The sequence below is a fragment of the Streptomyces sp. NPDC006283 genome (assembly GCF_040613325.1).
In the GTDB taxonomy this organism is placed as follows: domain Bacteria; phylum Actinomycetota; class Actinomycetes; order Streptomycetales; family Streptomycetaceae; genus Streptomyces.
Genome location: NZ_JBEXRZ010000043.1, coordinates 1 through 42815 on the forward strand (window position 1 = coordinate 1; position 42815 = coordinate 42815).

At 71.6% G+C, this 42815-nt stretch carries 41 protein-coding genes and 2 pseudogenes; 23 read left to right on the forward strand and 20 right to left on the reverse strand.

Features of this window, described 5'->3' with window-relative positions:
• Positions 1 to 92: 92 nt before the first annotated feature.
• The 4 genes from ABZ070_RS12125 to ABZ070_RS12140 all read right to left on the reverse strand — a co-directional run bounded on the left by ABZ070_RS12125 (position 93) and on the right by ABZ070_RS12140 (position 3947).
• Positions 93 to 1187: a DUF5925 domain-containing protein gene (locus tag ABZ070_RS12125; protein WP_356632658.1), complete on the reverse strand. Its 1095-nt coding sequence runs from the start codon at positions 1185 to 1187 to the stop codon at positions 93 to 95.
• Positions 1188 to 1312: 125 nt separating this feature from the next.
• Positions 1313 to 2107 (reverse strand): polysaccharide deacetylase family protein, encoded by a 795-nt coding sequence (locus tag ABZ070_RS12130; protein ID WP_356632660.1) that lies wholly within the window; start codon positions 2105 to 2107, stop codon positions 1313 to 1315.
• Positions 2104 to 3117, reverse strand: coding sequence for a glycosyltransferase family 2 protein (locus ABZ070_RS12135; RefSeq protein ID WP_356632662.1), 1014 nt, complete (start codon positions 3115 to 3117; stop codon positions 2104 to 2106). Before ABZ070_RS12135 ends, ABZ070_RS12130 begins: the two co-directional genes overlap by 4 nt.
• Positions 3114 to 3947 (reverse strand): glycosyltransferase family 2 protein, encoded by an 834-nt coding sequence (locus ABZ070_RS12140; protein WP_356632664.1) that lies wholly within the window; start codon positions 3945 to 3947, stop codon positions 3114 to 3116. Before ABZ070_RS12140 ends, ABZ070_RS12135 begins: the two co-directional genes overlap by 4 nt.
• Before the next feature lie 492 nt (positions 3948 to 4439).
• Between ABZ070_RS12140 and ABZ070_RS12145 the strand changes: the two genes are divergently transcribed.
• A complete protein-coding gene (locus tag ABZ070_RS12145; protein ID WP_356632666.1) occupies positions 4440 to 5249 on the forward strand; it encodes an SGNH/GDSL hydrolase family protein in 810 nt (269 codons plus the stop codon).
• A 137-nt stretch (positions 5250 to 5386) separates the two neighbouring features.
• On the opposite strand, the gene ABZ070_RS12150 is transcribed toward ABZ070_RS12145, so the two are convergent.
• Positions 5387 to 6388, reverse strand: coding sequence for a serine/threonine-protein kinase (locus ABZ070_RS12150; protein WP_356632668.1), 1002 nt, complete (start codon positions 6386 to 6388; stop codon positions 5387 to 5389).
• Between the two features lie 282 nt (positions 6389 to 6670).
• Between ABZ070_RS12150 and ABZ070_RS12155 the strand changes: the two genes are divergently transcribed.
• A complete protein-coding gene (locus ABZ070_RS12155) occupies positions 6671 to 6934 on the forward strand; it encodes a hypothetical protein (protein ID WP_356632670.1) in 264 nt (87 codons plus the stop codon).
• 60 nt (positions 6935 to 6994) lie between these two features.
• Here ABZ070_RS12155 and ABZ070_RS12160 read toward each other — a convergent pair whose 3' ends face one another.
• The gene (locus ABZ070_RS12160) at positions 6995 to 8191 is read right to left on the reverse strand and encodes a CaiB/BaiF CoA-transferase family protein (protein WP_356632672.1); all 1197 of its coding nucleotides are present in this window, start codon (positions 8189 to 8191) and stop codon (positions 6995 to 6997) included.
• A gap of 70 nt (positions 8192 to 8261) precedes the next feature.
• Positions 8262 to 8705, reverse strand: a pseudogene (locus ABZ070_RS12165) (ABC transporter permease); the annotation flags it as partial.
• On the opposite strand from ABZ070_RS12165, the pseudogene ABZ070_RS12170 reads away from it, so the two are divergent.
• Positions 8701 to 8988: pseudogene (locus ABZ070_RS12170) on the forward strand (TetR/AcrR family transcriptional regulator); the annotation flags it as partial. The pseudogenes ABZ070_RS12165 and ABZ070_RS12170 overlap by 5 nt on opposite strands.
• A 22-nt stretch (positions 8989 to 9010) precedes the next feature.
• Here the strand turns inward: ABZ070_RS12170 and ABZ070_RS12175 are convergent.
• From ABZ070_RS12175 to hmgA, 3 genes are all read right to left on the reverse strand, one after another.
• Positions 9011 to 10207, reverse strand: coding sequence for a type ISP restriction/modification enzyme (locus tag ABZ070_RS12175; protein ID WP_356632674.1), 1197 nt, complete (start codon positions 10205 to 10207; stop codon positions 9011 to 9013).
• Between the two features lie 242 nt (positions 10208 to 10449).
• Positions 10450 to 11202: a GntR family transcriptional regulator gene (locus tag ABZ070_RS12180; RefSeq protein ID WP_356632676.1), complete on the reverse strand. Its 753-nt coding sequence runs from the start codon at positions 11200 to 11202 to the stop codon at positions 10450 to 10452.
• A gap of 28 nt (positions 11203 to 11230) precedes the next feature.
• Positions 11231 to 12583 (reverse strand): homogentisate 1,2-dioxygenase, encoded by a 1353-nt coding sequence (hmgA, locus tag ABZ070_RS12185; protein WP_356632678.1) that lies wholly within the window; start codon positions 12581 to 12583, stop codon positions 11231 to 11233.
• A gap of 203 nt (positions 12584 to 12786) precedes the next feature.
• On the opposite strand from hmgA, the gene ABZ070_RS12190 reads away from it, so the two are divergent.
• The 10 genes from ABZ070_RS12190 (at position 12787) to ABZ070_RS12235 (ending at position 26135) form a co-directional block, all read left to right on the forward strand.
• Positions 12787 to 13362 carry a TetR/AcrR family transcriptional regulator gene (locus ABZ070_RS12190; protein ID WP_356632680.1) on the forward strand — a complete coding sequence of 192 codons (576 nt, stop codon included), beginning with the start codon at positions 12787 to 12789 and terminating at the stop codon, positions 13360 to 13362.
• Positions 13363 to 13521: 159 nt separating this feature from the next.
• Entirely contained in the window at positions 13522 to 15783 is a 2262-nt protein-coding gene (locus ABZ070_RS12195) for a molybdopterin oxidoreductase family protein (protein WP_356632682.1), read from the forward strand.
• A 132-nt stretch (positions 15784 to 15915) separates the two neighbouring features.
• Complete coding sequence (locus tag ABZ070_RS12200) at positions 15916 to 17325, forward strand: citrate:proton symporter (RefSeq protein ID WP_356632684.1); 1410 nt, start codon at positions 15916 to 15918, stop codon at positions 17323 to 17325.
• Entirely contained in the window at positions 17325 to 18599 is a 1275-nt protein-coding gene (locus tag ABZ070_RS12205; protein WP_356632686.1) for an MFS transporter, read from the forward strand. Before ABZ070_RS12200 ends, ABZ070_RS12205 begins: the two co-directional genes overlap by 1 nt.
• A gap of 118 nt (positions 18600 to 18717) precedes the next feature.
• Entirely contained in the window at positions 18718 to 19437 is a 720-nt protein-coding gene (locus ABZ070_RS12210; protein ID WP_356632688.1) for a hypothetical protein, read from the forward strand.
• A gap of 307 nt (positions 19438 to 19744) precedes the next feature.
• Positions 19745 to 20383, forward strand: coding sequence for a class F sortase (locus ABZ070_RS12215; RefSeq protein ID WP_356632737.1), 639 nt, complete (start codon positions 19745 to 19747; stop codon positions 20381 to 20383).
• Positions 20384 to 20573: 190 nt separating this feature from the next.
• Positions 20574 to 21905, forward strand: coding sequence for an ABC transporter ATP-binding protein (locus ABZ070_RS12220; protein WP_356632690.1), 1332 nt, complete (start codon positions 20574 to 20576; stop codon positions 21903 to 21905).
• Between the two features lie 138 nt (positions 21906 to 22043).
• Positions 22044 to 23438 carry an aldehyde dehydrogenase family protein gene (locus ABZ070_RS12225; protein WP_356632692.1) on the forward strand — a complete coding sequence of 465 codons (1395 nt, stop codon included), beginning with the start codon at positions 22044 to 22046 and terminating at the stop codon, positions 23436 to 23438.
• Positions 23439 to 23464: 26 nt separating this feature from the next.
• Positions 23465 to 24544 carry a Zn-dependent alcohol dehydrogenase gene (locus ABZ070_RS12230; RefSeq protein ID WP_356632694.1) on the forward strand — a complete coding sequence of 360 codons (1080 nt, stop codon included), beginning with the start codon at positions 23465 to 23467 and terminating at the stop codon, positions 24542 to 24544.
• Positions 24545 to 24776: 232 nt separating this feature from the next.
• Positions 24777 to 26135, forward strand: coding sequence for an MFS transporter (locus ABZ070_RS12235; RefSeq protein ID WP_356632696.1), 1359 nt, complete (start codon positions 24777 to 24779; stop codon positions 26133 to 26135).
• A gap of 80 nt (positions 26136 to 26215) precedes the next feature.
• On the opposite strand, the gene ABZ070_RS12240 is transcribed toward ABZ070_RS12235, so the two are convergent.
• Both ABZ070_RS12240 and ABZ070_RS12245 read right to left on the reverse strand, forming a co-directional pair.
• Positions 26216 to 26605 carry an ATP-binding protein gene (locus ABZ070_RS12240; RefSeq protein ID WP_356632698.1) on the reverse strand — a complete coding sequence of 130 codons (390 nt, stop codon included), beginning with the start codon at positions 26603 to 26605 and terminating at the stop codon, positions 26216 to 26218.
• Positions 26602 to 26823, reverse strand: a complete 222-nt coding sequence (locus ABZ070_RS12245) for a hypothetical protein (RefSeq protein ID WP_356632700.1) — start codon at positions 26821 to 26823, stop codon at positions 26602 to 26604. Before ABZ070_RS12245 ends, ABZ070_RS12240 begins: the two co-directional genes overlap by 4 nt.
• A 110-nt stretch (positions 26824 to 26933) precedes the next feature.
• Between ABZ070_RS12245 and ABZ070_RS12250 the strand changes: the two genes are divergently transcribed.
• Both ABZ070_RS12250 and ABZ070_RS12255 read left to right on the forward strand, forming a co-directional pair.
• On the forward strand, positions 26934 to 27812 hold the full coding sequence (locus ABZ070_RS12250) for a DUF5753 domain-containing protein (RefSeq protein WP_356632702.1): 879 nt from the start codon (positions 26934 to 26936) through the stop codon (positions 27810 to 27812).
• The gene (locus ABZ070_RS12255; protein WP_356632704.1) at positions 27790 to 27978 is read left to right on the forward strand and encodes a DUF397 domain-containing protein; all 189 of its coding nucleotides are present in this window, start codon (positions 27790 to 27792) and stop codon (positions 27976 to 27978) included. Before ABZ070_RS12250 ends, ABZ070_RS12255 begins: the two co-directional genes overlap by 23 nt.
• Before the next feature lie 27 nt (positions 27979 to 28005).
• Here the strand turns inward: ABZ070_RS12255 and ABZ070_RS12260 are convergent, their stop codons facing one another.
• From ABZ070_RS12260 to ABZ070_RS12270, 3 genes are read right to left on the reverse strand one after another with little or no spacing between them, the layout of a single operon-like run.
• On the reverse strand, positions 28006 to 28953 hold the full coding sequence (locus tag ABZ070_RS12260; RefSeq protein ID WP_356632705.1) for a DMT family transporter: 948 nt from the start codon (positions 28951 to 28953) through the stop codon (positions 28006 to 28008).
• Between the two features lie 32 nt (positions 28954 to 28985).
• Positions 28986 to 29687 (reverse strand): helix-turn-helix domain-containing protein, encoded by a 702-nt coding sequence (locus ABZ070_RS12265; RefSeq protein ID WP_356632707.1) that lies wholly within the window; start codon positions 29685 to 29687, stop codon positions 28986 to 28988.
• Positions 29688 to 29702: 15 nt separating this feature from the next.
• Entirely contained in the window at positions 29703 to 30392 is a 690-nt protein-coding gene (locus ABZ070_RS12270; protein ID WP_356632709.1) for a TetR/AcrR family transcriptional regulator C-terminal domain-containing protein, read from the reverse strand.
• 66 nt (positions 30393 to 30458) lie between these two features.
• On the opposite strand from ABZ070_RS12270, the gene ABZ070_RS12275 reads away from it, so the two are divergent.
• From ABZ070_RS12275 to ABZ070_RS12285, 3 genes are all read left to right on the forward strand, one after another.
• Positions 30459 to 31610 carry an acyl-CoA dehydrogenase family protein gene (locus tag ABZ070_RS12275; protein ID WP_356632711.1) on the forward strand — a complete coding sequence of 384 codons (1152 nt, stop codon included), beginning with the start codon at positions 30459 to 30461 and terminating at the stop codon, positions 31608 to 31610.
• A 162-nt stretch (positions 31611 to 31772) separates the two neighbouring features.
• Complete coding sequence (locus tag ABZ070_RS12280; protein ID WP_356632713.1) at positions 31773 to 32060, forward strand: YiaA/YiaB family inner membrane protein; 288 nt, start codon at positions 31773 to 31775, stop codon at positions 32058 to 32060.
• A gap of 67 nt (positions 32061 to 32127) precedes the next feature.
• Complete coding sequence (locus ABZ070_RS12285) at positions 32128 to 32766, forward strand: TetR/AcrR family transcriptional regulator (protein WP_356632715.1); 639 nt, start codon at positions 32128 to 32130, stop codon at positions 32764 to 32766.
• Here the strand turns inward: ABZ070_RS12285 and ABZ070_RS12290 are convergent.
• Complete coding sequence (locus ABZ070_RS12290; protein ID WP_356632717.1) at positions 32754 to 33215, reverse strand: MaoC family dehydratase; 462 nt, start codon at positions 33213 to 33215, stop codon at positions 32754 to 32756. The two genes, ABZ070_RS12285 and ABZ070_RS12290, sit on opposite strands and share 13 nt — an antisense overlap.
• Positions 33216 to 33315: 100 nt before the next feature.
• Between ABZ070_RS12290 and soxR the strand changes: the two genes are divergently transcribed.
• Positions 33316 to 33795 (forward strand): redox-sensitive transcriptional activator SoxR, encoded by a 480-nt coding sequence (gene soxR / locus ABZ070_RS12295; RefSeq protein ID WP_356632719.1) that lies wholly within the window; start codon positions 33316 to 33318, stop codon positions 33793 to 33795.
• 58 nt (positions 33796 to 33853) lie between these two features.
• On the opposite strand, the gene ABZ070_RS12300 is transcribed toward soxR, so the two are convergent.
• Positions 33854 to 34927, reverse strand: coding sequence for an RNA ligase (ATP) (locus tag ABZ070_RS12300; RefSeq protein WP_356632721.1), 1074 nt, complete (start codon positions 34925 to 34927; stop codon positions 33854 to 33856).
• Positions 34928 to 35070: 143 nt separating this feature from the next.
• On the opposite strand from ABZ070_RS12300, the gene ABZ070_RS12305 reads away from it, so the two are divergent.
• The gene (locus tag ABZ070_RS12305) at positions 35071 to 35817 is read left to right on the forward strand and encodes a hypothetical protein (RefSeq protein WP_356632723.1); all 747 of its coding nucleotides are present in this window, start codon (positions 35071 to 35073) and stop codon (positions 35815 to 35817) included.
• Positions 35818 to 35904: 87 nt separating this feature from the next.
• Here the strand turns inward: ABZ070_RS12305 and ABZ070_RS12310 are convergent, their stop codons facing one another.
• From ABZ070_RS12310 to ABZ070_RS12320, 3 genes are all read right to left on the reverse strand, one after another.
• Positions 35905 to 36516 carry a hypothetical protein gene (locus tag ABZ070_RS12310; protein WP_356632725.1) on the reverse strand — a complete coding sequence of 204 codons (612 nt, stop codon included), beginning with the start codon at positions 36514 to 36516 and terminating at the stop codon, positions 35905 to 35907.
• Positions 36517 to 36617: 101 nt separating this feature from the next.
• Positions 36618 to 37922, reverse strand: coding sequence for a serine-threonine protein kinase (locus tag ABZ070_RS12315; RefSeq protein ID WP_356632727.1), 1305 nt, complete (start codon positions 37920 to 37922; stop codon positions 36618 to 36620).
• Positions 37923 to 38176: 254 nt separating this feature from the next.
• Complete coding sequence (locus ABZ070_RS12320) at positions 38177 to 39415, reverse strand: DUF1343 domain-containing protein (protein ID WP_356632729.1); 1239 nt, start codon at positions 39413 to 39415, stop codon at positions 38177 to 38179.
• A gap of 160 nt (positions 39416 to 39575) precedes the next feature.
• Here ABZ070_RS12320 and ABZ070_RS12325 point away from each other — a divergent pair, with 160 nt between their 5' ends.
• From ABZ070_RS12325 to ABZ070_RS12335, 3 genes are read left to right on the forward strand one after another with little or no spacing between them, the layout of a single operon-like run.
• Positions 39576 to 40340 (forward strand): SDR family oxidoreductase, encoded by a 765-nt coding sequence (locus ABZ070_RS12325; RefSeq protein WP_356632731.1) that lies wholly within the window; start codon positions 39576 to 39578, stop codon positions 40338 to 40340.
• A complete protein-coding gene (locus tag ABZ070_RS12330; RefSeq protein ID WP_356632733.1) occupies positions 40337 to 41989 on the forward strand; it encodes an AMP-binding protein in 1653 nt (550 codons plus the stop codon). Before ABZ070_RS12325 ends, ABZ070_RS12330 begins: the two co-directional genes overlap by 4 nt.
• A 47-nt stretch (positions 41990 to 42036) precedes the next feature.
• Positions 42037 to 42630 carry a TetR/AcrR family transcriptional regulator gene (locus ABZ070_RS12335; protein WP_356632735.1) on the forward strand — a complete coding sequence of 198 codons (594 nt, stop codon included), beginning with the start codon at positions 42037 to 42039 and terminating at the stop codon, positions 42628 to 42630.
• Positions 42631 to 42815 lie beyond the last annotated feature (185 nt).

Genomic DNA, 42815 nt, shown 5'->3' on the forward strand with positions numbered 1-42815 from the left:
GTCAGCCCGTCCGGCGTTTGAGGACACCGCGCGAAGCGCGGTACGGGGCCCGGGGCTTGCCCCGGTATCGGGAAGGGGCGGGTAGGGGAACGTCACAAGTACAGCCCCGCGTCCTCGCCCCCTTGCTGCGACGGGACCGACGCCGGAGGCGTGCCGCGGCGGAGGGCGTAGAGCTCCGCCAGCGTCGCGCCCTCGCGGCTCACGCCCTCGTCCGTGCCGAGCCAGGACACGGCCTCGCGACGGGTGAGCGGGCCGACCTCGATGCGGGCCAGGCAGCGGCCGGGGCGGACGACCGCGGGGTGGAGGCGTTCCAGGTCCTCGTTGGTGGTGACGCCCACCAGGACGTTGCGTCCCTGCCCGAGCAGGCCGTCCGTCAGGTTGAGCAGACGGGACAGGGCCTGGCCCGCGGTGTGTTTCGCCTCGCCGCGGATCAGCTCGTCGCAGTCCTCGAGCAGCAGCAGCCGCCAGCGCCCCTTGGACGTGCCCTCGTCCTCGCCGATCGCGATGTCCATCAGGTAGCCCACGTCGTTGAAGAGCCGCTCAGGGTCCAGGACGCAGTCCACCTGGCACCAGTCGCGCCACGAGCGCGCCAGCGTCCGCAACGCGGACGTCTTGCCCGTGCCGGGCGGACCGTGGAGGAGCAGCAGCCGGCCCGCGATGTCGTCCGGTGTCACCTTCATCAGCCGGTCCATCGCGTCGGCGACGGGCGCGGTGTAGTTGGCCCGGACCTCCTCCCACGTCCCGGCGGCGATCTGGCGTGTGGTGCGGTGCGGGCCGCGGCGCGGGGAGACGTACCAGAAACCCATGGTGACGTTCGTCGGCTGCGGTTCCGGTTCGTCGGCCGCGCCGTCGGTCGCCTCCTTGAGGATCGTCTCGGCGAGTTCGGAGCTGACGGCCGTGACGGTGATGTCCGCGCCGCGGTTCCAGCGGGAGATCAGCATGGTCCAGCCGTCGCCCTCGGCGAGTGTCGCGCTCCGGTCGTCGTCCCGGGCGGAGCGGAGCACGGTGGCGGTGGGCGGCAGCATCGACGCGCCGGGCCTGACGCGCTCGATGCTGGAGCTGTGGGAGTACGGCTGCTCGCCCGTCGCGAAGCGGCCGAGGAACAGCGCGTCGACGACGTCCGAGGGCGAATCGCTGTCGTCGACGTTGAGCCGGATCGGCAGAGCGTCCTGAGGGTTGGCAGACATGCGCCCATGATCCGGCACGGTCCCCGCCGCCGCACCGTGTTTTGCCCGGTGCGGCGGCGGGCCGGTGCTCAGCGGCGCAGGCGGCGCGCCCGGTCCTCGCGGCGCAGGTGGCGGCGGCCGGGTGCTCAGCGGCGGACCCGCGTCAGCGCCTTTCTGGCCCGGCGCACCACGGAGTAGCCCTTGGTGAGGGCCCGGTCCCTGGCGAAGTTTCTCGTGAGGGCCCGCCCTTCGACGAGCCGTTCGAACTCGGCCGCTGCCGTACCGCGCCGCACCGTCAGTCGCCGCAACGCGTACGGACCCTGCCGGCGGGCCGCCTGGGCGTTGCCGACGGCGAGGGACTGGGCGAATCCGGCCGTGCGCACGGCACCGCGCACCCGCCGGTCCGAGTATCCGTACGGGTAGGCGAACGAGACAGGAGGGGTTCCCAGTTCCTGGGCGATGACGTCCCTGCAGTGTGTGGTCTCGTACGCGAGGCGCTGGTCGTCCAGTTGGTCGAGCTCGGGGTGGGTATGGGCGTGACCTCCGATCTCCGTGCCTGCCGCGGCCAGTTCCCGCACCTGCTGCCAGTCGAGCATCGTGTCGAGCGCGCCGCCCTCGTCGTGTGCGCCCCGCAGCCAGCCGGTCGAGACGAACACGGTGGCGCGGAAGCCGTGTTCGGCGAGGACGGGGAGGGCGTGGCTGTGCACGCCCTCGTAGCCGTCGTCGAACGTGATGAGCACCGGCCGGACCGGCAGCGTCCGGTGTCCGCCGGACCGCCAGGCCTCGCCCAGGTGCGTGGTGGTCACGGGCGTGAACCCGCGCTCCGCCAGTACTGCCATCTGTTCGGCGAAGGCGCGAGGTGAGACCGACAGGCCGTATGCGGCCGGAGCCGGCCGGTCCCCGACGGCGTGGTACATCAGGATGGGCACCGGTTCGTTCATGGCGCGGCCTTCGACGGGGTCGTCATGCCGGCGATCGGCCCCGAGGCGAACGTCACGCCGCCCCTGCGGACCCGCACAGTGCCCACCGCATAGCCGCCCGCGGCCGCTGCGGCACCCGCGACGATGGCGCCGGCCCGGCCCGCACCGCCGGCGCGCCCGAGCAGCGCGTCGCGCAGCCCGCGTACGACACCGGCGGGCAGGACGCGTGTGGTGTAGCGCCGTTCCGACTCGAGCCCTTTGCCCGCCCCGACGCTCCGGGCGACGAGCGCTTTGGACAGTCCTTCCGCGTAGCTGCGGGTGCGGAAGTACCCGAACCGTTCGCGGTCCGGTGGGACCTTGTGGTGGATGACGGCGCGGTCGTCGATCAGCAGCACCGCGTCCGGCTGGGCCTGGGCGAGCCGGATGCACAGTTCGGTCTCCTCGCAGCCCAGCGGCCTCCGGTCGCCGTCGCGTCCGATCCCGGTGGCGAAGCCGCCGGCGGCGTCGAACGCGGCACGCCGGAAGGAGGCGTTGCCGCCCAGGACGTTGCGCACCCGGACCTTGCCGGGCGGCAGCCCTCGGTACGTGCAGCCGACGACCCAGTCGAACTCCTCGGGGAACCAGGGCGGCCTGCGGCCCGAGGCCCACGCGGGCAGGGTGCGCCCGCCGACGGCCATGACGCGCTCGTCGTCGTAGGCCTCGGCGAAGTACCGCAGCCAGTCGCGTGCGGCCACGGCGTCGTCGTCGAGGAAGGCGACGAACTCGCCGCGGGCCGCGGCGATCCCGGTGTTGCGGCCCGCGGAGAGGCCGCGGGGGCCCGCGTTGGCGAGCACCCGCACCTCCTCCCTCTCGTACCGGCCGCGCAACCGCCCGAGCAGCGCCGGGTTGTGGTCGACCACCAGCAGTGTCTCCAGAGGCGGCAGCGACTGGTGGCGCACCGAGTCGACCGCCGCGAGGATGTCCTCCCAGCGGTCCTCGGTGTACGCGCAGATCACCACGGAGAAGCCGCGGTTCTCATGGGTCGGGCTCAAGACACCTCTCCGCGCTGTGCCGTGACGCCGACGGGCGCGGGCCGTCTGCGCGCTGCCCGCCGTACGCCCTTCTCCGAGAGGATCACCCGCAGCACCCGCAGTCCGTCGCGCACGGCCCGCAGATTGCTGACGCCGTGGATGCGGAGGTACTCGTGGCTGGGGACCTCCTGGACCCGCAGTCCGGCCTTGACCACCCGGATGTTCATCAGGGTCTCTATCTCGAAGCCGGTGCAGTCCAGGTCGATCTCGTCGAGGCAGTGCTTCCAGAAGGCGTTGTAGCCGTAGCAGAGGTCCGTGTAGCGGGCGCCGAACTTGGCGTTGACGACGGCACACAGGACCCGGTTGCCCAGTCTGCGCACCGCGGTCATGTCGTCCGTGCAACCACCGTTCGCGAACCGCGAGCCCTTGGCGAAGTCGGCTCCGGAGACCAGGGCGGACACATAGGAGACGATCTCCTGGCCGTCGGCGGATCCGTCCGCGTCGACCATTACGATAATGTCGCCGGTGCAGGCGGCGAATCCGCTGATGAGGGCGTCGCCCTTGCCCTTGCCGAGCTGCTGGACGATCTTGACGCCGGGCCACAGGTCGCGGGCGACGTCGACGGTGCCGTCGGTGGAGTTCCCGTCGACGAGCACCACTTCGTGGATCCAGTCGGGCAGGCTCTTGAAGACGTACGGGAGGTTCTCCGCCTCGTTCATCGCGGGGATCACCACGCTCACGGGCGGGGTGATGGCGAGGTGCGAGGAGATGGGTCTGTATCTGATGGCCACGCGGGCGGCTTCGCTCACCGGATCTTGCCCCGGAGCGGCCGAGTGCAGGACTGAGCTCATGAGCGTTCGTTCCCTCTCCACCGGTGGACCGCCCTCCCACGGGCGGTCCGGATGAGTGTCCGGTTCGAAAGGGGGGTTCTACTCATCCGCCCATGACGAAGCGCCGCTCCGTGCTGGGTGGTTGAGCCGGCATTACTGGCCGTGCGGTCCACGGCCCGACGTGATCGCGAGCGCGGGAACGAGCACGGCCCCCCCCCTGCCGTATCACCCGTCCGGAGTCCATCGCGGTGCCGATGCCCTCCCCTGAGCCGCTTGTGCGTGATGGGCCGGTGCGGGTGGATGTACGACGGTATTGATGGTTGGGACTGTATGACAAGACCGCCTCGGAGAGCCCCACTTTTGAGTGTTTGTGACGCTGAATCAGCGTTGGCTGCGGTACTGCCCCAAGTGCCCCACTGACTCGTCAGTAACAATTCTTGGCATGGACACTTCCGGTGAACTCTGTCCGCTGCTACGAAAGTTGAGGCAGAGATCCTGCTAAAGGGAGGTTCCATGAATCTGTCCCGAGTCGCGGCATTCTCATCCTCACTCCTCCTCGGCGCTGTCCTCGCTCTCGCTGGAGCGGGCCCGGCGCAGGCCGACACCACCGCCCAGTCCCTGGACTACGTCGCTCTCGGCGACTCCTACTCCTCAGGAGTGGGAGCCGGCAGCTACGACAGCTCGAGCGGCAACTGCAAGCGCAGCACCCGGGCCTACCCGAGGCTCTGGGCCAACGCCAATTCACCCTCGTCGTTCGCGTTCACCGCTTGCTCCGGCGCCCGCACGGGTGATGTCACGGCGGGTCAGCTCGGACCGCTCAACTCCTCCACCGACCTCGTATCCATCACCATCGGCGGCAACGACGCGGGCTTCGCCGACGTCATGACCACGTGTGTCCTGCAGTCGGAGGCCACCTGCGTCAACCGCGTCGCACAGGCCAAGGCGTACGTCGACTCGACCCTGCCCGGAAAGCTCGACCAGGTGTACTCGGCGATCAGCGCCAAGGCCCCCTCGGCCCAGGTCGTCGTCCTCGGCTATCCCCGTTTCTACAAGCTGAGCGGCAGCTGCATCGCCGGCCTGACGGAGAACGAACGGGCCGCCATCAACGGCGCCGCCGACTACCTCAACGCGGCGATCGCCAAGCGCGCGGCCGATCACGGGTACGCCTTCGCGAGCGTCGTGGGGACCTTCACCGGACATGAGATCTGCTCCGGTTCGTCCTGGCTGCACAGTGTCAACTGGCTCAACATCGGCGAGTCGTACCACCCGACGGCGTCCGGCCAGTCCGGCGGCTACCTGCCCGTGTTCGCGTCGAACGCCTGACGCGCGTAGCTCCGTCGCACCCTGCCACGACCGGGATCGGCCCCCCGCACGTTCCGGTCGTGGCTCTTCCGGCTTCGGGCACGCACAGATGTCCGATCCGGGGTCGGTCGCCGTGCCCGATCTCCGCCGGACAGGGACTAAGCGCCCGCCAGCGCCCAGACCAGGGCCACGAGGAACAGCAGCAGCAGGGCAACCCCCACGGCCAGCACTGTCGTGGCCCGCCGGGAGTCGTCGTCCTGCCCGGTGGTCTCCGCCACCACAGTCCCGGCCCTCGCCGAGGCTGCGGCCGGCTCCCGGACGTGCTCGGGGCCCGTGCGGCGGGAGTCCGTCGAGGGCGACGCGGTCGCCGGCGCGTCCGTCCGAGCCGCGCCGCCGGAGCTCGCCAGGCGCAGCAGGTGCTCCGCTTCCGCGGCGTCCATCCGGTCCGACGGATTGCGGTGCAGCAGTCCGGTGACCACCGTTTCCAGCACGTCGGCGCCGCCCCGTGACGGATGCGTCGCCGCCGGGTCGCGGTCCGCGCCGAACGCGGAGCGCCCCTGTGTCGCCGCGTGCAGCAGCGCCCCCAGGGACCAGAGGTCCGAGTCCGGGCCCGGATCGCGGCCCCCCACCGTCTCCGGGGCGCCGAACGCGGGGGAGTCGCGCGCCGTCAGGGTGCCGAAGTCGGTGACCATCACCCGGCCGTCGTTGGCGATGAGCACGCTCGACGGCTTCACGTCCCGGTGCAGTACCCCGGCGGCGTGCGCCACTCGCAGAGCGGCCAGGACCTCCGCCCCGATGTGCGCGGCGCGGCGCGGCGGCAGCGGCCCTTCCGCTTCGAGGACGTCCGCGAGGGTGAGGCCGCGCACCAGTTCCATCACGATCCAGGGCCGGCCACCCTCGGTGGCCACGTCATGGACGGCGACCACGTTCCGGTGCGAGACGCGGCCTGCGGCGCGCGCCGCGTTCTCCAGGTGTTCGTACAGCCGGCGCGTGTCCGCGGGGCCGAGTGACTTGGGCGCCCGGACCTCCTTGATCGCGACGTCGCGGGTCAGCACCTCGTCGCGGGCCAGCCAGAGCACGCCCCCGCCGTCCTCGCCCAGCAGGCTCACCAGCCTGTAGCGCTCCGCGATCAGCCGTACCGTTCCCGGCACTTCGCTCATGGCGAGCCCCCTGTCCGCAATCAGCGCCGCAACACGGTGAAAACCCCTCCAAGCTAGCTCAACTCATGGTGTTTGAAGCTTCTCTGAGTGGTCATCAGTACGACGGAGTCCGGAAATCGCATGCACGCTGTCCAACTCGCCCTGGAAGTAGCCATATTCGGAGAGTAATCGTCAACCCGCGTACGGGTGTGGTGAATCATGCGGGCGGGATACACGGGTGTCCCGGCGGGGAGATAGGGTTAACCTGCCCGGGCCGGGTGCCTCGTACGGGTGGGGAGTGACATGGAACAGATAACAGTGCGCAGCAGGGCACGAGTGCCTGCCATCACATGCGGGAGCGGAGCGACCAGTTCGCGTCTCGACCGCCACCTGTCGGTGCTCGGCGGTCCCGTCGTGCCGCAGGGTGAGTCGGCCGAAGCGACGCTGCTGATGCGTGAACTGACCTCCCGTGATGCGGCGCACAGCCGCAGGAGCAAGAGCGCGCGTGTCTCGCTCTTCGCACCGCTGCGGCGGCTGCGGCGCTCGCTCTTCGGCAGTCGCGGCTGACCCGGCCCCGGCCGCACCACCCACCGGCCCCACGCGTCGGGACGACCGCGCCCACCCCGCTCAGGCGACCACACCGTCCCGGCGCAGTACCGCAACGGCTTCATCCGTCATCCCCATGGCCCGAAGCAGCGCATCGGTGTGCTCTCCGAGACCGGGAATCGACCCCATTCGCGCCGGCTCCCCGCCCGGCAGCGTGATCGGGGGAAGCATGGCCCGCAGCGGTCCCGCCGGTGACCCGATCTCGCGCCACCGGTCCCGTGCCGCCAGCTGCGGATGCCCTGCCACGTCCGCCACGGTGTTGAGCCGTGCGCACGCGATACCCGCCGCCTCCAGCCGCGCGACCGCCTCGTGCGCGTCCAGTCCCGCCAGCGCCTTGGCGACCACGGCGTCCGTCCGCGCGCGGTTCGCCGTACGGGCCGTGTTGGTGGCGAACTCCGGATCGTGGGCCAGCTCCGGCCGTTCCAGGACGTGTTCGGCGAGCCGCCGCCACTCGCGGTCGTTCTGGACGGACAGCAGCACCTGACCCCCGTCGGCGGTGGCGTATGCGTCGTACGGGGCGATGACGGCGTGCGCGAGACCAGTGCGCGCCGGTGCTTCGCCGCCGTGCATCCCGTGGTGCAGAGGATGCCCCATCCACTCGGCCAGGGACTCCAGCATCGAGATCTCCACGGGCCCGCCGCGCCCCGTCGTGCCGCGCCGCAGCAGCGCTGCCAGTACGCCGGAGAAGGCGTACATCGCCGCGGCGATGTCGGCCGCCGGGATGCCCGCCTTCACGGGCTGCTCGGCGGTCCCCGTCACGGACACAAGGCCGGCCTCGCACTGCACGAGCATGTCGTACGCCCGCTTGTGCGCGTACGGGCCCTCGGAGCCGTAGCCGGAGATGTCGACGGCGACCAGCCTCGGATGGGCGGCGGACAGGGTGGCGGCGTCCAGGCCGAGCCGGGCCGCCGCGCCCTGGGCCAGGTTCTGCACGAACACGTCGGTGTCGGCGACGAGCCGGTGCACGATGTCGAGGCCACGTGGGTCCTTGAGATCCACGGCAATGGACTCCTTGCCGCGGTTGCACCACACGAAGTGCGAGGCGAGGCCGCGGGCGGCCGTGTCGTAGCCGCGGGCGAAGTCCCCGCCGTCGGGGCGCTCCACCTTGATCACGCGGGCGCCGAGGTCGGCCAGCTGGCGGGTGGCGAACGGGGCGGAGACGGCCTGCTCGACGGCGACGACCGTGATGCCGTCCAGGGGCAGTGGCTGTTGGCTCATGACAGCGAGGCATATCGTGTACGTGCCACCTTTGTCACCACCCGGCCGTCACCACGGGTCGCGACGTGGGTCAGGAGCGGGTGTGTCTGCGAATCGCCAGAGGCACGCACACCGCCAGCAGCACCAGTGACCAGCCCACCGCCCCCGCGACCGGATGGGCGACGGGCCAGGCCGCGTCGGCCGCGGGAGCGTCGTTGCCGAACAGGTCGCGCACCGCGGCCGTGACCGCGGAGATCGGGTTCCACTCGGCGATCGTCCGCAGCCGGCCGGGCAGGCCGTCGGTCGGCATGTACGCGTTCGACAACAGGGGCAGCATGAACGTCGCGCCGCCCAGCTGACCGGCCGCCTCCTCGCTGCGCGAGGCGAGGCCGAGGAGGATGCCGACCCAGGTGGTCGCGAAGCGGAAGAGCAGCAGCAGTCCGAAGCCGCCCAGGGCCTCGAGCGCGCCGCCCTCGATCCGCCAGCCCATCGCGAACCCGACGAGCATCAACGGGACGAGCCCCACGCTGCTGGAAGGCCTGGACGCGCCGTCCGGCACGAAGATGGAGCTCATCGCGATGGTCAACGGCTCGGTGATGACCTATGTCGCGAACGAGCTCGCGATCGCGGAGCGGGCGCGTGCACTGCCGTGGTCGCAGGAACAGGAACAGGCGGTGCGGACGGAGTATCTGCGCCAGCGGGTGGGGTCGGGGCTGTATCCGCGGTTGGCCGAGGCCGTGGCGGAGGGGCCGGGGCCGGTGGACCCGGAGGAGGGGTTCGAACGGGTGCTGGGGCGGGTGCTCGACGCGTTCGCGTAGAGGAGGCCCGCTTCCCCGGAGGTCAAAGCAACGCGAACTGGCCGCCCGGGCCCTCCTCCTCGTGGTCGAGGACCGACGCCGGTCGCCGCAGGCTGCGCGGCGGCGGCAGGATCCCCGCGGACCGGAGCTCGTCGGCGAAGATCCGTGGACCCTCCGCCAACGCCTCCCTCCTCGGCTCCAGTTCCGCCAGCAGCGCCAGCACCGTGATCAGCTCCAGCAGTTCCGACGTCCACTCCTGGGGCCAGCTCGCGGGCCGCAGCGCTTCCAGAGTGCCGGGCTCCGCCGGGGCCGTGCGCTGTTCGAACCAGTGCTCCAGCACCCGTACACCGCTCAGTTCGAAGTGCCAGGCTTCGCCGGGCACCGGGGAGACGCGGCCGGTGCCGCCGATGACCAGGGCCTCGTCCTCGGGGTCGTAGCCGATCGAATCGGGCCGGGGCGGCAGCGCCGCGCGGACGTACGGCCTGCGTCCGCCGGGCATTCGCGGCCGCTCACCGCCCCGCGCGCCGCGCAGCATGACGCGGGTCATCTCCCGGCCCAGGGCCACCCCGGACGCCCAGACGTCCGCGTCGCCGGTCAGCGGTACCGCGCATCCGGCGGGGGAGGGCTGCGCGGCCGCCACCGCCCAGGCGGCCAACTCCTCGGCGCCCACCTCGTGTCCGTACCGTTCGCCGAGCAGGTCCGTCAGGCCGGGCGCGAGGTTGGGCTCGAGGCCCCCCGGCCGCCGGTACAGCGGCCGGACCCGGCCCGGACGCCCCTGACGGCCACCGGGTGAACGTCCGTCCGGGAGCAGTACGGAGACCGCCAGGCGCGGTCCGTGCTCGACGACAAACAGCTGCCGTTCGTCGAGCACCCGCCACACCTCGGGCCGCGCGACGTCGATCAGCCGGTGGTCCGCTATCAGCCACTGCTCGTCGAACGCGCCGTGCAGGACCCGTACGGGCTCGGGGCAGCGGCCGTTCTCCTTGGCGAAAGGTCCCGTGGCTGCCGACCGGCCGGGCAGCTGCGTCACGGCGCTGCGTTGGCTGCGCGCACGGGTCGGGCGGAACAGCGCGTCGCGCTCGTCCCCGACGGACCGTACGAGGGTGTTCCAGCGGGCCTTCAGCGACGCGGCGTCGGGGGCCATCACCCATTCCCGGCCGAGCCGCAGCGGAGCCACGGACCAGGGCATGAGGTCGTCGAGCAGCGGCACGTCCTCGGCGAGAGCAGTCACCGTCCGCATGCTAGTGCCCCTCCCGGGCAAGCTCTGCCCTGTCGCGCCGCCCATCACGCAGTCCCCCCCCAGCCCTTCGGGCGCGGGAGGTGCCCCCATGCTGCGTTGGCCAAAAGCCCTGGTAGCTCCGCTACAAGGACTCCGGCCCGCCTTGCGATCGCACGCATTGGGCGACGCTCCTCGACGGGCAAAGACTGCCGGTCACGGCACTGGCCAGGCGGCTCGGTCCGCCGCATCCGCGGTGCCGGAGCTCAGTCCGCCGCGTCCACGGTGACGGAGAAGGAGAACCGGTCACCGCGGTAGCGGATGCGCGCCACGTCGACGACCCGGCCGGACTCGTCGTACGTGACGCCGGTGTAGTGCAGGATCGGGCTCAGCAGCGGCACCCGCAGCAGCTCCGCGGTCCGTGGGTCCGCGAGCCGCGCCTCCACCGTGTCGGTGATCCGGCTGATCCGGACGCCGAGCGCGTCCCGCAGCACCTTCGTCATCGGCCACCGCTCCAGGTCCGCGGTGTCGAGACCGGCGGCGACATCCGGGTGGAGGGCGTTCTCCGCCCAGTTGGTGGGCTCGCCGCTCTCGCCGTCGCAGCGCAGCCGCCGGTACATCACGATCTCGGCTGCGCCCGGGAAGTGCTCCGCGAGCTCTCCGGGCACCGGCTCCGGGCCGTGGCCGAGGATCGTGGTGCGCTCGCCGGACTGCTGCGCGACGATCGCGTCGATCGAGCCCAGCAGCCGGCGGGGCGCACCGCGACGCGCCCCCGGTTCGATGAAGGTGCCGCGCCGCCGGTGCCGGCTGATCAGGCCCTCCTCCTCGAGCTCCTTGAGCGCCTGCCGCATGGTCAGGACGCTCACGCCGTAGTGCTGGGCGAGCTGCTCCTCGGTGGGCAGCCGCAGCGAAGCCTCGGGGCCTCGGCCCAGTATCGAGGCGCGCAGCGACTGCGAGACCTGGTACCACAGCGGCAGCTTGCGGTTCAGGACCAGCGAGTCGGGGGCGAAGGAGGTCACGGCATCTCCGTTACACGGCAAGTCTCCACTACGGCCTGAAGTGGCGCTCCAGACCCTGCCATACGTTGTCGTAGCCCTTCTGCAGATGGTCGGCGTCGGCCGCCTGACGGGTGGCGGTCACGGGCCAGCGGGTCTCGAACATGAACGCAAGCCCGTCGTCGATCTTCTGCGGCTTGAGTTCCGCGGCGCTCGCCGCCTCGAAGGTCTCCCGGTCGGGGCCGTGCGCGGACATCATGTTGTGCAGCGAGCCGCCGCCCGGCACGAAGCCCTCGGCCTTGGCGTCGTACGCGCCCTCGATGAGGCCCATGTACTCGCTCATCACATTGCGGTGGAAGTACGGCGGACGGAAGGTGTCCTCGCCGACCAGCCAGCGCGGCGCGAAGACGACGAAGTCGACGCCCGCGAGACCGGGGGTGTCCGACGGCGACGTGAGCACGGTGAAGATCGACGGGTCCGGGTGGTCGTACGAGATGGTGCCGATGACGTTGAAGCGGCGCAGGTCGTAGACGTAGGGGACGTGGTTGCCGTGCCAGGCGACCACGTCCAGGGGGGAGTGGTCGTAGGTCGCGGCCCACAGGTTGCCGCAGAACTTGTTGACCACCTCCATCGGGCCCTCGACGTCCTCGTAGGCGGCGACCGGGGCGAGGAAGTCACGGGCGTTCGCGAGGCCGTTCGCGCCGATGGGCCCGAGATCGGGGAGCTGGAAGGGCTGCCCGTAGTTCTCGCAGACGTAACCGCGGGCGGTCGGGCTCTCCCCGGCATCGGACGCGGTGTCCAGGAGCTCGACACGGAAACGGACGCCGCGCGGGATGAGGGCGATCTCGCCGGGCCGGGCCGGCAGCAGGCCGAACTCGGTGACGAGCAGCAGCCCGCCGCGTTCGGGGACGATCAGCAGCTCGCCGTCCGAGTTGCTGAACACGCGGTCCGTCATGGACGTATTGGCGTGGTAGAGGTGCACGGCCATGCCCGTGCGCTGGGTCGCGTCGCCGTTGCCGCCGAGTGTCCACAGACCGGCCAGCCAGTCGGTGCCGGGCGCGGGCTCGGGCAGCGGGTTCCAGCGGAGCCGGTTGGGGCCGGGCACGGTCTCGGTGAAGGGGGCGCTGCGCACATGGCCGTTGTCGATGCGGGTGAACGGGGGGTGCGCGGCGGACGGGCGGATGCGGTACAGCCAGGAGCGCCGGTTGTGCGCGCGGGGCTCGGTGAAGGCGGAACCGCTGAGCTGCTCCGCGTACAGGCCGAGGGGGGCGCGCTGGGGGGAGTTGCGCCCGTGGGGGAGTGCGCCGGGCACCGCCTCCGAGCTGTGCTCGTTGCCGAAGCCGGGGGAGAACGACTGGTCCGTCAGCCCCTCGACGATCTTCCGCGCCTGCTCGGTGCCGCTCATTGCCCGCTCCTGGTGCTGAAGGTCTCTGAAACCATTCCTATGGACAACCGTAGGATTGCAGGTCCGCCCGCCGACGGCAACGGAGCGGCATGATGGACCGCGTGTCCCGCGCCCGCACCCGCCCCGATACCCCACCCCCTGCCCCGTCCGCTTCCCCTGTGTCCTCCCCTTCTCCTGCCCATGCCCATCTCCGCCGTGCACCCGTGCAGCAGCGCAGTGCCGACCGGCTCGCCCGGATCCTGGACGCCTGCGCCGAAGTCCTGGACGAGGAGGGCTACGAAGAGCTGTCCACCCGCACCGTGGCGGCCAGAGCAGGTGTGCCGATCGGCTCCGTCTACCGCTTCTTCGGCAACAAGCGCGCCCTGGTCGAGGCCCTCGGCCGGCGCAATCTGGACAGCTTCGCCGAGCGCGTCGCCGGCCGGCTCCCCGCACTGCCCCCCGGTGACTGGCGGGGTGCGGTGGACGCCGTGCTCGACGAGTACCTGGCGATGAAGCGGACGGTGCCGGGTTTCGCCCTGGTCGACTTCGGCGCACAGCTACCGGTCGGCGCCCCCGCCGCCTGCGCCAACCACGAGGTCGCCGACCGGCTGACGGATCTGCTCGCGGCGCATCTGGGGCGCCCGGCGGATGTGGCGCTGAGGCGGACGGTCCTGGTGGCGGTGGAGGCGACGGACGCGCTGCTGCAACTTGCCTTCCGGGTGCTGCCGTCGGGCGACGAGGAGATCGTGGCCGAGACGCGCGAGCTGGTGCGGGCGTATCTGGCGCGGGTCTTCGACTGAGGGTCGCGAGGCTTCGGGCGGGGCCGGGCCGCCCGGCCCGGCCGGACAGGCGTGCGCCCGGCCCCGAACCCGTGCGCGATCGGGCTTCCCGGCGTGCATACCGGTCGGTATGCTCGGCCGGGCCAGCACCACGCCGCTGCCGCCGCCCGGGGAGGGCCCATGTCCCGCACCGCACCCGCCGCCCGTACGACACCCGCCCCGCCCGGCGCGCCCGCCGCGCAGGGTGCCCGTACCGCTCTGCGCATCTGCCCGCTGTGCGAAGCGACCTGCGGACTCACCCTCACCATCGAGGGCACCCGCGTGACCCGGGCCCGCGGTGACCGGGACGACGTCTTCAGCCGGGGCTTCATATGTCCGAAGGGCGCCTCGTTCGGTGAGCTCGACAGCGACCCGGACCGACTGCGCAGCCCGCTGGTCAGGGAGAACGGCGCGCTGCGGGAGGCGACCTGGGCGGAGGCTTTCGACCTGATCGCCGCACGCATCCGACCGCTGCTCGAGGAGCACGGACCGAACGCCGTCGGAGTCGTCCTCGGCAATCCCAACGTCCACACGATGGCCGGCGGCCTCTACCCGCCCGTCCTGCTCTCCGCACTGCGCACGCGGAACGTCTTCAGCGCCTCCACGCTGGACCAGATGCCCAAGCACGTGTCCAGCGGTCTGCTCTTCGGCAGTGCGATCGCCATCCCCGTCCCCGATCTGGACCGCACCGACCATCTGCTGCTCCTCGGCGCCAATCCCCTCGAGTCCAACGGGAGTCTGTGCACCGCCGCCGACTTCCCCGGCAAGCTCAAGGCGCTCCGCCGCCGCGGCGGCACCCTCACCGTCGTCGATCCCCGCCGCACCCGCACCGCGCAGCTCGCCGACCGGCACGTCGCCATCCGGCCCGGCACCGACGCGTTGCTGCTGGCCGCGCTCGCCCAGGTCCTCTTCGAGGAGGGGCTCACCGACCTCGGCCCGCTCGCCGAGCATGTCGAGGGCGTGGCCGAAGTCGAGGCCGCCGTCAAGGACTTCACCCCCGAGGCCGTCGCAGCGGCCTGCGACATGGACGCCGACGACATCCGGTCCATCGCCCGGGAACTGGCCGCCGCCCCCACCGCCGCCGTGTACGGGCGCATCGGCAGCTGCACCGTCGAGCACGGCACCCTGGCCAGCTGGCTCGTCGACGTCCTCAACATCCTGACGGGAAACCTGGACCGGCCCGGCGGCGCGCTCTTCCCGCTCGCCGCGACCGACCGGGCGCCGCGGCCGGCCGCTCCCGGCAAGGGCTTCGAGCTCGGCCGATGGTCCAGCAGGGTCAGCGGCCACCCCGAGGCCAAGGGCGAACTGCCGATCGCCGCGCTCGCCGAGGAGATCGAGACCCCGGGCGACGGCCGGATCCGTGCCGTCATCGCCATCGCCGCCAACCCGGTGCTCTCCGCCCCGGACGGCGACCGCCTCGACCGTGCCCTGGCCGGCCTCGACCTGATGGTCAGCGTCGACCCGTATCTCAACGAGACCTCACGCCACGCCGACGTCGTACTGCCCCCGCCGCCACCCGCCCAGAGCGCCCACTTCGACTTCGCGTTCAACGCCCTCGCCGTCCGCAACCAGGCCCGCTACTCACCGGCCGCCGTGCCCCTGGAAGCCGGACTGATGGACGAGTGCGAGATCCACGCCCGGCTTGTCCTCGCCGTCTCCGGGATGCACGGAGCCGAACCTTCCGCCGTCGATGACATGGTCATCCAGGGCGCCCTGGCCAAGGCGGTCGCCGACCCGCACTCGCCCCTCCACGGAGGGGACGCGGCCGAGCAGGCGCGCCTGCTGGCCGGCAGCAACGGGCCGGAGCGGCGGCTCGACCTGATGCTCCGCCTCGGCCCGTACGATCTGACCCTCGATGACCTGCGACAGGCGCCGCACGGCATCGACCTCGGCCCGCTCCAGCCTCGCATCCCGCAGATCCTCAAGACCCGCAGCGGGCGCGTCGAGCTGCTGCCCGGCCCGATCGCAGCCGATCTGCCGAGGCTGCGGGCGGCCCTCGACGAGCGGCCCACCGGCCTCGTCCTGGTCGGCCGCCGCCATCTGCGCTCCAACAACAGCTGGCTCCACAATGTGCCCGCCCTGAACGGCGGGTCCAACCGCTGCACGCTCCACATCCACCCCGACGACGCAGCCCGGCTGGGGATCGCCGACGGTGCCACCGTGCGCGTCACCGCGGACGGCGGTCATGTCGACGCCCCCGCGGAGATCACGGACACGGTCCGCACCGGTGTCGTGAGCCTGCCGCACGGCTGGGGACACGACCGGCCGGGCACCCGGCTGTCGGTGGCCTCGGAACGCGCCGGAGTCAACGTCAACCAACTGCTCGACGGCTCCCGGCTCGACCCCCTGTCGGGCACGGCGGTGCTCAACGGCTTCCCCGTCGAACTGACACCCCCGCGGTGACCTGGGGTTTTGCTCGTATTGCTCACAGGTCAACGTCTTGTTAACGGCAGATGGCGACACCTAACGTCATCCGGACCGCCCCGGTGGCAGCTCCTCCGGTGGGAGTTCAAGGATGAACGTTAGGTGTCCCCCATGCTGACAATCCTCGGCTTCGCCATGATCGCGACCTTCCTGGTCCTGATCATGATGAAGAAGATGTCGCCGATCGCGGCGCTGGTCCTCATCCCCGCACTCTTCTGCGTCGCCGTCGGCCAGGGTGCACAGCTCGGGGACTACGTCCTCGAAGGCGTGGGCAACCTCGCCCCCACGGCCGCGATGCTGATGTTCGCGATCGTCTACTTCGGAGTGATGATCGACGTCGGGCTGTTCGACCCGATCGTCCGGGCGATCCTGCGCTTCTGCAAGGCGGATCCGCTGCGCATCGTGATCGGTACGGCGGTGCTTGCCGCCATCGTCTCCCTGGACGGAGACGGCTCCACCACCTTCATGATCACCGTCTCGGCGATGTATCCGCTCTACAAGCGCCTGAAGATGAGCCTGGTCGTGCTGACCGGCATCGCCGCCACGGCGAACGGCGTCATGAACACCCTGCCCTGGGGCGGCCCCACCGCCCGTGCCGCCACCGCGCTCAAGCTGGACGCGGCCGACATCTTCGTCCCGATGATCCCCGCGCTCGGGGCAGGGCTCCTCTTCGTGCTCGTCCTCGCCTATGTCCTGGGACGGCGCGAGCGCAAGCGCCTCGGCCACCTCACCCTCGACGAGGTCCTCGAGCCGGAGACCGAAACGGTTCTCGTCAAGACCGGCGCCGGCGGCCAGGGCTCCGGCGGCAGGAGCGCCTCGTCCGGCGGCTCGGGCTCCGCGCCCGCCGAAGGCTCCGCGGCCGCGCAGGAGGACGGCGGATTCCAGGGCCTGGACCCGAACCGCCCCACCCTGCGCCCGAAGCTGTACTGGTTCAACGCGGGCCTCACCGTCGCCCTGCTCACGGCCATGATCATGGAGTTGCTGCCGATCCCGGTGCTGTTCCTGCTCGGCGCCGCCCTCGCCCTGACGGTCAACTTCCCCAAGATGGCCGACCAGAAGGCCCGGATCGCCGCGCACGCCGACAACGTCCTCAACGTCGCCGGCATGGTCTTCGCCGCCGCTGTCTTCACCGGCGTTCTCACGGGCACCGGCATGGTCGAGCACATGGCGGACTGGCTCGTCGGCGCGATCCCCGAGGGCATGGGCCCGCACATGGCCCTCGTCACCGGCGTACTGAGCCTGCCGCTCACGTACTTCATGTCGAACGACGGCTTCTACTTCGGTGTCCTGCCGGTCCTCGCGGAAGCCGGCGCCGCTCACGGGGTCTCCCCGCTGGAGATCGCCCGGGCCTCCCTGGTCGGTCAACCCCTCCACATGTCCAGCCCGCTCGTCCCCGCCGTCTACGTCCTCGTCGGTATGGCGAAGGTCGAGTTCGGCGACCACACCAGGTTCACCGTGAAGTGGGCGGCCCTCACCTGCCTGGTGGTGCTCGGGGCCGGGATCCTCTTCGGCATCATCTGATGGGCCGACTCTGGCTGCTGCGCCTCGTCATCGCCTTCTGCTTCGCGCAGGCGGCGGTGTCGATGGCGCGTCCGGCCGTCTCCTACCGGGCGCTGTCGCTCGGCGCCGACGAGCGGGCGATCGGCGTGATCGCCGGTGTGTACGCCCTGCTGCCGCTGTTCGCCGCCGTACCGCTGGGGCGCAGGACCGACCACGGGCGCTGCGCACCGCTGTTGCCCGCCGGCGTCCTGCTGATCGCCGGGGGCTGTGCGCTCAGCGGTCTGGCCAACTCACTTGTGGCGATCGCGGCGTGGAGCGGCGTGATGGGACTCGGTCACCTCTGCTTCGTCATCGGCGCCCAGTCGATCGTGGCCCGCCAGTCCGCCCCGGCCGAACAGGACCGCAACTTCGGGCACTTCACCATCGGCGCCTCCCTCGGTCAGCTGATCGGGCCGGTCGCCGCCGGCGCACTGATCGGTGACGACATGGCCCGTACGAGCGCCTTCGCGCTCGTCGTCTCCGCGGGCGTCGCCGTGGCGTCCTTCACCTCACTGTGGCGTATCGAGCGCCGACCGGCGGACGGCGGGGGAGGGACGAAGAAAGCCCCGACGAAGGTTCCGGTGCACCGCATACTGCGTACGCGTGGCGTTCCGGCGGGGATCTTCATCAGTCTCGCGGTCCTGTCGGCCACCGACATCCTCACCGCCTACCTCCCGGTGATCGGCGAGGACCGCGGCATCGCGCCCGCTGCCGTCGGGGCGCTGCTGAGCCTGCGGGCCGCCGCGACGATCGCCTGCCGGCTGGTGATGACGCCGATGATCCGCCTCCTCGGCCGTACGGCCCTGCTCGTCGTGACCTGTCTGCTCGGCGGACTGCTGTGTGCGGGCATCGCACTGCCGGTACCGGTGTGGGCGCTGGCCCTGATGCTGACGGCTCTCGGCTTCTGCCTGGGGGTCGGCCAGCCGCTGTCCATGACGACGGTGGTCCAGGCAGCCCCCGACCGGGCCCGCTCCACGGCCCTGGCGCTGCGCCTGACCGGCAACCGTCTGGGCCAGGTCGCCGCTCCCGCCTCCGCCGGACTGATCGCCGGTCTCGCCGGCACGGCCGCGCCCTTCGTGATGCTGGGCGCCCTGCTGCTCGGGTCGGCCGGGATCGCCGTACGGACGAGGCCGAACGGGCGACCGGGGCGCGCATCCGCCGAGGACGACGGAGCCGACGGGACCGGCCGGGACGGCCGGGCCGAGGGCACGGAAGAGGAGGGATCCCCCGGTCGGCATACAGGCCGTGTCCGCTAGTGGGGGCATTTCTGACGTCTTCTCAGCGTTTCAGCGCTTCTTCCTGCTGATTCCGTGACATCTAGTCAGCTGATCGCGTGATCAGTATGACAATCGGATCGGCTTGAAGGAGCCTCGCATGAGCACGACTGCACCTCTTCGCCTGCGCCGCACACGCACGGCGGCGGCGGCCCTCGCCGCTCTGTCCTGCGCCGGCATGACGCTGGCGGGGGCGTCGGCGGCCGTCGCCGCCCCCGGTGACAGCGGAGACCTCAAGATCCACAACTCCGGCGTCGAGCACTGGGACACCCGGGACGACATCAAGGGAGTCTGCAAGTTCAGCCTCAGCGCGTTCAACTTCGAGAGCCTGACGCAGGTCACCTGGACCATCAATCCGCAACCCCCGCAGGCCGCCGGGGCCACCCTGACGGACACCCTCGTGCTGATCGCCGGCCGGGGGCACACGGGTGAGTACTCGCTGCCCAATGGCGAGTACCTGCTCACCTGGACGGCACCGAGCGGTCCGAGGCAGAAGGTCTTCACCGTCGACTGCGACAAGTACGGCGACAAGCACGGCGCGAACGGCGGCGAGAACCAGCACGGCAAGGAGCAGGGCAAGGACAAGGACAAGGACAAGATCGAGGACGAGAAGGGAACGGACTGGGAGAAGGACGACAAGGGCTCGCCGCACGGCGCGGTGCCCGCGGGCGGCGGCGGCGCGGCCGCCGGCACCGGCGAGGGTAACGGGGACAACGGCTCGTCGGCCGGCGTGACCACCGCGCTGGTCACCGGTGCGGCCGGTGTGGCCGGACTGGTTCTCGTCCGACGGGCCCGCCGCCGCGCCCATGGCGCCGCGTAACGTCCGCAGTCGTCGCCGCCGACGCGGACCCAGCCGCGCCTGCCGTCTGACCATCACGCTCAGCGTGACGGCCACGCTGGTCACCGGCGTCGTCCGGGGGTGTGGGGACCCGCCCCCGGACGCGCCGGCGGTCACCGTCGCGGCCGACGTGTCGACGTCCCGAGTCGGTGCGCGGGCATCGTCGGAGGGGTCGAACAGGATCGACCTGCCCCCGCTCTTCCCGCGCACCGCGGGCCCGGACACACAACCTGCCGCCGCGACGCCGAAGCAACCGGCGGGCAATCCGGGGTCACCGTCCCCCGCCGGGTTGCCGTCCGGGTCCCTTGGGTCGCCGTCCGCGGCCGGGTTGCCGTCCGGGTCCCTGGGGTCGCCGTCCGCGGCCGGGTTGCCGCCCGGGAACCCGGGGCCGTCCCCGTCGGCCGCCCCCGGCCCGTCTCCCGCGCCCCGTAAGGCCACGCCCGTTCGGGGCGGCCACGCCCCACTGCCCCGTTCCGCCGCCAAGAAGCTCGCGATCCCCGCCATCACCATCGAGTCACCCGTGACGGGGCTGGGTCTCGACAAGCACCGTCGGCTCACGGCGCCTCCGGTGGACAACCCGCGACTCGTCGGCTGGTACCGCGGCGGGCCGTCCCCCGGCGAGGCGGGTACGGCTCTGCTGATCGGACACCGCGACACCAGGACCGGTCCCGCCATCTTCCTCAATCTCAACGCACTCAACCCGGGTGACAAGGTCAACGTCGTACGCGCGGACCGGCGGACGGCCGTGTTCACCGTCGACAAGGTGCGCACGTACAAGAAGGAGGCGTTCCCCGACACCGAGGTGTACGGCCACACGGGCCGGCCGGAATTGCGGCTGCTCACCTGCGGCGGCAGCTTCGACAAGAAGGCCGGCTACTCCGCCAACGTGGTCGTCTTCGCGCACCTCACGGACGTCAAGCAGCTGTGATGCACGCGGGGACGGTCCGCCACGGCGCGGCCGCCCCGCGGCCGGGCTGCCGTGCCGCCACAGCGGATCTCGCATGGTGGACACATGCGCAACAAGCGGCGCTTCGGCCTGCGCAATCCATTCCCCGACGGGACGAAGTGGGCTAGCTTCTGGCGACGCAGCTGCCCCTTCTCATCCCGGGCGGGACCCTATGACTCGCGCCATCACTCTGCACGACGTCAGCAAGAGATACGGCCGTGCTCCCCGCGCCGTCGACCGCTTCTCCCTCGGTATAGAACCGGGGGAGTTCCTCGTTCTGCTGGGCCCCTCCGGATGCGGCAAGTCGACGGTGCTGCGCATGATCGCCGGGCTCGAGGACATAACCGAGGGGGAGCTGCTGCTGGACGGGCAGTACGCCAACGACGTGCCGCCGCGCGAGCGCGACATGGCCATGGTCTTCCAGAACTTCGCGCTCTACCCGACCATGACCAACCGGCAGAACATCGGCTTCCCGCTGAAGCTGGAGAACCCGCGGGCCGACAGCAATCCACGCGTCGAGGCCACCGCCAGAATGCTCGGCATCGAGGACCTCCTCGACCGGTTCCCCGCCCAGCTCTCCGGCGGCGAACGCCAGCGGGTCGCGATGGGCAGGGCCATCTCGCGGCGGCCCTCCGTCTTCCTGATGGACGAGCCGCTCTCCAACCTCGACGCGAAGCTCCGCAACCACCTCCGGGCCGAGATCGCCCGGCTCACCGCGGAGTTGGGCGTGACGACGGTCTATGTCACCCACGACCAGGCGGAGGCGATGTCGCTGGGCGACCGGGTCGCGGTCATGCGCGGCGGGGTGCTCCAGCAGGTCGGCACTCCCCGGGAGACCTACGCCCTGCCGGCGAACGTCTTCGTCGCCGCGTTCATCGGCACGCCCCGCATCAATCTGCTGCAGGCCGTCGTCCACGCGCCGCTGGACGGCCGGATGTCCATCGACCTGGGCAGACAGCGCCTGCCGCTGCCCGAACCGCTCAGCCCCGACCACCAGTTGCTGCGCATCCAGCAGGGACGGCAGATCGTCGTGGGACTGCGCTCGGAGGCCGCCCGCATCGCGCCGCCCAGCCAGGCGCGCCCCGGCGAGGTCGCGCTGACCGGGCTCGTCGAGCACATGGAGTATCAGGGGCACGAGGCGCTGGTGCACTTCAACACCGGCTCCACGCCGGCCGTGGTCGCCGACCTCGAGTCGCCGCGGCCGAAGGCGCCGGCGCGGCGGCGGAAGGCCGCGGGCCCCGGAGTGCTCACCCGGCTCAAGGACCGGGCGATGGCCCAGGTCGGCGGAGCCGTCGCGGTGCTCGAGGAACCGGATCCGGTCCCCGCCCGTGAACAGCGGACCCTCGGCGCGAGCGACCTCGTCGTCCGTACCGGCCCGGACCTGCGGCTGCGGACGGGTGCGCAGGTGCCGCTGCTCGTCGACCTCGCGCACCTCTACGTCTTCGACCACCAGGGCCGCCGGATCTGCCCGGCCCCGATGGACCTGCCCGGCCTCGACGCGTAGCGCGTCCCCAGGGGGCGGGGCCGGACTGCCCGGCCTCGCCGCCCCCACGTAGCCTCCATCACGCCGGTTGCCCCTGGTGCCATAAAACTAACGGCGCTAGTTTGGGGTCCACACTACCGCGAGGCGTGGAGGAGAGCGATGAAGGCCCACGACGGGATGTACATCGGCGGCCAGTGGCGGCCCGCCGCGGCCAAGGACACGATCGCGGTCGTCAATCCGGCGGACGAAGACGTCATCGCGCATGTCCCGGCGGGCACCGCGAAGGACGTCGACGACGCCGTGCGCGCCGCCCGCGAGGCCCTCCCGGCCTGGGCCGCGACGCCGCCCGCCGAACGCGCGCAGCGGATCGCGGCACTCCGCGACGAACTCGGACGGCGGACGGAGGAGATCGCGGAGGCCGTCACCGCCGAACTCGGCGCGCCGCCGGCACTGGCCCTCGCGGTCCACGCGAGCCTGCCCGTGATGGTCGCCGGCTCCTACGCGGAGCTCGCCGGCTCGTACGCGTTCGAGGAGAAGATCGGCAACTCCACCGTGCTGATGGAGCCGGTCGGAGTCGTCGGGGCGATCACGCCCTGGAACTACCCCCTGCACCAGATCGTCGCCAAGGTGGCCCCCGCGCTCGCGGCCGGCTGCACGGTCGTTCTCAAGCCCGCGGAGGACACCCCGCTGACCGCGCAGCTCTTCGCGGAGGCCGTCCACGATGCGGGCGTGCCGGCGGGCGTCTTCAACCTCGTCACCGGTCTCGGACCCGTCGCCGGCCAGGCGCTCGCCGAGCACGAGGGTGTCGACCTGGTGTCCTTCACCGGCTCCACCGCCGTCGGCCGCAAGATCGGTGCGACAGCGGGCGGCGCCGTCAAGCGCGTTGCACTGGAGCTCGGCGGCAAGTCCGCCAACGTGATCCTGCCGAGCGCCGACCTGGCCAAGGCCGTGAACGTCGGCATCGCCAACGTGATGTCCAACTCCGGGCAGACCTGCAGCGCATGGACCCGGATGCTCGTGCACAAGGACCAGTACGACGAGGCCGTCGCCCTCGCCGCGGCCGCCGTCGCCAAGTACACCCCCGGCGACCGTGTCGGCCCGCTCGTCAACGCCAAGCAGCAGGAGCGGGTGCGCGGCTACATCGAGAAGGGCGTCGAGGAGGGCGCCCGGCTCGTCGCGGGCGGCCCGGACGCGCCGCTGGAGTCGGGCTACTACGTCAGCCCGACCGTCTTCGCCGACGTGACCCCCGACATGACCATCGCCCAGGAGGAGATCTTCGGCCCGGTCGTCTCGCTCCTCAAGTACGAGGACGAGGACGACGCCCTGGCCATCGCCAACGGCACCGTCTACGGCCTCGCGGGCGCGGTCTGGGCGGGCGACGAGTTGGAGGCGGTCGCCTTCGCCCGCCGGATGGACACCGGTCAGGTCGACATCAACGGCGGCCGCTTCAACCCGCTGGCCCCCTTTGGTGGTTACAAGCAGTCAGGCGTCGGCCGGGAACTCGGCCCGCACGGCCTCGCCGAGTATCTCCAGACCAAGTCCCTCCAGTTCTGACAGTTCTGAGCGTTAAGGAAACGATTGTGGTCCGTGCAGCCGTACTGCCCTCCGTCGGCGCTCCCCTCGAGATCACGGAGATCTCCCTGCCCGACCCCGGCCCCGGGCAGGTCCGCGTCAAGCTGGCCGCGGCCGGTGTGTGTCACTCCGACCTGTCCCTCTCCAACGGCACCATGCGGGTGCCCGTCCCCGCCGTCCTCGGCCACGAGGGCGCCGGCACGGTGCTCGCCGTCGGTGAGGGCGTCACCCATGTCGCCCCCGGCGACGGCGTCGTCCTCAACTGGGCGCCCTCCTGCGGTCTCTGCCACGCCTGCGTGACGGGCGAGGTGTGGCTCTGCGCCGACGCGCTGACCGGCGCGGGCCGGGTGCACGCCGTCACGAAGGACGGCACCGAACTCCATCCGGGCCTGAACGTCGCCGCCTTCGCCGAGGAGACGGTCGTCGCCGCGAACTGCGTGCTGCCCGTCCCCGACGGCGTGCCGCTCACCGACGCCGCGCTGCTGGGCTGCGCCGTCCTCACCGGCTACGGCGCCGTGCACAACGCCGCGCGGGTGCGCGAGGGTGAGTCCGTCGTGGTCTTCGGCGTCGGAGGGGTCGGCCTCGCCACCCTCCAGTCCGCGCGGATCGCCGGCGCCGGACCCGTCATCGCGGTCGACGTCTCCCCCGAGAAGGAGGAGCTGGCCCGGCGGGCCGGCGCGACCGACTACGTGGTGGCCTCCGACACCACCGCGAGGGAGGTCCGCGGGCTCACGGACAAGCGGGGCGCGGACGTGGCCATCGAGTGCGTGGGCCGCGCCGCGACGATCCGCACCGCCTGGGACTCCACCCGCCGCGGCGGCCGCACGGTGGTCGTCGGCATCGGCGGCAAGGACCAGCAGGTCACGTTCAACGCGCTCGAGCTCTTCCACTGGGGCCGGACCCTCTCCGGCTGCGTGTACGGCAACTCCGACCCCGCGCGCGACCTCCCGCTCCTCGCCGCCCACATCCGCGCGGGCCGCTTCGACCTGTCCGCCCTGGTGACCGACCGGATCGCCCTGGAGGACATCCCGGCGGCGTTCGGCGCCATGCGCGAAGGGAAGGGCGGCCGCGCTCTCGTGACGTTCTGACCTGCGGTCCCTGTAGAGCCCTACCGGCCGACGGACCCGTACCGCGCGCGATGCGCGGTACGGGTCCATGGCTTGCCCCGGTTCGGGAAGGGCCGGGGCGGGGAAAACGCCCCGCGCAGCGGCGCCCCCCACCCCGCCCCAAGAATTGTCACCGCCCATCCCGTTGACTCCATACCCACTGGTCGGTACGTTCCCCGCACTCCCGTCCCCGCACCCAGTGGAGTGTGCACGCATGGACACCCCCGCCCCCACCACCGCTCCCGCCGATCCGCACCGGCGGCGCGTCGCCACCGCCGCCGCGCTCGCGTCGGCCGTCGAGTGGTACGACTACTTCGTCTTCGGCATCGCCGCCGCGCTCGTCCTCGGCGACCTGTACTTCCCTGCCGGAAGCTCCTCCGCCGGCGTACTGGCCGCCTTCGCCACCTTCGCCGTCGGTTTCCTCGCCCGTCCCGTCGGTGGCGTCATCGCCGGGCAGCTCGGCGACAAGCGGGGCCGCAAGCCGATGCTGGTCCTCGCGCTGACCCTGATGGGCGTCGCAACCGCCGGGATCGGGCTGCTGCCCACGTACGAGACCATCGGCATCGCCGCGCCGATCCTCCTCGTCCTGCTCCGCATCGTCCAGGGCATCGCCGTCGGCGCCCAATGGGGCGGCGCGATGCTGATGGCCACCGAGTACGCCCCCGAAGGCAAGCGCGGCCTCTACGGCAGCCTGGTCCAGCTCGGCGTCCCCATCGGCGTGGTCACGGCCAACACCGTCTTCCTCGTCGCGGGATCCGTCACCAGCGAATCGACCTTCGCCTCCTGGGGCTGGCGAGTGCCGTTCTTCGTCGGCTTCCTCGTCCTCGGCCTCGCCTGGTACATCCACACCAAGGTCGAGGAGACGCCCGAGTTCCGCGAGGCCGAACGGGCTCTCGCCGCGCAGGAGAAGGGCGAGAGCGCCGCCCGCTCGCCGCTGCGCACGATCCTGCGCAACCACCTCGGCACCGTCTTCCTGGCCGGCGGGTCGTTCGCCGTCAACACCGCGACCTTCTACATCATCATCACCGGCGTGCTGGACTACGCGACCCGCGAACTCGACATGAAGCGCAGCGCCGTCCTTGCCGTCTCGCTGTGCGTGAGCCTCACGCAACTGGTGCTGATCCCCGCGGCGGCGGCGCTCTCCGACCGCATCGGACGGCTGCGGATCTACGCCGCCGGCGCGATCGGCCTGCTGGTGTGGGCCGTGCCGATGTTCCTGCTCATCGACACCGCCTCGCTCCTTTGGCTGGGCATCGGAACCTTCGTCACCAGCTGCTTCCTGAGCATCATGTACGGGCCGCAAGCAGCGCTGTTCGCCGAGCTGTTCACGGCGGAGATGCGCTACACCGGCGCCTCGCTCGGTTACCAGATCGCCGCCGTGTTCGGCGGCGGCCTGGCGCCGTTCATGATGGTCCTGCTGCTGGAGGCGACCGGCACATCGATGGCCGTCTCGGCCTACATCATCGGCCTCGCGGTGATCGCCCTGATCTCGATCAAGATCCTTGCCTCCCGCGCCGCGCGGAACGCCCCGGCCGCCCCGTCGCCCGTCCCCTCGACGGCCTCGGCCGACTGACGCCGCCCCGTCCCGGCCGCGGCGCCTCGCCGCGGCCGGGATGTGTACTCACTGCCGCACGCCGAGTGGCACGATCAGGGTCATGCCGTGTCCTCGGGCAGCTCGCACCACACGGTCTTGCTCAGCGCGTCGCGCACCACGCCCCAGCGGGAGGCGACAGCGTCCAGCAGCGCGAGCCCACGACCGCCCTCCGCGTCGTACTCGGCGTGTGCGGGGGCCGGCTCGGCGTCCGGAGCGGAATCCGTGACCTCCACCCGCGTCACGCCTTGACCTGCGCAGGAAACCCGTAACGTCACGGGAGAGCCCTCCCCGACGTGCCGCACCACGTTGCTCAGCAGCTCGCTCACCGCGAGCTGCACATCCGGGCAGTCACGCCCCAGATGCTCACGGACCGCGTGCCGCAGCAAGGGGACCGCCTTGGGCGCGGCGAGCAGGTCCGCCTCGAAAGCCGGGGCTGCCGCCCGCCTCATCGCCCCGCCGCCTCGCGCAGCACCGCCGCGAGCCGGTCTGCGGTGGCGAGGTTGCAGTTGCCGAGCGCGACGAGATGGCGGCACGGCAGGGCACCCGCGTAACTCGGCAGATCCACGCCGAGCGACGGCAAGGTGATCCCGTTCGCCCGCAGCGCGTCCCGCAAGCGGTCGACGCTCGCCTGGACGTCGGGCTCGGCGGGGGAGAGATGCTCGTTCATGAGGGCCACTTTCGTGTGCGGTGTGTGACGTTCAGAACACACAGTGGCGTCGCCGTGCGTACGGTTGAAGGGTTTTCGACTCCACCGCACGGATCGTGGAACGGGGAACGATGGCGGCACGCAAGGACATTGACGGCTCGGCGAGCGTCCCCGCGCTGTACGGGGCGGAGCTGCGATACCAGAGAGAGGCGGCCGGGCGCACGCTCCAGGAGACCGTGGAGGGCAGCTTCTACGGGGTGAGCCTGTTGAGCGAGATCGAGCGGGGCACCCGCCGCATGCCACTCGACCTGGCCCGGCACGTGGACCAATTGCTGAGCACCGACGGCTTCTTCGAGCGGCGGTGCGAGGACGTCCGCCGGGCCAAGCGCTCCGGTCACGCCGAGTACTTCGAGCGCGTTCTGGAAGCGGAACGCCATGCACGGACCATCGAGCAGTGGTCGCCCACGCTGATTCCGGGGCTGCTTCAGACCGAGGCGTACGTGCGAGCACTCTTCAAGGCCGAGCGGCCGTTGGAAGCCCGCGAGGAGACCGATGCCAAGGTGCACGCCCGTCTGGCGAGGGCGGAGCTCTTCGGGGCCGACAGAACTGCCCCGGAGTACTGGGTCGTACTTCACGAAGTCCTGCTCCGGCAAACGGTCGTTCCGCCGGACCGGATGGCCGAGCAGCTGGACCACATCGCCGCCCTCATGCGAAGCGACCGGATCTTTACACAGGTCCTTCCGTGGAATGCCGGAGCCCACCCGCTGATGCTGGGGAACGCCATGATCCTCGATTTCTCCGACGCGCCCCCGCTTGTCTACGTCGAGTCCCAGCACCACGGCAGCACCCTGGACGATCCGGCCCTCGTGAAGCGATATCAGAGGTCGTACGATCTGCTGAGGGCCGCCGCTTTGCCCCCGGAGGCGTCCCTCGCCCTGATCGAGCAAGCGGCAGAGGACTTTCGAAATGGCAAGTACGAGAATCGACTTGAGCGCGGCTCTCTGGCGTAAGAGCAGCTACAGCAACACCTCCGGAGGAGACTGCGTCGAGGTCGCCCACAACCTCCCCGGCATCGTCCCCGTGCGCGACTCCAAAGTGCCGGACGGCCCCGTGCTGGTCGTCGGCGCCGACGCGTGGGCGCCCTTCGTCGACGGGGTCAGGCACGGCGCCTGCTGAACGAACCACCCGGCCGTTCCTGGGTACTCAGCGCGGCGACCGGCCCTCCGCGCCGGTCGGAGCCGGTGCTGCCCCGGCGTCGGCCGTGGCGGGCTTCCGGGAACGCGACCGCGACACCGCCACACCCGCCAGGCACAGCGCGCCGCCCGCGAGGGTCAGCAGCCCGGGGACCTCGTCGAGCACCAGCCAGGACATCAGGACCACCAGCGCGGGCACGGCGTACGTGGTCGCGCCCATCCGGCCGGCCGTCGTGCGGGCCAGCGCGTACGCCCACGTCGTGAACGCGAGCGCGGTCGGGAACACGCCGAGGTAGACCATGTTGAGCGTGGCCGACACGGGCGCGGAAGCGGCCTGGTCGACGAGCTGTCCCGCGAACGGGAGGCACGCGACACCGCCCACCAGGCACCCGAACGTCGTCACCTGCAGGGCGCTCGCGTGAGCCAGCGCCGGCTTCTGGGCCACCACGCCGCCCGCGTAACCCACCGCGGCCAGCAGGCACAGCAGCACACCCAGTGTCGACGCCCCGCCCTCACCGGACATGGACAGGCCGACCGTGATCGCGCCCGCGAACGACACCGCCATCCCCGCCAGCAGCCGTGGCGGCAGCGCCTCGCCGAGGAACCGCGCGCCGAGCAGGGCGATGAGGATCGGCCCGATGTTGACGATCATCGCGGCCGTGCCTGCGTCGACCTCCTGCTCGCCCCAGTTGAGCACCACCATGTAGACGCCGAACCACAGCAGCCCGGACACGGCGATTCCGCGCCACGCGGCGCGCGGCGGCAGGCCCTCGCGCCGTATCAGCAGCACGAGGCCGAGAGCGAGCGATCCGGCGAGCAGCCGGCCGAGGGCGAGGGCGCCGGGGGAGTAGGCCTCGCCGGCGCTGCGGATGGACACAAAGGCGGAGGCCCACAGGACGACGGTGATCCCCGCGGCCACGAGGGCGGGCCAGTGCGCGTGGCGGTTCGGCTTCGTCATGGAGCGACCGTACGGTGCGGACCCTTCGGCGCTCACCGCAATATCTCCGGCTCGATGCCGAGCAGCGCCTGCAGCACCCGTTCGCCGTCCGCGGTCACCTTCACGGCGCGTTCGGAGCCGATGCGTACGCACCAGCCGGCGTCCAGCGCGTGCCGGCACAGCCGTGCGCCCGCGACACCGGCGAGGTGGGGCCGGCGCTCGGTCCAGTCGAGGCAACCCCGGACCAGCGGCCGGCGGCCCGTACGGTCCAGCGGGACGCCCAGCTCGGCGAACCAGCGGGTGCCCCGTTCCGTCAGCGCGAAGCCGGCGTCCTGGCTGAGCAGACCCCGGGCGGTCATGGCTCCGGTGATCGTGATGCCGAGGCGCCCCGCGAGATGGTCGTAGCACGTGCGGCCCCGCGCCATAGCGGTCGCGGCGGTCGACTCCCGCAGGGTGCGCGGCGGCGGCTTCGGCCCTGCGGGGGCCGCGTGCGCGGCGAGTTCCTCGACGAGGTGCGCCACACGGTCGTCGGCGAGCCGCACATAGCGGTGCCTGCCCTGGCGTTCCTCCGCGAGCAGCCCGCCGGCGACGAGCTTTCCGAGATGCTCGCTGGCGGTCGAGGCGGCGACCCCGCCGTGGCGGGCGAGCTCGCCCGCGGTCCACGCCCGGCCGTCGAGCAGCGCGAGACAGAACCCGGCGCGGGTGTCGTCGGCGAGCAGCGCGGCGAAGGCGGCGAGGTCCTGGGAGGAGGTCATGCCTTCCAGGATGCGTCAGGGACGTTTCGGTGCGGGCCGAAGGGTGCCGTTGCGGGAAGGGTCCGGATGGACGGTGCTCTCGTACTGGAGCGCCAGTCCGTCCAGCAGGGCCTGGAGGCCGGTTTCGAACGCCCCCTGGTCGACCTGCTCCTGGCGGTCCGCGAGCAGATGGGCCTGGCCGAGGTGAGGGTAGTCCGCCGGGTCGTAGGCCGTCGCGTCGTCGACGAAGCCGCGGGCGAACGAGCCGAGCGCGGAGCCGGTGATGAAGTAACGCATCAGCGCGCCGATGCGGGTGGCCTGGGCGGGGGGCCAGCCGGCACGGACCATCGCGCCGAAGACCGCGTCGGCGACCTTGAGGCCGGCCGGGCGGCGGCCGGGGCCGCGGGCGAGGACCGGGACGGTGTTGGGGTGGGCGCTCAGGGCAGCGCGGTAGGAGACGGCCCAGTCGTGCAGAGCGGTGCGCCAGTCGCGGTCGTCGAGCTCGTCGAACATCGACAGGTCGACGCGGGCGCTGACCGCGTCGGCGACGGCGTCGAGGATCTCGTCCTTGTTGCGGAAGTGGTTGTACAGGGAGGGGCCGCTGACGCCGAGCTCGGCGGCGAGCCGGCGCGTGGAGACAGCGTCGAGCCCCTCGGCGTCCACGAGCGCGCTCGCCGCGTCGACGATGCGGTCTCTGCTGAGGAGGGGCTTGCGCGGTCGGGCCATGCGGCACATAGTAGGGCCTGCCAGAAAGAAACTAGCAGTGATAGTTAAAAGTTGGGGTGACCGCGCATGAACCTGGGGCTCGGCGAGGAGCAGACGGCCGTCCGGCAGTTGGCGAAGGACTTCGTCGACCGTGAGATCACCCCGCACGTGATCGAGTGGGACCGCGCGGAGAGCGTCGACAAGAGCATCGTGAAGAAGCTGGGCTCGCTCGGTTTCCTCGGCCTCACGATCGACGAGGAGTACGGCGGCTGCGGCGGCGACCACCTTGCGTACTGCCTGGTCACCGAGGAACTCGGCCGTGGCGACTCCTCGGTGCGCGGCATCGTCTCCGTGTCGCTGGGCCTCGTGACCAAGACCGTCGCGGCCTACGGCACCGAGGAGCAGAAGCGCCACTGGCTGCCCAGGCTCACCGCGGGCGACGCGCTCGGCTGCTTCGGCCTCACCGAGCCCGGCACCGGCTCGGACGCCGGGAATCTGACCACCAGGGCGGTCCCCGACGGCGACGACTACGTGATCAACGGCTCCAAGATGTTCATCACCAACGGCACCTGGGCCGATGTGGTGCTGTTGTTCGCCAGGACCAACGACACGCCCGGCCACAAGGGCGTCTCCGCCTTCCTCGTCCCCACCGACACCCCCGGGCTCACCCGCCGCACGATCCACGGCAAGCTCGGCCTGCGGGGCCAGGCCACCGCCGAGGTCGTCCTCGAGGACGTCCGGGTCCCCGCGTCCGCCATGCTCGGACCCGAGGGCAAGGGTTTCTCCATCGCCATGTCGGCGCTCGCCAAGGGGCGGATGTCGGTCGCCGCGGGCTGCGTGGGCATCGCGCAGGCGGCTCTGGACGCCGCCGTCGGCTACGCGAAGGAGCGCGAGCAGTTCGGCAAGCCGATCGCGCACTACCAGCTGGTCCAGGAACTGATCAGCGACATCGCCGTCGACGTGGACGCGGCGCGGCTGCTGACCTGGCGGGTCGCGGACCTGATCGACCGCGGTCAGGACTTCGCCACCGCCGCCTCGAAGGCCAAGCTGTTCGCCTCGGAGGCCGCCGTCAGGGCCGCCAGCAACGCCCTCCAGGTCTTCGGTGGCTACGGCTACATAGACGAGTACCCGGTCGGCAAGCTGCTGCGCGACGCGCGCGTCATGACCCTGTACGAGGGCACCAGCCAGATCCAGAAGCTCATCATCGGCCGTGCCCTGACCGGGGTCTCCGCGTTCTGAGACTCCCGCCGCGCCCGGCGGACTCCCGCCCCGCCCGGCATGCCCGGCGTGCCCGGGCAGGCTCCGGCGTGCCCGGCACCTGCCCCGCGCGCCCGGCAGGTGAGTACGCACCTGAGTAGCAGCGCCCATGCCGGGCGCGCCGCGGGCCGCGAAGCTGGGCGCATGAGCGAGACACCCGTCAAGCAGCAGAACACCGCGGCGTACTACGGTCAGGCCGTGGCCTCCTTCGGCATCGCGCTGGGGGCCGTCGCCGTCGGCATCTTCAACATGGACGCGGACGCCTGGGTGCGGGCCTTCCTCGGCATCGCGGTCCTCTATCTGACGACCTCGGCCTTCACTCTGGCCAAGGTCGTACGGGACCGGCAGGAGGCCGGTCAGATCGTCAGCCGCGTCGACCAGGCGAGGCTCGAAAAACTGCTCGCGGAGCACGATCCGTTCCAGAAGCTCTGATCAGGCTCTAAGCGCTTGCTCACCGTCGGGGTATGGTGTTCGTCCTGTGCCATGGAAGGGGCGAGTGATGAGTGCGGCTGACCAGACGGCGGGCCCGGAGGCCGGCGAGGACAAGCCGTGGGACGAGGTCACCCCGGACGCGGCGAGGAAACTGCTCGTGGCCGCGGTCGAGGCCTTCGCGGAGCGCGGATACCACGCCACCACCACGCGGGACATCGCCGGCCGCGCCGGAATGAGCCCGGCGGCGCTCTACATCCACTACAAGACCAAGGAAGAGCTGCTTCACCGGATCAGCCGGATCGGGCACGACAAGGCGCTCGAGATCCTGGGCGCCGCCTATGACGGCCCGGGCACGCCCACCGAGCGGCTCGCCGACGCGGTGCGCTCCTTCGTCCGCTGGCACGCCGGGCGGCACACCACCGCCCGCGTGGTGCAGTACGAGCTCGAGGCGCTCAGCGACGCCCATCGCACCGAGATCTTCGGTCTGCGCCGGCAGAGCGACGCCGTGGTGCGCCGCATCCTCGAGGAGGGTGTGCAGGCGGGCGAGTTCGACGTGCCGGACGTGCCCGGCACCGCCGTCGCCGTGCTGTCGCTCTGCATCGACGTGGCGCGCTGGTTCAACACGCAGGGCCGCCGGACGCCCGACGAGGTCGGCGCGCTCTACGCCGACCTCGTCCTGCGCATGGTGTGCGCTCAGAAGAAGTAACGGGACACCGACTCCGCCACGCACACCGGCTTGTCGCCGCCCTCGCGCTCGATCGTGACGAGGGCGGTCACCTGTACGCCGCCGCCCGCGTCCTCGACGCCCTGGAGCACCGCGGTGGCGCGCAGCCGCGAGCCGACCGGCACCGGGGAGGGGAAACGGACCTTGTTGCTGCCGTAGTTGATGCCCATCTTCATGCCCTCGACCCGCAGGACCTGGGGCACCAGGGCCGGCAGGAGCGACAGCGTCAGATAGCCGTGGGCGATCGTCGTGCCGAACGGTCCGCTCGCGGCCCGCTCGGGGTCCACATGGATCCACTGGTGGTCACCGGTCGCGTCGGCGAAGAGATCGATCCGCTTCTGGTCGACCTCCAGCCAGTCGCTGTAACCCAGCTGCTCGCCGACCCCGGCGCGCAGCTCCTCGGGGGAGGTGAAGATCCTCGGCTCTGCCATGTCCCTGGCCCCTGACTCTCGACGACTGATGTCTAAGCGCTTGCTCAGCATGATTGGGTGGGCGCCCTCCTGTCAACGACGGACCAGTAGGCTTCCGGGAGTGCCACAGATTCCAGAGAAGATCCACGAGCTCACGGTCGGCCAGCTCTCCGCGCGAAGCGGCGCCGCCGTGTCCGCCCTGCACTTCTACGAGTCCAAGGGCCTCATCAGCAGCCGCCGCACCGGCGGGAACCAGCGCCGCTACAGCAGGGACGCACTGCGCCGTGTCGCCTTCGTGCGCGCCGCGCAGCGTGTCGGTATCCCGCTCGCCACCATCAGGGAAGCCCTCGCGGAACTGCCCGAGGAGCGGACCCCCGACCGCGACGACTGGGCGCGGCTCTCCGAGGCCTGGCGCGGTGAACTCGACGAGCGCATCAAGCAGCTCGGCAGGCTCCGCGACCATCTCACCGACTGCATCGGATGCGGCTGCCTCTCCCTGGAGACGTGCGTCCTGTCCAACCCCGACGACGTCTTCGGCGATCGGCTCACGGGCTCGCGGCTGCTGCCGGAGCGGCGGCGCAGCGGCTCCGACGCGGGCTGACACCGACGGGGGCGGGCCCGTACCCCCGTGACGGGCCCACCCCCTGGTGTGCGGCGGCCTACTCGTACTCCGTGCCGCCCTTACGGGTCAGATACGCCGGGCTCACCGCCTTGGCGATGGTGCGCCCGCCGGTGACCGGGCTGTACCGCTCCACAGCGGAACGGACGACCACGCCCTCCCGCAGATGCAGCTTCCGGCCCGACACCGTCTCGCGGCCGCTCGCCAGCTCCAGCACATGGTCCGCGTCGTACGGGCCTGCGAACAACCTGGGTACGACCGGCAGTTCACCGCCGAGGACGGCCGCCGGATCCAGCCAGCGGACCTGGCCGTCGATCTCCGCCGAGATGTCGAAGACGGCATAGCCCAGCCCGTCCTCCGCCCGGGCGTTCTTGCCGTAGCCGAGGTCCTGGACGCCGGCACCGTACACCTCGGCGAACACCCCCACCCGGCTCGCGCCGAGCCGCTCCGCGATGCGGGCCGCGATCTTGGGCACCCCGTGCCCGAGGACCGCGCGCCAGTAGAGGTTGGCCGGGTCCTTCCTGAGGGCCAGGCCCTTGGCGCCGAACCCCTTGGACGACACCTGCACCCGCCCGCCGTCCGCCGTGCTGTACGTGGTCAGGCAGGCCGTTCCGTGCAGCTTCTCGGTGATCACGACCGGCTCGCCGGGCTCGAAGATGCCCGGGTAGCGCTGGAGGTTCTCGATGTCCACCCACGGCAGCAGGTCCGGTGCCGCTTCGACGTCGCCGCTCATCCGGGGCGGGATTGGCGGCGACCACTTGGTGATCGAGAGCCGCTCGGCGAAGTCCGTGCCGTCCACGGCCGCCCGCACCAGGTCGACGTCCGCCAGCGCTCTCGGCCGGCACACGATTCCCTGCGACAGTTCGCCGCGCAGCCGCACCGCCTTGACCCGGTTGGCGTCCCCGCCCGCGAGCCGGCCGGTCAGGCCCAGCTCGTCGACGAGCTCCGCCGGGAGTACGGCCTGCTCCGGGATGTAGAGTGCCGCATCGCCGGTGCGGTAGACGCCCTTTGCGACGACCGCCCGGTACAGGCCCACCTGGGCCAGCTCCAGCGCATTGGCGTTCGGGTGCTCGTGCACGGTCAAGAGTTCGGCGGTGACGCGCAGCGTCGACATGTCAGGGCTCCTTGATGGTGTTCCGCATCGCCGTCAACTGTGCCGCTGCCCAATCCCGCTGGCCCACCGGTTTACCGGCTGGTAGCGTCGCGATCTTCGGCGGGCCACGGCCGCGACCGGAGTACTCGACGGGACGTGCGCTCATGGCCTCCCCAGCACTCACCACGGCGGTGGACCGCGTACGCGCGGTCTTCTCCGGCATGACGAGCCCCGGTGAAACGGGCTGCGGTCGGTGCCATCTGCCGGAGGAAACGGCGCTGTTGGGTGTCCCGGACGTGGAACTGCCCGGGGATGTCCTGGAGATGTTCGCCCGCGAGGTGCCGGGCCACTTCGACGACCACCCGGCCGCCATGCGCCGGATCCTTCCGCAGCTCGCCGAGCGGCTGGCCGCACGCCGATTCGGGTCACTGAACGCCTACGACCTGACCGGGCTCGGGCGCTCCGGCTGGCGGACCTGGCCGGGCGAACAGCGTGACGCGATCGGTGAGTTCCTCGACGCGTGGTGGGCCGACACCGTCAGCACACCCCTCGACGTCTCCTACGTGCTCGAGGTCTTCCAGGCCTGCGTGACCGCGGGCCTCACCGTGACGCCCTATCTGGCCACATGGGCGGCGCAGCCCACCGGTGGGCCGGCCGACGCGTATCTCGAGGCCTTCGTCGCATGGTGGATCGAGGAGCTGCTCTGGGAGGACACGCAAGTCATCAGCTGGTGGTGCGACCACACGCGCGACGAGCCTGACGCGGAGCTCCGGGCGTGGGTACTCGAACACGCACCCGCCCGGCTCCGCGCACGAGGCGCCGACCCCCTGCTGCTCTTCAGGACCGGCCTGTTGGCGCTGCCCCGCGAGCAGCGGTTCACCGAAGAGACCTGGGCCGGCGCCCCCGTCTGACGCCTCCGGCCCGGCCCCTCGGCGGTCCCGGGCCCCCGCGCCGGAACCAGCGAGTCCCGGACGCCCGTCCCGGGCCCCCGTGCCGTGTCATGCGACGGAGGCGAGCTCCCGGCGTCCTGCCCGCTTCGCCGCCGCCACCGCGTCCGGCGTCAGCACGGGCTGCGGCACCACGATGCCGCAGCCCGTGCAGACCGGTCCGACCCACGGCTCGTGCTCCAGGTCCTGGCGCCAGACGATGTGCGTTCCCCCGCACACCGGGCAGGCCGCCCCCGGCTCCGCCTCCAGCGCGCCGATCAGCCGGCGCAGTACCTCGCCGAGCGGTGCCGACGGGTGCTCCGCCGGTACCTCACAGCGGGCCACCCCGTTCCCGCCCCAGGTCCTTCGGTGCCAGTCGTCGATGTGTCCGGGCCGCCGCAGCCCCTCGTGCTTCTCCCGTTTGCGGCGGTCCGCGAAGTTGTCCTCGTAGGCGAGCCAGACGGCCCGTGCCTCTTCCAGTTCGTCGAGCGCGGCCACCAGCCGCGCCGGATCCGGGGCCCTGTCCTCGGGATCGATACGGTGCCTGCCACACAGGTGATCCCATGTGGCCCGGTGCCCGTACGGTGCGAACCGCTCCAGGCACTTGCGCAGCGAATAGCGCCGTAGCGCCAGATCGCACCTCGGGTCGCGCACCTGTCTCGCGAGACTCCGGAATCCGGCCATAGCACTGCCACCTCCGTCGCTGGTACATCGGCGTTGAAGAATGGACGTAGGAGTGCCCGATTCGGCTCCATCGAAAATACGGACGCGCCTCTTCGGCCGGATCACGCCCCTGGCCCGGTGTCCCCGATCCGGGCCGCCGTCAGAACCATCCGGGCGAGTTCCTCGTGACAGATGTCGCCGTGCGCGCCCGTCGGAGGCCCTCCTCGGCGCACCACCCGCGAGGCGTCGACGCTGACGCAGCCCGACGCCGGCACCCCGGTCCGCAGCGCCTCCTCGAGCGTCGGCCGGGGCGTGTTCGCGACGGCCTGGATGCCGTCGTGGCCCATCGCCCACCAGCGCCGGTCGGTCCCCGCCGCGGCCGAATCGCCAGCGAGGCCCGACACCAGCGGGTAGAACACCCCGAGCGCGGTGTCGTGGCGCGAGTGGCAGGCCACCACGGGCCCGTCGACCCGGTGCTGGAGGCCCGCCAGCACACCGCAGCGGTGCGGGGCGTGGGGGAGGCTGCCGGCGAACGCGTAGTGCGAGAAGGAGGCTTGAAGCAGCGTCACCGATTTCACGTTCCGCGCGCCCTCGGGCAGGCCGCGCAGTGCGAACGCGGCCAGCCGTGCGCCGTGGCTGTGGCCGACGAGATGCACCCGCACTCCGGGCGCGGACCGGGACAGCCGTCCCAGGAGAGGGCCGAGGCCCAGCTCGCCGACCGTGCCCGCCCGCCGCTTCATCGCGTAGTACGTCGTCTGCCGCAGCAGTTCCTTCGCGCCCCGCCACGCCGTATGGGGCCCGCCGCCCGTCCCGGCGGCGCCGGCCGGTCCGCCCTGCTCGCGGTGGAGCGCCGCGGCCAGCCGCAGGCACAGCGTGAGGGTGTCCTCGTAGAGCACCGCCGGCGGGCTCTGCTCGTCCCGTGGCAGGTCCTCGGCGAACGGCGCCTCGAGTCCTCCGGGCGGGACGGCCGTCAACTGCCGGGTCAGCATGCCGAACTCGGCGAACGCCGCCCGCGACGCGGGCTGTTCCTCGAGCAGCCACGCGAGGCGCTCCACCGTCGCCCCGTGCCCGGCGAACAGGCACGAGAGCAGGTCCCGCGTCGGCACGTCCAGACCCGGGCCGGACGCCGGCGCTCCCTCGGCCCGCTCGACGTCGGGGAACGGCTCGTCCGGGAACCGCATCGAGGGCCACAGGACACCGGCGTACCCGACGTGCACGCCCGGCAGCCCGGCGAGCAGTTTCGGGAAGGGGGCGAAGAACGACGAGTGCAGTCTGCGGGCGACGGCGGGGGAGTTGTTCCAGCCATGTGCGAAGACCACGAGATCCGTGACGTCCAGCCCGGCCGATATGTCGTACGGGCCGCCGTCCGGGTCACCGTCCGCGTCGAAGCAGATCTCCCGGTACGGATGCACACTCATCCCCGCCATGGCACGGCCCCTCCCCTTGCGTTCCGCTGCTGACCCAGCATCCTGCGCAAGAGGAGAAACGGCCATACACGTGTCGGGACGGGGCTGTGCCCGTACCGGCCCCGCCACCACGAGCGAGAGCAGGGCCGGAACGAGCAGCAGCCAGATCCGTAGGGTGTGACGCGGTAACTGGTCCCTGGATCAAGCCTGTCGGCGCGGCACAGGGCCGGGCCGGCGGGCGGGCACCCGGGTACGGGGTGGGGATCACCCCACGTTCAGTAGCGCAGGTAGCGCTTCCGTACGGCGGTGAACGCGGCCAGTTCGTCACGCCAGGCGCCGACGACCTCGTCCGTGTCCGCGCCCGCGTCGATCAGGGTGCGGACCTTCGTGGAGCCGGTCAGCTTGTCGATCCAGTTGTCGGGGCGCCAGGCGAATCCGCTCCAGCTCCGCTTCGCTGTCACCAGCAGGCCGATGCCGGTCCGGACCGGGTCGTATGACCTGCGGTCGTGGACGTGGAGCTGGACGCCGCCGACGGTTTTGCCCTGGAATTTGGAGAACGTGGGCGCGAAGTACGCCTCGCGGAAGCGCACGCCGGGCAGGCCGAGTCCGTTCGCCGCCTGGGCCCAGGCCGGGCCGATTCCCTCAGCGCCCAGCAGCTCGAACGGGCGGGTGGTGCCACGACCCTCCGAGAGGTTCGTGCCCTCGAACAGACAGGTGCCCGAGTACACCAGCGCCGTCTCCGGGGTGGGCATGTTGGGGCTCGGCGGGACCCAGGGCAGACCGGTCTCGTCGAAGAAGTCGCCCCGCCGCCAGCCCGACATCCGCACGACGTCGAGCTCGACCGGCCGGGCCAGGAATTCTCCGTTGAAGAGCAGCGCCAGTTCGGCGACCGTCATCCCGTGCGCCTGTGCGATGGGCTCGCGCCCGACGAAGGTCGCGAACGCCTTGTCGAGGACCGGCCCGAGGGCAGCCCTGCCGGTCACCGGGTTCGGCCGGTCGAGGACGACGAAGCGCTTGCCGGCGAGGGCCGCCGCCTCCATGCAGTCGTACATCGTCCAGATGTACGTGTAGAAGCGGGCGCCCGCGTCCTGGATGTCGAAGACGACGGTGTCCACGCCCGAGGCCGTGAAGATGTCGGCCAGTGGCCGGCCGCTCTTGAGGTACGTGTCGTAGACGGGCAGTCCGGTCGCCGGGTCGTCGTAGCGGCCTTCGGAGCCGCCGGCCTGCGCGGTGCCGCGGAAGCCGTGCTCGGGGCCGAAGACCGCGACGAGGTCCACCCGGTCGTCGGCGTGCATGACGTCCACGATGTGGCGCACGTCCCGCGCGATGCCCGTCGGGTTGGTGACCATGCCGACGCGCTCTCCGGCCAGTGCCGCGTATCCGTCGGCGGCCAGGCGTTCGAAACCGGTGCGCACCCGGCCGCGGCCGGAGTGGGCCGCGGCGGGCGAGGGGGCGGCGGCCAGTGCCCCCACCGCGCCGCCCGCGGCCAGCAAACCCCGTCTGGACAGGCTCATAGAGCTACCTCCGTGATCGCCTCGTGTCATGACCACTGCACGCTAGCGCTCATGTCCGCGCCGGGGAACGACCCCGGCACATGGTTGTGCCCGCCCCTTCCGCTGGGACATACCGACTGGTTAGTCTGCCCCGACGGACCGGACACGAAAGGCGGAGCTGATGAGTGCGGTGCACGGCGCTGGGGTTGTGGTCACGGGCGCGGGCGGCGGGATCGGAGCCGCGCTGGCGCGCAGATTCGCCGCAGAAGGGGCCCGGGTCGTGGTCAACGACATCGACGCCGGCAAGGCGAAGACCGTGGCCGACGAGATCGGCGCCACCGCCGTACCCGGCGACGCCTCGAAGATCGTGGACGAGGCCCGTGACGCCCTCGGCGGGGTCGTCGACGTCTACTGCGCGAACGCCGGACTCGGCTCCGGCGGCGACGCGTTCGCCGACGAGGACGTGTGGGCCGCGGCCTGGGACGTCAACGTCATGGCGCACGTACGGGCGAGCCGGGCGCTGCTGCCCGACTGGCTCGAGCGCGGCAGCGGACGCTTCGTCTCCACCGTCTCCGCCGCCGGGCTGCTGACGATGATCGGTGCGGCGCCCTACAGCGTCACCAAGCACGGCGCCCTGGCCTACGCCGAGTGGCTCTCCCTCACCTACCGGCACCGCGGCCTCAAGGTGCACGCGATCTGCCCGCAGGGCGTACGCACCGACATGCTCACCGCCAGTGGCACGGCCGGCGAGCTCGTGCTCCAGCCGACCGCGATCGAGCCCGAGGACGTGGCCGACGCCCTCTTCGACGCCATGGAAGCGGACCGCTTCCTCGTCCTGCCGCACCCCGAGGTCGCCGACTACTACGCGGCCCGCGCCACACAGAACGACCGCTGGCTGGCCGGCATGAACCACATTCAGCAGAAGTGGGAGGAGAGCGGCCGATGACCTCCATATACGCCGCGAAGCCCTGGCTCGGCCGGCTCACCGACGCACAGCGGGCCACCGTCGCCCCGCCCGCGACCGTGGTGCACTCCTTCCGCTCCGCCGTCGCCCGCGCCCCCGAACACACCGCCCTCGCGTACTTCGACGGACGGCTGAGCTACCGCGAGACCGACGAGCTGTCCGACTCCGTCGCGGGCCATCTCGCCGCACGGGGCGTCGCCTGCGGCGACCGGGTCGCGATCATGCTCCAGAACACCCCGCACTTCGTGATCGCCCTGCTGGGCGCCTGGAAGGCCGGCGCAACCGTCGTCCCGCTCAACCCGATGTACAAGGCGGGCGAGGTCTCCCACGTGCTCGCCGACGCAGAGGCCACCGCGCTGATCTGCTCGGACCGCGCCTGGGAAAGCTACCTGCGCGACTGCGCCGCCTCCTCGCCCGTACGGATCGCCCTCACCGCCTGCGAGCTCGACCTCCAGACGCGGGACGACGCTCGCGTCCTCGGCTTCGAGCGCATGGCGCCCGCCGATGACGCCGACGACCTGCTGACCGTCGCCCGTCAGGGCCTGCCCGCCCCGGAGGGCCGTGAACTCAACCCCACCGACGTGGCGTTGATCAGCTACACCTCCGGCACCAGCGGCACCCCCAAGGGCGCCATGAACCTGCACGGCGGCATCACCTACAACGCCGAACGCCAGCGCACCGGACACCCCGTAGCCGAGGGCGCCTGCTACTTCGCGCTCGCGCCGCTGTTCCACATCACCGGCATGGTCTGCCAGCTGGCCGTCTGCATCGCCAACGCGGGCACCCTGGCGCTGGCGTACCGCTTCGAGGCGGGCGTCGTGCTCGACGCGTTCCTCGAGCACCGCCCCGCGTACACCGTCGGCCCCTCCACGGCCTTCATGGCGCTCGGCGCACACCCCTCCGCCACCCGCGAGCACTTCGACTCCTTCGCGGTGATCTCCTCGGGCGGGGCCCCGGTGCCGCCCGCGCTCGTCGAGAAGTTCCGCGCCGGATTCGGCCCCTACATCCGCAACGGCTACGGACTCACCGAGTGCACCGCGCCGTGCGCATCCGTGCCCCCCGAGCACGAAGCGCCCGTCGACCCTGCCTCCGGCACCCTGTCCGTCGGCCTCCCCGGCCCCGACACGGTCGTCCGGATCGTCGACGACACCGGCAAGGACGTGCCCTTCGGCGAACAGGGCGAGATTGCGGTCCGCGGACCCCAGGTCGTACCCGGCTACTGGCGGCTCCCGGAGGCCACCGCGGACGCCTTCCCGGACGGCGAACTGCGCACCGGCGACATCGGGTTCATGGACAGCGAGGGCTGGCTCTACGTCGTCGACCGCAAGAAGGACATGATCAACGCCTCCGGCTTTAAGGTCTGGCCCCGCGAGGTCGAGGACGTTCTCTACACCCACGCCGCCGTGCGCGAGGCGGCCGTCGTGGGCATCCCCGACTCCTACCGCGGTGAGACCGTCAAGGCCTACGTCAGCCTCCGGCCCGGGGCGGAGGCCGAGCCGGCCGAGATCTCCGCGTACTGTGCCGAGCGGCTGGCGGCCTACAAGTACCCGAGGGAAGTCGAGATCCTGCCGGAGCTCCCCAAGACGACAAGTGGGAAGATCCTCAGGCGGGAACTGCGTTCCCACGCGTAGCAGACGCACCACACAGCACGGAACGAAAAGAAAGGCGGGTGGCGGCAATGGCCAGGACGACGGACGGGGAGGGCACCCCCGTCCCGCAGAGACTGCTGGCCGCCGCCACCCGCCTCTTCGCCGAGCGCGGCTACGACCGTACGTCGGTACAGGAGATCGTCGAAGCGGCCGGCGTCACCAAGGGAGCGCTGTACCACTACTTCGGCTCCAAGGAGGACCTCCTCCAGGAGGTCTACGCACGGGTGCTCCGCGTCCAGCAGCAACGGCTCGACGCGTACGCGGACGCCGACGCGCCGGTGGAGACCCGGCTGCGGGACGCCGCGGCGGACGTGGTCGTGACCACGATCGAGAACCTCGACGACGCGGACATCTTCTTCCGCTCCATGCACCACCTGAGCCCGGAGAAGCACAAGCAGGTACGCGCCGAACGCCGCCGCTACCACGAGCGGTTCCGCGCGCTGGTGGAGGAGGGCCAGAAGAGCGGCGTGTTCTCGACGGCGACCCCTGCGGACCTGGTGGTCGACTACCACTTCGGCTCGGTCCACCACCTGTCGACGTGGTACCGCCCCGACGGCCCCCTCACCAAGCAACAGGTCGCGGACCACCTCGCGGACCTCCTCCTCCGCTCCCTCCGCCCCTGACGTCACCCGGACCCGCAGGTCCGCCACGAGCGCGCCGGGGTCACCCGGGCTCGATGTGCCCTGGCCGTGCGGCGGGCGGGGCTTGCTCGTCGGGCCCCTGCCCCGAAGGAGCCCCCCGCGCCTCAAACGCCGGCGGGGCTTGGTGTTGCCGGGCGTGCGGCAGGCGGGGCGGGATCTTGCGCGCT

Coding starts and splice junctions, on each gene's coding strand:
- ABZ070_RS12270 (WP_356632709.1), bottom strand. CDS start 30,392: ATGGCCCGACCGCGCAAGCCCCTCCTCAGCAGAGACCGCATCGTCGAC.
- ABZ070_RS12320 (WP_356632729.1), bottom strand. CDS start 39,415: ATGAGCCTGTCCAGACGGGGTTTGCTGGCCGCGGGCGGCGCGGTGGGG.
- ABZ070_RS12220 (WP_356632690.1), top strand. CDS start 20,574: ATGACTCGCGCCATCACTCTGCACGACGTCAGCAAGAGATACGGCCGT.
- ABZ070_RS12290 (WP_356632717.1), bottom strand. CDS start 33,215: ATGGCAGAGCCGAGGATCTTCACCTCCCCCGAGGAGCTGCGCGCCGGG.
- ABZ070_RS12150 (WP_356632668.1), bottom strand. CDS start 6,388: ATGAGCGAAGTGCCGGGAACGGTACGGCTGATCGCGGAGCGCTACAGG.
- hmgA (WP_356632678.1), bottom strand. CDS start 12,583: ATGAGCGGCACCGAGCAGGCGCGGAAGATCGTCGAGGGGCTGACGGAC.
- ABZ070_RS12195 (WP_356632682.1), top strand. CDS start 13,522: ATGTCCCGCACCGCACCCGCCGCCCGTACGACACCCGCCCCGCCCGGC.
- ABZ070_RS12245 (WP_356632700.1), bottom strand. CDS start 26,823: ATGAACGAGCATCTCTCCCCCGCCGAGCCCGACGTCCAGGCGAGCGTC.
- ABZ070_RS12285 (WP_356632715.1), top strand. CDS start 32,128: ATGAGTGCGGCTGACCAGACGGCGGGCCCGGAGGCCGGCGAGGACAAG.
- ABZ070_RS12300 (WP_356632721.1), bottom strand. CDS start 34,927: ATGTCGACGCTGCGCGTCACCGCCGAACTCTTGACCGTGCACGAGCAC.
- ABZ070_RS12200 (WP_356632684.1), top strand. CDS start 15,916: ATGCTGACAATCCTCGGCTTCGCCATGATCGCGACCTTCCTGGTCCTG.
- ABZ070_RS12310 (WP_356632725.1), bottom strand. CDS start 36,516: ATGGCCGGATTCCGGAGTCTCGCGAGACAGGTGCGCGACCCGAGGTGC.
- ABZ070_RS12130 (WP_356632660.1), bottom strand. CDS start 2,107: ATGAACGAACCGGTGCCCATCCTGATGTACCACGCCGTCGGGGACCGG.
- ABZ070_RS12145 (WP_356632666.1), top strand. CDS start 4,440: ATGAATCTGTCCCGAGTCGCGGCATTCTCATCCTCACTCCTCCTCGGC.
- ABZ070_RS12280 (WP_356632713.1), top strand. CDS start 31,773: ATGAGCGAGACACCCGTCAAGCAGCAGAACACCGCGGCGTACTACGGT.
- ABZ070_RS12305 (WP_356632723.1), top strand. CDS start 35,071: ATGGCCTCCCCAGCACTCACCACGGCGGTGGACCGCGTACGCGCGGTC.
- ABZ070_RS12210 (WP_356632688.1), top strand. CDS start 18,718: ATGAGCACGACTGCACCTCTTCGCCTGCGCCGCACACGCACGGCGGCG.
- ABZ070_RS12265 (WP_356632707.1), bottom strand. CDS start 29,687: ATGACCTCCTCCCAGGACCTCGCCGCCTTCGCCGCGCTGCTCGCCGAC.
- ABZ070_RS12275 (WP_356632711.1), top strand. CDS start 30,459: ATGAACCTGGGGCTCGGCGAGGAGCAGACGGCCGTCCGGCAGTTGGCG.
- ABZ070_RS12235 (WP_356632696.1), top strand. CDS start 24,777: ATGGACACCCCCGCCCCCACCACCGCTCCCGCCGATCCGCACCGGCGG.
- ABZ070_RS12250 (WP_356632702.1), top strand. CDS start 26,934: ATGGCGGCACGCAAGGACATTGACGGCTCGGCGAGCGTCCCCGCGCTG.
- ABZ070_RS12205 (WP_356632686.1), top strand. CDS start 17,325: ATGGGCCGACTCTGGCTGCTGCGCCTCGTCATCGCCTTCTGCTTCGCG.
- ABZ070_RS12260 (WP_356632705.1), bottom strand. CDS start 28,953: ATGACGAAGCCGAACCGCCACGCGCACTGGCCCGCCCTCGTGGCCGCG.
- ABZ070_RS12225 (WP_356632692.1), top strand. CDS start 22,044: ATGAAGGCCCACGACGGGATGTACATCGGCGGCCAGTGGCGGCCCGCC.
- ABZ070_RS12325 (WP_356632731.1), top strand. CDS start 39,576: ATGAGTGCGGTGCACGGCGCTGGGGTTGTGGTCACGGGCGCGGGCGGC.
- ABZ070_RS12155 (WP_356632670.1), top strand. CDS start 6,671: ATGGAACAGATAACAGTGCGCAGCAGGGCACGAGTGCCTGCCATCACA.
- ABZ070_RS12315 (WP_356632727.1), bottom strand. CDS start 37,922: ATGGCGGGGATGAGTGTGCATCCGTACCGGGAGATCTGCTTCGACGCG.
- ABZ070_RS12160 (WP_356632672.1), bottom strand. CDS start 8,191: ATGAGCCAACAGCCACTGCCCCTGGACGGCATCACGGTCGTCGCCGTC.
- ABZ070_RS12330 (WP_356632733.1), top strand. CDS start 40,337: ATGACCTCCATATACGCCGCGAAGCCCTGGCTCGGCCGGCTCACCGAC.
- ABZ070_RS12240 (WP_356632698.1), bottom strand. CDS start 26,605: ATGAGGCGGGCGGCAGCCCCGGCTTTCGAGGCGGACCTGCTCGCCGCG.
- ABZ070_RS12175 (WP_356632674.1), bottom strand. CDS start 10,207: ATGCGGACGGTGACTGCTCTCGCCGAGGACGTGCCGCTGCTCGACGAC.
- ABZ070_RS12140 (WP_356632664.1), bottom strand. CDS start 3,947: ATGAGCTCAGTCCTGCACTCGGCCGCTCCGGGGCAAGATCCGGTGAGC.
- ABZ070_RS12335 (WP_356632735.1), top strand. CDS start 42,037: ATGGCCAGGACGACGGACGGGGAGGGCACCCCCGTCCCGCAGAGACTG.
- ABZ070_RS12125 (WP_356632658.1), bottom strand. CDS start 1,187: ATGTCTGCCAACCCTCAGGACGCTCTGCCGATCCGGCTCAACGTCGAC.